The 57,005-nt window shown below is 71.2% G+C and carries 51 protein-coding genes (1 of these 51 running past the window's edge); 26 read left to right on the forward strand and 25 right to left on the reverse strand.

From position 1 onward, the window contains the following. A protein-coding gene (locus HHX33_RS01615) for a hypothetical protein (RefSeq protein ID WP_182872978.1) crosses the window boundary here: on the reverse strand, positions 1 to 918 show its 5' end (the start). 2,004 nt of this gene lie to the left of the window's left edge; the window shows 918 of its 2,922 coding nt (coding positions 1-918); it begins with the start codon at positions 916 to 918; its stop codon lies beyond the left edge, outside the window. Between the two features lie 140 nt (positions 919 to 1,058). Between HHX33_RS01615 and HHX33_RS01620 the strand changes: the two genes are divergently transcribed. Further along, positions 1,059 to 1,601, forward strand: a complete 543-nt coding sequence (locus tag HHX33_RS01620) for an orotate phosphoribosyltransferase (RefSeq protein ID WP_111700374.1) — start codon at positions 1,059 to 1,061, stop codon at positions 1,599 to 1,601. Here the strand turns inward: HHX33_RS01620 and HHX33_RS01625 are convergent. Beyond that, on the reverse strand, positions 1,573 to 2,019 hold the full coding sequence (locus HHX33_RS01625; RefSeq protein WP_182872979.1) for a hypothetical protein: 447 nt from the start codon (positions 2,017 to 2,019) through the stop codon (positions 1,573 to 1,575). The two genes, HHX33_RS01620 and HHX33_RS01625, sit on opposite strands and share 29 nt — an antisense overlap. A gap of 79 nt (positions 2,020 to 2,098) precedes the next feature. After that, positions 2,099 to 2,803, reverse strand: a complete 705-nt coding sequence (locus tag HHX33_RS01630; RefSeq protein WP_310740245.1) for a DedA family protein — start codon at positions 2,801 to 2,803, stop codon at positions 2,099 to 2,101. Between the two features lie 177 nt (positions 2,804 to 2,980). On the opposite strand from HHX33_RS01630, the gene fbaA reads away from it, so the two are divergent. The 4 genes from fbaA to HHX33_RS01650 all read left to right on the forward strand — a co-directional run bounded on the left by fbaA (position 2,981) and on the right by HHX33_RS01650 (position 7,000). Continuing rightward, positions 2,981 to 4,003: a class II fructose-bisphosphate aldolase gene (gene fbaA / locus HHX33_RS01635; RefSeq protein WP_111700371.1), complete on the forward strand. Its 1,023-nt coding sequence runs from the start codon at positions 2,981 to 2,983 to the stop codon at positions 4,001 to 4,003. A gap of 101 nt (positions 4,004 to 4,104) precedes the next feature. After that, positions 4,105 to 4,527, forward strand: coding sequence for a DUF3151 domain-containing protein (locus tag HHX33_RS01640; protein WP_111700370.1), 423 nt, complete (start codon positions 4,105 to 4,107; stop codon positions 4,525 to 4,527). Between the two features lie 186 nt (positions 4,528 to 4,713). Further along, the gene (locus HHX33_RS01645) at positions 4,714 to 5,997 is read left to right on the forward strand and encodes an adenylosuccinate synthase (RefSeq protein WP_111700369.1); all 1,284 of its coding nucleotides are present in this window, start codon (positions 4,714 to 4,716) and stop codon (positions 5,995 to 5,997) included. 73 nt (positions 5,998 to 6,070) lie between these two features. Further along, a complete protein-coding gene (locus HHX33_RS01650; RefSeq protein WP_182872980.1) occupies positions 6,071 to 7,000 on the forward strand; it encodes a glycerophosphodiester phosphodiesterase family protein in 930 nt (309 codons plus the stop codon). 218 nt (positions 7,001 to 7,218) lie between these two features. On the opposite strand, the gene HHX33_RS01655 is transcribed toward HHX33_RS01650, so the two are convergent. The 3 genes from HHX33_RS01655 to HHX33_RS01665 all read right to left on the reverse strand — a co-directional run bounded on the left by HHX33_RS01655 (position 7,219) and on the right by HHX33_RS01665 (position 9,920). After that, complete coding sequence (locus tag HHX33_RS01655; protein WP_182872981.1) at positions 7,219 to 7,437, reverse strand: ferredoxin; 219 nt, start codon at positions 7,435 to 7,437, stop codon at positions 7,219 to 7,221. Positions 7,438 to 7,458: 21 nt separating this feature from the next. Beyond that, the gene (locus HHX33_RS01660) at positions 7,459 to 8,655 is read right to left on the reverse strand and encodes a cytochrome P450 (RefSeq protein WP_182872982.1); all 1,197 of its coding nucleotides are present in this window, start codon (positions 8,653 to 8,655) and stop codon (positions 7,459 to 7,461) included. A gap of 146 nt (positions 8,656 to 8,801) precedes the next feature. Then, the gene (locus tag HHX33_RS01665) at positions 8,802 to 9,920 is read right to left on the reverse strand and encodes a magnesium and cobalt transport protein CorA (RefSeq protein WP_182872983.1); all 1,119 of its coding nucleotides are present in this window, start codon (positions 9,918 to 9,920) and stop codon (positions 8,802 to 8,804) included. Between the two features lie 381 nt (positions 9,921 to 10,301). Between HHX33_RS01665 and purD the strand changes: the two genes are divergently transcribed. The 4 genes from purD (at position 10,302) to HHX33_RS01685 (ending at position 15,405) form a co-directional block, all read left to right on the forward strand. Further along, the gene (purD, locus tag HHX33_RS01670) at positions 10,302 to 11,543 is read left to right on the forward strand and encodes a phosphoribosylamine--glycine ligase (RefSeq protein ID WP_182872984.1); all 1,242 of its coding nucleotides are present in this window, start codon (positions 10,302 to 10,304) and stop codon (positions 11,541 to 11,543) included. A gap of 14 nt (positions 11,544 to 11,557) precedes the next feature. Further along, positions 11,558 to 12,445 (forward strand): phosphoribosylaminoimidazolesuccinocarboxamide synthase, encoded by an 888-nt coding sequence (locus HHX33_RS01675; RefSeq protein WP_220501428.1) that lies wholly within the window; start codon positions 11,558 to 11,560, stop codon positions 12,443 to 12,445. 175 nt (positions 12,446 to 12,620) lie between these two features. Further along, positions 12,621 to 13,898 carry a UDP-N-acetylglucosamine 1-carboxyvinyltransferase gene (gene murA, locus HHX33_RS01680; protein WP_182872986.1) on the forward strand — a complete coding sequence of 426 codons (1,278 nt, stop codon included), beginning with the start codon at positions 12,621 to 12,623 and terminating at the stop codon, positions 13,896 to 13,898. 262 nt (positions 13,899 to 14,160) lie between these two features. Then, on the forward strand, positions 14,161 to 15,405 hold the full coding sequence (locus HHX33_RS01685; RefSeq protein WP_165900650.1) for a transcriptional regulator: 1,245 nt from the start codon (positions 14,161 to 14,163) through the stop codon (positions 15,403 to 15,405). 117 nt (positions 15,406 to 15,522) lie between these two features. Here HHX33_RS01685 and hisC read toward each other — a convergent pair whose 3' ends face one another. Continuing rightward, positions 15,523 to 16,578 carry a histidinol-phosphate transaminase gene (gene hisC, locus HHX33_RS01690; protein ID WP_182872987.1) on the reverse strand — a complete coding sequence of 352 codons (1,056 nt, stop codon included), beginning with the start codon at positions 16,576 to 16,578 and terminating at the stop codon, positions 15,523 to 15,525. Positions 16,579 to 16,610: 32 nt separating this feature from the next. After that, a complete protein-coding gene (locus tag HHX33_RS01695; RefSeq protein ID WP_182872988.1) occupies positions 16,611 to 17,099 on the reverse strand; it encodes a hypothetical protein in 489 nt (162 codons plus the stop codon). A gap of 135 nt (positions 17,100 to 17,234) precedes the next feature. On the opposite strand from HHX33_RS01695, the gene HHX33_RS01700 reads away from it, so the two are divergent. Continuing rightward, on the forward strand, positions 17,235 to 19,415 hold the full coding sequence (locus tag HHX33_RS01700; protein WP_182872989.1) for a glycoside hydrolase family 6 protein: 2,181 nt from the start codon (positions 17,235 to 17,237) through the stop codon (positions 19,413 to 19,415). 147 nt (positions 19,416 to 19,562) lie between these two features. After that, positions 19,563 to 20,228, forward strand: a complete 666-nt coding sequence (locus HHX33_RS01705; RefSeq protein WP_182872990.1) for a polysaccharide deacetylase family protein — start codon at positions 19,563 to 19,565, stop codon at positions 20,226 to 20,228. Here the strand turns inward: HHX33_RS01705 and HHX33_RS01710 are convergent. From HHX33_RS01710 to HHX33_RS01735, 6 genes are all read right to left on the reverse strand, one after another. Then, positions 20,207 to 21,397 carry an acyltransferase family protein gene (locus HHX33_RS01710; RefSeq protein WP_182872991.1) on the reverse strand — a complete coding sequence of 397 codons (1,191 nt, stop codon included), beginning with the start codon at positions 21,395 to 21,397 and terminating at the stop codon, positions 20,207 to 20,209. The two genes, HHX33_RS01705 and HHX33_RS01710, sit on opposite strands and share 22 nt — an antisense overlap. A gap of 88 nt (positions 21,398 to 21,485) precedes the next feature. Beyond that, a complete protein-coding gene (locus tag HHX33_RS01715) occupies positions 21,486 to 22,160 on the reverse strand; it encodes an NUDIX hydrolase (RefSeq protein WP_182872992.1) in 675 nt (224 codons plus the stop codon). A gap of 39 nt (positions 22,161 to 22,199) precedes the next feature. Continuing rightward, complete coding sequence (locus tag HHX33_RS01720; protein ID WP_182872993.1) at positions 22,200 to 24,035, reverse strand: DUF4434 domain-containing protein; 1,836 nt, start codon at positions 24,033 to 24,035, stop codon at positions 22,200 to 22,202. Between the two features lie 62 nt (positions 24,036 to 24,097). Beyond that, positions 24,098 to 25,186, reverse strand: coding sequence for a glycosyltransferase (locus HHX33_RS01725; RefSeq protein ID WP_182872994.1), 1,089 nt, complete (start codon positions 25,184 to 25,186; stop codon positions 24,098 to 24,100). Positions 25,187 to 25,200: 14 nt separating this feature from the next. Next, entirely contained in the window at positions 25,201 to 26,463 is a 1,263-nt protein-coding gene (locus tag HHX33_RS01730) for a nucleotide sugar dehydrogenase (RefSeq protein WP_111700357.1), read from the reverse strand. Between the two features lie 98 nt (positions 26,464 to 26,561). After that, positions 26,562 to 28,229: a glycosyltransferase family 4 protein gene (locus HHX33_RS01735; RefSeq protein ID WP_182872995.1), complete on the reverse strand. Its 1,668-nt coding sequence runs from the start codon at positions 28,227 to 28,229 to the stop codon at positions 26,562 to 26,564. Positions 28,230 to 28,285: 56 nt separating this feature from the next. On the opposite strand from HHX33_RS01735, the gene wecB reads away from it, so the two are divergent. The 8 genes from wecB to HHX33_RS01775 all read left to right on the forward strand — a co-directional run bounded on the left by wecB (position 28,286) and on the right by HHX33_RS01775 (position 39,114). Next, positions 28,286 to 29,413 (forward strand): non-hydrolyzing UDP-N-acetylglucosamine 2-epimerase, encoded by a 1,128-nt coding sequence (wecB, locus tag HHX33_RS01740; protein ID WP_138459562.1) that lies wholly within the window; start codon positions 28,286 to 28,288, stop codon positions 29,411 to 29,413. A 226-nt stretch (positions 29,414 to 29,639) separates the two neighbouring features. Next, positions 29,640 to 31,709: a glycosyltransferase family protein gene (locus tag HHX33_RS01745; protein ID WP_182872996.1), complete on the forward strand. Its 2,070-nt coding sequence runs from the start codon at positions 29,640 to 29,642 to the stop codon at positions 31,707 to 31,709. 185 nt (positions 31,710 to 31,894) lie between these two features. Then, positions 31,895 to 32,824, forward strand: a complete 930-nt coding sequence (locus tag HHX33_RS01750; RefSeq protein ID WP_182872997.1) for a CPBP family intramembrane glutamic endopeptidase — start codon at positions 31,895 to 31,897, stop codon at positions 32,822 to 32,824. A gap of 42 nt (positions 32,825 to 32,866) precedes the next feature. Beyond that, entirely contained in the window at positions 32,867 to 34,141 is a 1,275-nt protein-coding gene (locus tag HHX33_RS01755) for a sensor histidine kinase (protein WP_182872998.1), read from the forward strand. Further along, positions 34,129 to 34,788 (forward strand): response regulator transcription factor, encoded by a 660-nt coding sequence (locus HHX33_RS01760; protein ID WP_182872999.1) that lies wholly within the window; start codon positions 34,129 to 34,131, stop codon positions 34,786 to 34,788. The genes HHX33_RS01755 and HHX33_RS01760 overlap by 13 nt, the downstream gene beginning before the upstream one ends. 200 nt (positions 34,789 to 34,988) lie before the next feature. Further along, the gene (locus HHX33_RS01765; RefSeq protein ID WP_259402018.1) at positions 34,989 to 36,851 is read left to right on the forward strand and encodes an HNH endonuclease signature motif containing protein; all 1,863 of its coding nucleotides are present in this window, start codon (positions 34,989 to 34,991) and stop codon (positions 36,849 to 36,851) included. 96 nt (positions 36,852 to 36,947) lie between these two features. Then, entirely contained in the window at positions 36,948 to 37,472 is a 525-nt protein-coding gene (locus HHX33_RS01770; protein WP_182873001.1) for a DUF1697 domain-containing protein, read from the forward strand. A gap of 13 nt (positions 37,473 to 37,485) precedes the next feature. Further along, positions 37,486 to 39,114: an ABC-F family ATP-binding cassette domain-containing protein gene (locus tag HHX33_RS01775; protein ID WP_182873002.1), complete on the forward strand. Its 1,629-nt coding sequence runs from the start codon at positions 37,486 to 37,488 to the stop codon at positions 39,112 to 39,114. 4 nt (positions 39,115 to 39,118) lie between these two features. Here the strand turns inward: HHX33_RS01775 and HHX33_RS01780 are convergent, their stop codons facing one another. Both HHX33_RS01780 and HHX33_RS01785 read right to left on the reverse strand, forming a co-directional pair. Continuing rightward, positions 39,119 to 39,631: an NUDIX domain-containing protein gene (locus HHX33_RS01780; protein ID WP_310741168.1), complete on the reverse strand. Its 513-nt coding sequence runs from the start codon at positions 39,629 to 39,631 to the stop codon at positions 39,119 to 39,121. Positions 39,632 to 39,696: 65 nt separating this feature from the next. Continuing rightward, positions 39,697 to 40,908: a cytochrome P450 gene (locus tag HHX33_RS01785; protein ID WP_182873004.1), complete on the reverse strand. Its 1,212-nt coding sequence runs from the start codon at positions 40,906 to 40,908 to the stop codon at positions 39,697 to 39,699. Positions 40,909 to 41,067: 159 nt separating this feature from the next. Here HHX33_RS01785 and HHX33_RS01790 point away from each other — a divergent pair, with 159 nt between their 5' ends. Then, a complete protein-coding gene (locus HHX33_RS01790) occupies positions 41,068 to 42,600 on the forward strand; it encodes an MDR family MFS transporter (protein ID WP_220501369.1) in 1,533 nt (510 codons plus the stop codon). 37 nt (positions 42,601 to 42,637) lie between these two features. Here the strand turns inward: HHX33_RS01790 and HHX33_RS01795 are convergent, their stop codons facing one another. Beyond that, a complete protein-coding gene (locus HHX33_RS01795) occupies positions 42,638 to 43,669 on the reverse strand; it encodes an aldo/keto reductase (RefSeq protein WP_310738212.1) in 1,032 nt (343 codons plus the stop codon). 154 nt (positions 43,670 to 43,823) lie between these two features. Between HHX33_RS01795 and HHX33_RS37000 the strand changes: the two genes are divergently transcribed. Beyond that, positions 43,824 to 44,666 carry a helix-turn-helix transcriptional regulator gene (locus HHX33_RS37000; RefSeq protein ID WP_182873005.1) on the forward strand — a complete coding sequence of 281 codons (843 nt, stop codon included), beginning with the start codon at positions 43,824 to 43,826 and terminating at the stop codon, positions 44,664 to 44,666. 51 nt (positions 44,667 to 44,717) lie between these two features. On the opposite strand, the gene HHX33_RS01805 is transcribed toward HHX33_RS37000, so the two are convergent. From HHX33_RS01805 to HHX33_RS01820, 4 genes are all read right to left on the reverse strand, one after another. Continuing rightward, entirely contained in the window at positions 44,718 to 46,208 is a 1,491-nt protein-coding gene (locus tag HHX33_RS01805; protein ID WP_182873006.1) for a flotillin family protein, read from the reverse strand. A gap of 48 nt (positions 46,209 to 46,256) precedes the next feature. Then, positions 46,257 to 46,457 carry a hypothetical protein gene (locus HHX33_RS01810; protein ID WP_182873007.1) on the reverse strand — a complete coding sequence of 67 codons (201 nt, stop codon included), beginning with the start codon at positions 46,455 to 46,457 and terminating at the stop codon, positions 46,257 to 46,259. A 52-nt stretch (positions 46,458 to 46,509) separates the two neighbouring features. After that, on the reverse strand, positions 46,510 to 47,640 hold the full coding sequence (locus HHX33_RS01815) for an acyltransferase family protein (RefSeq protein WP_182873008.1): 1,131 nt from the start codon (positions 47,638 to 47,640) through the stop codon (positions 46,510 to 46,512). 80 nt (positions 47,641 to 47,720) lie between these two features. Then, positions 47,721 to 48,353 (reverse strand): SDR family NAD(P)-dependent oxidoreductase, encoded by a 633-nt coding sequence (locus tag HHX33_RS01820; protein WP_220501371.1) that lies wholly within the window; start codon positions 48,351 to 48,353, stop codon positions 47,721 to 47,723. On the opposite strand from HHX33_RS01820, the gene HHX33_RS01825 reads away from it, so the two are divergent. Next, on the forward strand, positions 48,334 to 48,660 hold the full coding sequence (locus HHX33_RS01825) for a hypothetical protein (protein ID WP_220501372.1): 327 nt from the start codon (positions 48,334 to 48,336) through the stop codon (positions 48,658 to 48,660). The two genes, HHX33_RS01820 and HHX33_RS01825, sit on opposite strands and share 20 nt — an antisense overlap. Here HHX33_RS01825 and HHX33_RS01830 read toward each other — a convergent pair. Continuing rightward, on the reverse strand, positions 48,652 to 49,464 hold the full coding sequence (locus HHX33_RS01830; protein ID WP_182873010.1) for an SDR family NAD(P)-dependent oxidoreductase: 813 nt from the start codon (positions 49,462 to 49,464) through the stop codon (positions 48,652 to 48,654). The two genes, HHX33_RS01825 and HHX33_RS01830, sit on opposite strands and share 9 nt — an antisense overlap. Positions 49,465 to 49,699: 235 nt before the next feature. Between HHX33_RS01830 and HHX33_RS34840 the strand changes: the two genes are divergently transcribed. From HHX33_RS34840 to HHX33_RS01850, 4 genes are read left to right on the forward strand one after another with little or no spacing between them, the layout of a single operon-like run. Further along, positions 49,700 to 52,183, forward strand: a complete 2,484-nt coding sequence (locus HHX33_RS34840; RefSeq protein WP_220501373.1) for a sensor histidine kinase — start codon at positions 49,700 to 49,702, stop codon at positions 52,181 to 52,183. Then, the gene (locus HHX33_RS01840) at positions 52,180 to 52,587 is read left to right on the forward strand and encodes a roadblock/LC7 domain-containing protein (protein WP_030507694.1); all 408 of its coding nucleotides are present in this window, start codon (positions 52,180 to 52,182) and stop codon (positions 52,585 to 52,587) included. Before HHX33_RS34840 ends, HHX33_RS01840 begins: the two co-directional genes overlap by 4 nt. A gap of 31 nt (positions 52,588 to 52,618) precedes the next feature. Next, positions 52,619 to 52,966, forward strand: coding sequence for a DUF742 domain-containing protein (locus tag HHX33_RS01845; RefSeq protein ID WP_244301666.1), 348 nt, complete (start codon positions 52,619 to 52,621; stop codon positions 52,964 to 52,966). Beyond that, positions 52,947 to 53,522 carry a GTP-binding protein gene (locus tag HHX33_RS01850; RefSeq protein WP_111700339.1) on the forward strand — a complete coding sequence of 192 codons (576 nt, stop codon included), beginning with the start codon at positions 52,947 to 52,949 and terminating at the stop codon, positions 53,520 to 53,522. Before HHX33_RS01845 ends, HHX33_RS01850 begins: the two co-directional genes overlap by 20 nt. A 19-nt stretch (positions 53,523 to 53,541) precedes the next feature. On the opposite strand, the gene HHX33_RS01855 is transcribed toward HHX33_RS01850, so the two are convergent. From HHX33_RS01855 to xylA, 3 genes are all read right to left on the reverse strand, one after another. Continuing rightward, positions 53,542 to 54,189: a DUF998 domain-containing protein gene (locus HHX33_RS01855; protein ID WP_182873011.1), complete on the reverse strand. Its 648-nt coding sequence runs from the start codon at positions 54,187 to 54,189 to the stop codon at positions 53,542 to 53,544. Positions 54,190 to 54,329: 140 nt separating this feature from the next. Beyond that, complete coding sequence (gene xylB / locus HHX33_RS01860; protein ID WP_182873012.1) at positions 54,330 to 55,700, reverse strand: xylulokinase; 1,371 nt, start codon at positions 55,698 to 55,700, stop codon at positions 54,330 to 54,332. Between the two features lie 34 nt (positions 55,701 to 55,734). Next, complete coding sequence (gene xylA, locus HHX33_RS01865) at positions 55,735 to 56,880, reverse strand: xylose isomerase (protein WP_182873013.1); 1,146 nt, start codon at positions 56,878 to 56,880, stop codon at positions 55,735 to 55,737. Positions 56,881 to 57,005 lie beyond the last annotated feature (125 nt).

Raw genomic sequence — 57,005 nt, forward strand, 5'->3', positions numbered from 1 at the left:
GTCACCGGCGGCCCCGAGCACCGCGACCGCGCCCGTCCAGATGCTTCGCACGGAGGCCCGGGCCCTGTCGTACAAGGCCCACAGCACGGCCAGAGGGCCGTCGTCCAATCGGACACCCGCCCGGACGCCCGCTCTGAAGTCCCCGCCGGGCGCCTGGTCGTACCGCGTGTGCGCGGCGAGGTCCGCGAGGTAGTCGTCCACGGCCGGCCCCGCGACGAGCTGGCCGACGACGTCCCGCAGCCCCTGCGTGAGGTCCACCATCTCCAGGAAGACCGACCGGCAGTCGATGCACTCGGCGACGTGCCCGTCGACCTCGGCGGCCTCCTGCTTCGGCAGGCCGTTCTCCAGGTACCGCAGGATCGTGATGAGGACCGGCCGGCACTCCTCGCGCGGACCGCCGTCCAGACGCAGCCGCACGTACGCCTCCCGCAGCGCGCGGCGGGCCCTCCCGGTGAGCTCGACGGTCGCCCTTCCCGAGAGCCCGAGCAGCGGGCCCGCCTCCGCCGGGTCGGCGCCCTCGACCTCCACATGCCACAGCACCATGCGCCAGCGCTCCGGCAGCGAGAGATAGGCGCGGGCGAGCGGCGCGCGTTCGAGCCCCTTCAGCTCGGGGTCCACGTAGAGGGAGTCGCCGTCGGCCAGGTCGACCACCCCGGTGGCGGCGTACCGGCGCAGCGACGCCAGCAGATAGGGCCGGAAGGCGGAGGCGGGGCCGCCGCCGCGCCGCACCAGTTCCAGCACCCTCGCGAAGATCTCGACGAGGAGGTTCTCGACCGCCTCCTCACTCTGCGTGAGCTGCCGGGCCAGGGACCGGGCGGCCGTGGAGTGACGCCGGTAGAGCGTTCCGTACGCCGCCGTGTCGCCTCCCCGGACGGCTTCGAGCAGCTCCACGTCGGTAAGCCGGACTTGTCTACGCATTGCGACCTCGCGATTACGATGAGTTGCATCGCCAATCATTCCGCAGTCCGCGTCCTGGCTAAACCGCAGCCAGGTCTTTACTCTGCGTAGCCGTCGGCCCCTGCGAACCGTCCCGCCGGGCCGGCCGTACGCTGAGGCCCATGAGTGACCGCGAGAAGCTGCTGGACGAGATCAAGAACAAGGGCATCGTGCACGGGCGGGTCGTGCTGTCCTCGGGCAAGGAGGCCGACTGGTACGTCGACCTGCGCCGCATCACCCTCGACGGCGTGGCGGCGCCACTGGTGGGCCGGGTCATGCTGGACCTCACCGAGGATCTCGGCTACGAGGCGGTCGGCGGCCTGACGCTGGGCGCGGACCCCGTGGCGACGGCGATGCTGCACGCGGCGGCGGCCCGGGGCCGCGCGCTCGACGCGTTCGTCGTCCGCAAGGCGGGCAAGGCCCACGGCCTGCAGCGCAGGATCGAGGGCCCCGACGTCGCCGGACGCCGGGTGCTCGCGGTGGAGGACACCACCACCACCGGCGGGTCGGTGCTCACCGCCGTGGAGGCGCTGCGCGAGGCGGGCGCGCAGGTCGTGGGCATCGCGACGATCGTGCACCGGGGCGGCGACGAGGCGCTGGCGGCCACCGGGGTGCCCTACCGCTCCGCCTACACGCTCACGGACCTGGGGATCGCCGCACACTGAACGCCTGCCGCTCGCCGGGCGGCCCGGGGGACCTGGCGGCTCCGTTCGTGAACACCTCGACCGTGCTCGCGTCGTCCAGGACGACGTCGAGTTCGGGGTCGAAGTAGGACGCCTGCTCGCCCCGGGCCAGGTCCCGGTCGACCAGCACGTCGCCGCCCGGCACCCGGACGAACACCGGGCACCGGTCGGCCTGGCACACCACCCGTACGGTGGGCACGCTGGGCGGGGACGTCGCCGCGGAGGGCCGGGCCGCCGGGGACGAGGACGCGACGGCCACGGGGTCCCCGGACTGCCCTGATCCGAACGTCGAGAACAGCGCCCTGCCGCCGATCACGATCACGGCGAGCAGCAGCACGACCGCCAGGCCGACGAGTGCCAGCCTCGCGATTCCGAGGGGATCAGACCTGTGGCGTCCCACAACCCGGAGAGTAGCGGCTGTGCGGGAGGTTCAGTGCTGACCTGTCGCTTGTCATCAGGCATTCATCGCCGGGCCCGCGTCAGACGCCGGGGTGGTTCCGCTGTTCCACGCCGGCGTGGTGGCGGCCCTTCGGCACGACGACGGCGGCCCGGCGGCTCTTCATCACTTCACGCACGATGGGGATGATCGACAGGACGATGACGACGAATACGCCGGGAAGGATGTACTTGTCGATGCCCTCGACCTTGCTGCCGAGGAAATAACCGAGCAGCAGCAGCGCCTCGACCCAGACGACGCCGCCGACGACGTTCCAGACGAAGAACCGGCGCGCGTCCATCTCCAGGACGCCGGCCACGGGATTCATGAAGGTGCGGACGATCGGCATGAACCGCGCGACGACCACGGCCTTCGCCGGGCCGAACCTCTCGAAGTAGTGCTCCGCCTTCTCGACGTGCTCTCTCTTGAACAGCCGGGAATCCGGCTTGTCGAACATCCTCCGGCCGACCTTCGCGCCCAGGAAGTGGCCCAGCTGCGCCCCCGCGATCGCGGCCAGCGGCGCGCCGATCAGCAGGGCCGGCAGTGACAGCGGCGCGATCCCGAACCCCTGGGCGGCCGCGACGGTACTGAAAATTCCAGCGGTCACGAGCAGCGAGTCACCGGGCAGGAAGAACCCGACGAGCAGCCCCGTCTCCGCGAACACGATGGCGATGACGCCGATCGTGGCGAAGGCGCCGAGCATTCCCAGCCACCACTTCGGGTCAAGAAGGTCCAAGAGCACGTCCACGGCCCGAGCCTACCTGTCCGGGATGAGATGAGACTGAGAAGAGACAACGGCTGTGGAAAACCCGGGTCGCGGAATGACCGCGGCTTTCGGCGGCCTCCACCCGGCCCGGCTTTCCGGATCGGCCCGGCCTTCGGGATACTGGCCACGCCGCATACCGTCAGAAGGAGATGACTTCGCATGCCTATCGCGACTCCAGAGGTCTACGCCGAGATGTTCGACCGCGCCAAAGCGGGCGGTTTCGCGTACCCGGCGATCAACGTGACCTCGTCGCAGACCCTGCACGCCGCGCTGCGCGGCTTCGCGGAGGCGGAGAGCGACGGGATCATCCAGGTGTCGACCGGAGGGGCTGAGTTCCTTTCCGGCACCACCGTGAAGGACATGGTCACCGGGTCGGTGGCGTTCGCCGAGTTCGCTCGTGTGGTGGCCGAGAAGTACCCGGTGACGGTCGGTCTGCACACCGACCACTGCCCGAAGGACAAGCTGGGCTCTTTCGTCCGCCCGCTGCTGGAGATCTCCGCCGAGCGCGTCGCGCGCGGCCAGGACCCGCTGTTCCAGTCGCACATGTGGGACGGCTCCGCCGTGCCGCTGGACGAGAACCTCCAGATCGCCAGCGAACTGCTGGACAAGACCGCCGCCGCCAAGGTGATCCTCGAGATCGAGATCGGCGTCGTCGGCGGCGAGGAGGACGGCGTCGTCGGCGAGATCAACGAGAAGCTCTACACGACGCCGGAGGACGCGCTGGCCGTCGCCGAGACCCTCGGCCTGGGCGAGCGGGGCCGCTACATCGTGGCCGCCACCTTCGGCAACGTGCACGGCGTCTACAAGCCGGGCCACGTGAAGCTCCGCCCGAGCGTGCTCAAGGAGATCCAGGAGGCCGTCGGCGCGAAGTACGGCAAGGAGAAGCCGTTCGCCCTCGTCTTCCACGGCGGCTCCGGCTCGGCCATGGAGGAGATCCATGAGTCGATCTCGTACGGCGTGGTGAAGATGAACATCGACACCGACACGCAGTACGCCTTCACCCGTCCGATCGTGGACCACGTGTTCCGCAACTACGACGGCGTGCTGAAGATCGACGGCGAGGTCGGCAACAAGAAGGCCTACGACCCGCGCGCGTACGGCAAGCTGGCCGAGGCCGGCATGGCGCAGCGCATCGTCGAGGCCTGCCAGCACCTCAAGTCCGCGGGCACCAAGCTCAAGTAGCGGGCGGACCGGCGGGAACTGAAGATCATTCTCGTATCGATCTTCCGTTCCCGCCGGCCGGACCATACCCCTCGGGCTGTTCGGCAGGTAAGACTGTGCTCATGGAAACGCACGAGAACCTCCTCGCCGGCCCGCCGCCCACCCTGCTGCCCGACAACGCCGAGGCGCGGCAGATGCTCGAGTCGGGCGCCAAGGCGGCCGACGTGGCCGCGCGCTTCCCCGCCTACTCCGCGGCCTGGGGCGCGCTCGCCGACGACTACTTCGCCTCCGGCCACGCCGTCACCTCGTACGCGTTCGCCCGGACGGGCTACCACCGGGGCCTCGACCAGCTTCGCCGCGCGGGCTGGAAGGGCCACGGCCCGATCCCGTGGGAGCACGAGCCGAACCAGGGGTTCCTGCGCTGCCTGAACGCCCTGGCCCGGGCCGCCCACGCGATCGGCGAGAAGGACGAGGCCGAGCGCTGCGCCCAGTTCCTGCGCGACAGCAGCACGGCCGCCGCGGAGGCGCTCGCCACGGCCTCCTGACGGCCCGGAACGACGACCCGGGAACGACGACCCGGGAACACAGCGGCACGCGAGGGCCGGCGAGGCTCCGTCTCGCGAGTTAAGACGCCGTTCACCGACGGCGCGGCCCTCGGGTAGTCTCTGTGTGCAAGAGGCCCCTGCCGCGCTTGCGCCAGGGGCTTTCGTCGTGGTTCGGGAGATTTGACCATGCCGGCTGTCGTTCTCGTTGGTGCCCAGTGGGGCGATGAGGGCAAGGGGAAGGCCACCGACCTGCTCGGTGGTGACGTCGACTACGTCGTCCGTTACCAGGGCGGCAACAACGCGGGTCACACCGTGGTGATCGGCGACCAGAAATACGCCCTGCACCTGCTGCCTACCGGGGTGCTCTCGCCGGACGTCGTACCGGTGATCGGCAACGGGGTGGTCGTCGACCCGGGCGTCCTGCTCTCCGAGATCGACGGGCTGGCCGAGCGCGGCATCTCCTGCGAGCGGCTGCTGATCTCCGCGAGCGCGCACCTGATCATGCCCCAGCACAAGGCGATCGACAAGGTCAGCGAGCGTTTCCTCGGCAAGGCCAAGATCGGCACGACCGGCCGCGGCATCGGCCCGGCGTACGGCGACAAGATCTACCGCATGGGCATCCGGGTGCAGGACCTGCTCGACCCGGGCATCCTCGGCAAGAAGATCGAGGCCGCGGTCGGCGAGAAGAACCAGGTCCTCACCAAGATCTACAACCGCAGGGGCCTCGACCCGGCCAAGGTGCTGGAGGAGTACCTCGGCTACGCCGAGCGGCTGCGCCCGCACATCGCCGACACCTCGCTGGTGCTCTCGCAGGCGCTCGACCAGGACAAGGTCGTGCTGCTCGAAGGCGGGCAGGGCACGCTGCTCGACATCGACCACGGCACCTATCCCTTCGTGACCTCCAGCTCCCCCACCTCGGGCGGCGCCTGCGCCGGCTCCGGCATCCCGCCGACCCGGCTGACCAGGATCATCGGCATCCTCAAGGCGTACACCACGCGGGTGGGCTCCGGGCCGTTCCCGACCGAGCTGCTGGACGAGCAGGGCGAGTGGCTGCGCCAGACAGGCGGCGAGTACGGCGTGACCACCGGCCGCGACCGCCGCTGCGGCTGGTTCGACGCGGTCATCGCGCGGTACGCCACCCGGATCAACGGCGTGACCGACTTCTTCCTGACCAAGCTCGACGTGCTGTCCGGGCTGGAGCGCATCCCGGTCTGCGTGGCGTACGACGTCGACGGCACGCGCCACGACGAGATCCCCATGACGCAGACCGAGTTCCACCACGCCACGCCGGTCTACGAGGAGCTGCCCGGCTGGCAGGAGGACATCACCGGCGCCAAGACGTTCGAGGACCTGCCGCCGAACGCGCAGGCGTACGTCAGGGCGCTGGAGGAGATGAGCGGCGCCCCGATCTCGGCCATCGGCGTGGGCCCCGGCCGCACCCAGACCATCCAGATTCGCCCGCTGATCTGATGGTTCGTGGCGTACGCGCCGGGAACCGGGGGATCACCCGCGTCACCCCCGCGGGGCGGTAGGGTACGCCGCTGTGCACGGATACGTTGAGCTGCACGGGCACCGTGGAGCACGAGGGCTGCGGCCCGAGAACACGCTGCCCGGCCTGGCCTTCGCGCTGGAGCTCGGGGTCGACGCCTTGGAGTTCGACGTCGCCATGTCGGCCGACGGGCAGCTCGTGCTCACCCACGACCTGCACGTCTCCCCTGTGACCAGCGCGGACACCGGCATGGCCACGCCGGGGGACGAGATGTTCCCGTACGTCGGCAAGCCGGTCGTCGCGCTCACGCTGCCGCAGCTGCGGACCCTCGACGTCGGCGTACGGCTGCCGCAACGGCCGGAAGACCGCTTCGCGCTCACGCAGGTGCCGTTGCCGGACACCCGGATGCCCACGCTCGGCGCGGTGCTCGGCCTGGTCGGCGCTCTCGGCGCCGACGACGTGCGGCTGAACGTGGAGCTCAAGTCCGACCCGGTCCGTCCGGACCTCTGCCCGGACCCGCGGCGGTTCGTGACGGAGGTCGTCCGCGAACTCGACCGGCACGACCGGCTCTCCAGGTCGGCCCTGCTCAGCTTCGACTGGCGGCTCCTGGAGATCGCCGGACCGCTGATCGAGCGGCGGTACGCCCTCGTGGAGCGCGACACGATGACGCCGGAGTGGATGAACGGCATCCGCCTCACCGAGGTGGGCGGCGACCTCGCGGCGGCCGCCGCCGCGGTGGGCGCGACGACCCTGTCCCCCGACCGGGTGCTCGTCGACGAGGCGCTGATGGCCGGGGCGGCGCGGCAGGGCCTGCCCGTCGTGGTGTGGACGGTCAACGAGCCCGACGAGGCGGCCCGGCTCATCGACCTGGGCGTGGCCGGCGTCGTCACCGACTACCCCGACCGCATGCGCCGGTTGTGGAAGGCACGCGGGCTGCCGCTGCCCCGGCCGGTCAGCCCGTTGCGCCCGGTGGGAGCGCCGTAGGAGACCCTGCAGTGAGGGAGACGGGAAGAGCCCCGCCGAGGCTCCTCTTCTGAGGGGCTGAGACGGGGCTCCAGGGTCACCCACAAGAATGGCTTTCACAGCCACTTACCAGACAACCTCATCGCAGGGTGCGCGTCAAGTAGCTGACCGTCACCCCGTCCTGCGTGTCGCGCCGGGCCGGTCGCCGCTCACTCCTCGGCGTACTCGATCGACCCGGCCTACTCGATCGACCCGGCCGCATCTGTCGTGTCGAGCGAGAGGGCGCCGGACGGGCAGAGCTGGACGGCTCTGCGCACCGCCGCCGCCAGTTCGGCCGGCGGCTCGGGGTCGAGAACCTCGACCGTTCCGTCGTCCTCGCTCTGGTCGAAGACCTGGGGCAGCGTGAGCGCGCACATCCCCGCTCCGACGCACCGTTCGAGATCAGCCTTGATCTTCATCGTTTCCTCCCGCGCATCGCCTCACCAGAGCACCGGCAGGCGGCGTACCCCGTAGACCGCCGAGGTGGCCCGCATCGGCACCTCCTCCGGCGGCACGGCCAGGCGCAGGCCGGGGAACCGGCGCAGCAGGGCCGGATAGGCCATCCGCATCTCGACGCGCGCGAGCTGCTGGCCCAGGCACTGATGGATGCCGTGGCCGAAGCTCAGATGGCCCTGGGCCGACCGGGTCACGTCGAGCGTGTCGCCGCCCTCGAACCGCTCGGGGTCGCGGTTGGCCGCCCCCAGCGACAGGGTCACCGACTCCCCGGCCCTGACCAGGGTGCCGCCGATCTCGACATCTTCCAGGGCCGTACGGGTGGGCCCGATGTGCAGGATGCTGAGGTAGCGCAGCAGCTCCTCCACCGCGTTCTCCACCGCGCCCGGGTCGTCCCGTACGACGGCGAGCTGCCGGGGGTTCGTCAGCAGCGCGAAGGTGCCGAGGCCGAGCATGTTCGCCGTCGTCTCGTGGCCCGCGATGAGCAGCAGCAGGCCCATGCCGGCGATCTCGGCGTCCGTAAGCTCCCCGGAGGCGGTCAGGCCGCTCAGCATGTCGTCGCCCGGGTCCTTCCTCTTGGCGGCGACGAGGGCGCCCAGGTAGGCGAGCAGGTCGTCCCTCGCCGCCGTGATCTCGTCGGTCGAGGCCTCGAGATCGAGGATCACCGACGAGTCGTGCTGGAACTTCTCCCTGTCCTCGTACGGCACGCCCAGCATCTCGCAGATGACCAGCGACGGGATGGGCAGCGCGAAGGACCTGACGAGGTCGGCCGGGGCGCCCTCGCGCTCCATGGCGTCGAGGCGGCTTTCGGTGATGTCGTGGATGCGCGGTTCGAGCTGCTTCATCCGCCGCACGGTGAACTGGCCCGTCAGCAGCCTCCGGTACCGGGTGTGGTCGGGAGGGTCCATCTGCAGGAAGAACCCCGGCGGCAGGGGCCCCCGGCGGAGCTCCACCCGCTGGGGAAGCGCCGAGTGCATCAGTTCGGGCCGGCTGCTGAAGCGGGCGTCGGCGAGGATGGCGCGGGACTCGGCGTAACCGGTCGCCAGCCAGCCCTCGTGCCCGTCCCCGTACATCATCCGCTGGAGCGGCGCCTCCGCGCGGCGGCGCGTCAGCTCGTCCGGCGGGTCGAAGGTACGCTCACGCGCGAGGGGAAAGATGGACAACCGGGGTGTCGCCTCTGTCATGACACGCTCCTGTGGAAGTGGAAACGGTCGATGTGCGCGAGCGGCCCGCTCTCCCCCACCTAACAACATCATCTGACATATCGCAATGACCGATGCCCAGAGTCGGGGTCGGGCCGGCCCCAATTGACAAAGCAGGAGAAAACAGATCAGAGCCAGCCGTTGCGACGGAACGCCCGATGCAGGAGCGTGCAGGCGACGACCATGACACCCAGCACCAGCGGGTAGCCGTACACCGCCTTGACCTCGGGCATGTGCTCGAAGTTCATGCCGTAGATGCCGGCGATCATCGTGGGCACCGAGATGATCGCGACCCAGGACGAGATCTTGCGCATGTCCTCGTTCGCGAGCGCGTTCGAGCGCGCCAGCGCGGCCTGCAGGATCGAGTCCGACAGTTCGTTGGAGGCCTGCACCTGCTCGCACACCCGGGAGAGGTGGTCGCCGACGTCGCGGAAGTACTCGCGCATCTCCGAGGGGATGCTGCGCCGCTGGGGAAGGGCGTTGAAGGGGGTCTGGAGCGGTCCCACGGCCCGCTTGAGCTCCAGCATCTCCCGCTTGAGCTGGTAGATGCGGTTGATGTCCCGGGAGCTGACCTCGGCGAACACCGCCGCCTCGACCTCTTCGAGCTCCGCCTGCATCAGGTCGGCGACCTGGAGATACTTGTCCACCACGTGGTCGGCGATGGCGTGCAGCACACCCGCCGGGCCCCGGCTGATCAGCTTCGCCTTCGACTCCAGCTTCTCGCGGACGTCGCCGAGCGGGCAGTACCGGCCGTGCCGCACGGTCACCACGAAGTCGGGGCCGACGAAGACCATGATCTCGCCGGTGCCGATGATCTCACCGCTCGCCGTCGGCACCTCGCCGTCGAGGAACGCGACGGTCTTGAGCACCACGAACAGCGAGTCGCCGTACCGCTCGACCTTGGGCCGCTGGTGGGCCTTGATGGCGTCCTCCACGGCGAGGGGGTGCAGGCCGAACACCTCGGCGAGCCACTCCACCTCGGGCGCGGCGGGCTCGTGCAGGCCCACCCAGACGTACGCGCCGGGCACCTCGTTGGCCTCGTTGTGCTCGCGGACCATCCGGACGGCCTCGGGGATGCCGTTGGCGGCGACCTTCTTGCCGCCGATGTACGCGCCGAACTCGACGAGGGAGCTGGCCGGCGGCACGCAGCGGACGATGGCGTCCGCGCTCACCGGCGCGGAGCCGATGTGCGTGGGCAGGACGCGGGTGTGCCTGTTGATGCGGGGGAAAAGCAGAGTGGAGCGCATGGCGGTCCCTTCCCGCCCGAGCCGGCACGCTCTACGCGCGACGTGATGTCACCCCTTCATGCAGGCGTGAGCTGCCCCTCGGGACTCAGTGTCGAAGTGGTCGGGAGTGCGCACGACGTACGTGCGCGAGCACGTACTGACGGGATCACCAGAATTCATCCCAGACCACCTCCAATCACTACGAGACAGCGCGAAGCCTATCCAACCTAGCACACGGCTGCGTGACGCCTGTTCCAGGGTACCGGCGTCAAGACCCTCCGATCATGCACTTCTTGCCAAAAAGGGGTCGGACAAACTGGTCACCCCTGTGTATCCGGCACCCATCGGCCTGTACGGAGGCCGGACGGCGGAGGACGCGGAGAAGACTGCGAGAATGAGCGGGTGCGCGTTCTTGTCATCGGTTCCGGGGGTCGCGAGCACGCTCTGTGCCGGGCCCTGCGGCTGGACCCCTCCGTCGTCGAAGTCCACTGCGCCCCCGGCAACGCCGGCATCGCCGAGGTGGCCACCCTGCACCAGGTCACGCCCACCGACGGCGCGGCGGTGACCGCCCTCGCCGAGCGCCTGGGCGCCGGTCTCGTCGTGATCGGCCCGGAGGCGCCGCTGGTCGCCGGCGTGGCCGACGCGGTCAGGGCCGCGGGCATCCCCTGCTTCGGGCCGTCGGCCCGGGCGGCCGCGGTCGAGGGTTCGAAGGCGTTCGCCAAGGACGTCATGACGGCCGCGGGCGTGCCGACCGCGCGGGCGTACACGTGCGTGACCGAGGAGGAGGCCGCGGCGGCGCTCGACGCCTTCGGCCCTCCGTACGTCGTGAAGGACGACGGCCTGGCCGCGGGCAAGGGCGTGGTCGTGACCGACAGCCGCGAGGAGGCCCTGGAGCACGCGCGGTCGTGCGACCGGGTGGTGATCGAGGAGTTCCTCGACGGCCCGGAGGTGTCGCTGTTCGCCCTGTGCGACGGGACGAGCGCGGTTGCGCTGCAGCCGGCCCAGGACTTCAAGCGGGCCTACGACGGCGACAAGGGCCCCAACACCGGCGGCATGGGGGCGTACACGCCGCTCCCCTGGGCCCCGGAGGGCCTGCCGGAGCGGGTCATGGCGGAGATCGTGCGGCCGACGGTCGTCGAGATGGCCCGGCGCGGCACGCCGTACACGGGCGTGCTGTACGCGGGGCTGGCCCTGACCGCCGACGGCCCCCGCGTGATCGAGTTCAACGCGCGGTTCGGCGACCCGGAGACCCAGGTCGTGCTCGACCGGCTGGAGACCCCGCTGGGCGGGCTGCTGCTCGCGTGCGCGAACGGAACCCTCGCGGACCATCCGCCGCTGCGCTGGCGCGACGGCGCCGCCGTGACCGTGGTCCTCGCCGCCGAGAACTACCCGGCCGACCCGGCGAAGGGCGACCCCGTCGCGGGGCTTCCCGCGGCGACCGACGAGGCGTACGTGCTGCACGCCGGGACGGCCCTCGACCCGGAGAACCGGCTGGTGTCGAACGGCGGGCGGGTGCTCAACGTGGTAGGGACCGGCGCCGACCTGGCCGAGGCGAGGACGCGGGCCTACGAGGCGCTGGAGCAGATCACCCTGCGCGGCTCCCACCACCGCTCCGACATCGCCCTGACCGCCGCCTCCTCCTGACGCGACCCCTCCTCCTGACGCGACACGGGGTGAGGAGCTGGGAGAATGGCGGGGTGAAGCACCTCCACTCCGGCAAGGTACGCGACCTTTACGAAACCCCCGAGGGGTTGCTGCTGATGGTCGCGTCCGATCGCATCTCGGCCTTCGACTACGTCCTCGAACCCGGCATCCCCGACAAGGGGGAGATCCTCACCCGGCTGTCGCTGTGGTGGTTCGAGCAGCTCGAGGACGTCGTGCCCAACCACGTCGTCCCGGCCGACGTGCCCGCGGAGTTCGCCGGGCGCGGGGTGCTGTGCCGGAAGCTGCGGATGGTGCCGGTGGAGTGCGTGGCCCGCGGCTACCTCACGGGCTCCGGGCTGACCGACTACCGCGGGGAGGGCGTCGTCTCCGGCGTGCGGCTCCCGGAGGGGCTCACCGACGGGTCGCGGCTGCCCGAGCCGATCTTCACGCCGTCGACGAAGGCCCCGATGGGCGAGCACGACGAGCCGATGACGTTCGAGCAGGTCGTGGCCGAGGTGGGCGCGGACGTGGCCGAGCGGCTGCGTGACATCACCCTCGGCGTCTACCGCCGGGGGGCGGAGATCGCCCTGGACCGCGGCATCATCCTGGCCGACACCAAGATCGAGCTGGGCTGGGACTCCGACGGCGTGCTGACCCTGGGCGACGAGGTGCTGACCCCCGACTCGTCGCGCTTCTGGCCGCTGGACCAGTGGGAGCCGGGCCGCTCCCAGCCGTCGTTCGACAAGCAGTTCGTCCGGAACTGGCTGCTGTCGCCCGCGTCGGGCTGGGACAGGGCCTCCGGCGAGGCTCCTCCGCGGCTGCCGGACGAGATCGTCGAGCGCACGCGCGACCGTTACGTGGAGGCGTACGAGCGCCTCACCGGAGAGCGCTTCCGCGCCTGAGTCACAAACGTCACACAAGTCATCTCGTGTGACCTGTTCCCCCATCTGTTCTGGGGGTAGTTCCTCCCCGAAACGCCCGGGACAGCGGCTACTCTAGGCCGACGCATTCGCCGACGACGTGGCTGCCGGCCGACGCGAGTCCCCCCACTTTTCCCCCAACATAGGAGTCGAATTCATGGTCAGTTACCGCGTGCGCGGTGGCAACGTACTGCGTGGAACCGCCTTCATCCAGGGCGCGAAGAACGCCGTACTGCCCATGATCGGGGCGGCGCTGCTCGCGGCCGAAGGCCGTACGGTGCTCCGCAACGTGCCCGTCATCGAGGACGTGCGCCGGGCGGTCGAGCTCGCCGAGGCCATCGGGGCGAAGGTGGAGTTCCACGAGACCGAGCGGACGCTCGTCATCGACGCCTCCCGGCTGACCAGCCCGGTCCTGCCCGCCGAGATCGCCCGCCGGTTCCGGGGATCGGTGCTGTTCGTCCCGGCCCTGCTCCACCGCCTCGGCGAGGCGATCATCGAGGGCATCGGCGGCTGCAACCTCGGCAGCCGCAACCTCGACTTCCACTACCTCGGCTACAAGCGCCTCGGCGCGATGGTGGACGAGGGCGAGGCCGTCATCCACATCAAGGCGGGCGGCCTGCTCGGCGCCCCGCTCTATCTCGACACCCCCTCGCACACCGGCACCGAGAACCTGATCATGGCCGCCTCGCTCGCCCGGGGCACCACCGTGATCGAGAACGCGGCGCTCGAACCCGAGGTGCTCGACGTCATCACGATGCTGAGCCGGATGGGGGCGCGCATCCGCGGCGGCGGGACCGGCTTCATCACGGTCGAGGGCGTCGACGAACTGACCGCGGTCGAGCACACGGTGATGCCGGACCGGCTCGACGCGGGCGTGTTCGCCATGGCCGCGGCGATCACCGGCGGCGACGTGAGCCTGGTCGGCGCCTCGCTGGAGCACCTCGGCGTGGTCCGCTGGAAGCTGGAGCAGATGGGCGTCGAGTTCGAGGAGCACGGCGCGGTCCTGCAGGTGCGCCGCGACCGGCCGCTGCGCCCGATCAACGTGATCACCGACACCTACCCCGGCTTCGCGACCGACCTGCAGTCTCCCCTGATGACGGTGGCCTGCCTCGCGGAGGGCTCCAGCTACATCCACGAGCGCATCTTCGACGGCCGCTTCGCGCTCGCGGGCGAACTCAACAAGATGGGCGCGAACGTCGAGGTGGAGGGGAGCCGCGCGGTGGTGCACGGCCCGACGCCGCTGCACGGCGCCGACGTGACGGCCCACGACCTCAGGTCCGGAATCGCGCTCGTGCTCGCCGGTCTCGCCGCCGAGGGAGAGACGTCGATCGGGTCGGGTTATCTCATCGACCGCGGCCACGGTGCGCTGGCGCAGCGCATGCAGGCGCTTGGCGCTGATGTGGTGCGTGAAATTTCCACTTCGGACGGCCGCTGAGTCCGAAAACCTTTACTAACGCCCTGACCAGGGGGTATCCGGGATATTACGGATGCGGCTCGACCACCCAGAATGGTATTCCGGAAAATCTGGGCGTGACATTACGGCCTTAACCAGCGATCGTTCCAAAGAGAAGCCACAACAACGAGGGCGACGTGGGATGGGACGAACATTGGTCGAGCGCACGGAAGACACTCCGCGCGGGTCACGTCTGGGGACGGTGACACCCGACCTCACCATCGGCGTGGTGGGGTCACATGATTTGGTCGAACGCGTGATGCTCATGGGGCACTCGGCGGCCCCGGTGCCCTGTCGGCTGGTCGCCGCCGCGTACAGGGACGAGCAGGAGGCCGCGGACAAGGTGACCCGGCTCGGGCCGGGTGTGGACGCCTGCCTGTTCGCGAGCCCGGTGCCCTTCGAGCTCGCCCGGCGGGCCGGAGTGCTGACGATGCCCGCGACACACGTGCAGCTCGGCGGAGCGGCACTGGTGGCGGCGATCGCGCGGGCCTCGCTGGACGAGCGGACGGATCCCCGCCGGGTGAGCGTGGACGTGCTCGGGCGGCCGGACATCGACGAGGCGTACGCGGACCTCAACCTTCCCTCAGGGGAGGTGCACAGCCGCGACGAGCCGGGCCCGATCGGCACGGTCACGGCCTTCCACGAGCGGTTGTTCCGCCAGGGGGCCACCACGGGCGCGCTGACGTGCGTCCAGGGAGTGGCCGACCGGCTGACCTCGGCCGGGGTGCCGGTCGTGCCGATCCGACCGACGTCCGCGGCCGTGCGGACGGCACTGCACACGGCGGCGCTGCTCGGCGCCCGGCACCGGCTGGAGGAGTCGCAGCTCACGGTCGTGCTGGTGGAGGTGCCGACGCTGCGCGAGCCGGTACGGCGGGCCGCCCCGCGCTACTGGCGGGACGAGCTCCGGCTGTCGCTGCACCGCCTGCTCGTGCAGGAGGCCAACCGGATCAACGCGAGCGTGTGGCCGATCGACGACCACAGCTACCTGGTCGTGGCGACCAAGGGCTCGATCGCGGCCGCCACCGACGGGTTCCGGGTGCTGCCCTTCGCCGCCAGGATCCGCGAGGAGCTGGGGCTCGCCGTCGAGGTGGGCGTGGGGATGGGCCGCACGACACACGAGGCCGAGACGCACGCGCGGGGCGCGCTCGCCCGCACCCAGGGCGGCAAACAGCCCCAGGGCTTCGCGGTGGACCGGGAGGGCCGGGCCCTGGTGCCGCCGCCCCGGATGCCTCCCCAGCCGGGCGGGCCGATCAAGCCCAAGGGCGTCGAGGTGCTGGCGCGCCTGGCGGCCAAGCTGGAAGGCGGAGACACGGTCGTGGACGCGGAGGGGGCCGGGCGCATGCTCGGGGTCACCCCGCGTACGGCTCGGCGGTTGCTGCGCACGCTGGTTGACGAGGGACTCGCGTGGCCGCTTCCGCCGAACCGCACTCCGCAGCCGGGCCGGCCGCGCCAGCTCTACCGGCTGATCGTGGAGAAGCTCAGCCGGTGACCGGGCGGTCGTGAACGACAGGTGTGGACGGCGCTCGGCGCCGGGCAGACGGCGTGGGGCCGGCGAGCCCCGGCAGCGCGGCCGCCGTCCACACTCTCCCTTCGATGGGAGGACCGCTCAGACGAAGGCCTGGGCCACGGACAGGAAGACGTCGTTGGCCTCGGGGTCGCCGATGGACACCCTGGCCCCCTCGCCGTCGAACGGGCGCACGGCGACGCCCACGGCCGCGCACTCCGCGGCGAACTCCGTCGTGCGCTCGCCGAGGCGCAGCCACACGAAGTTGGCCTCGGTGGGCGGGACCGTCCAGCCCTGCGACAGCAGGGCCTCCCGCACGCGCGTGCGCTCCTTGATGACGGTCTCGACCCGCTCCAGCAGCTCGTCCTCCGCGTCGAGGGACGCGATGGCGGCGGCCTGCGCGAGGTGGTTGACCGCGAAGGGCAGCAGCGTCTTACGGACGGCCGCGGCCACCGGCTCGTGCCCGATCAGGTAGCCGACCCGCAGCCCCGCCAGGCCGTACGCCTTGGAGAACGTGCGCAGGACCGCGACGTTCGGGTGCTCGCGGTAGAGCGTGAGGCCGTCCGGCACGTCGGCGTCCCGCACGTACTCCCGGTACGCCTCGTCGAGGACGACCGTGACGTCGCCGGGCACCCGGCCGAGGAACCGCCTGAGCTCTTCGGTCCGGTTCACGGTGCCGGTCGGGTTGTTGGGGTTGCACACGAAGACCAGGCGGGTCTCCGGCGTGAGGGCGTCGGCCATCGCGTCGAGGTCGTGCGTCTCGTCGCGCAGCGGCACCCGGATGGAGCGGGCGCCCGAGAGGTCCGCGAGCAGCGGGTAGGCCTCGAAGGAGCGCCAGGCGTAGAGGACGTCCGCACCGGGCTCGCCCACCGCCGCCAGGATCTGCTGCGCCACCGCCACCGAACCGGCGCCGAGCGCGACGTGCCCGGCGGGCACGGCGTACCGCTCGGCGAGCGCCTCGGTGAGCCGGACGGCGCCGGGGTCGGGATAGCGGTGGACCTCGGTGGCCGCCCGCGCGACCGCCTCGACCACCGACGGCAGCGGCCCGTACGGGCTCTCGTTGGAGGACAGCTTGTACGACCGGCCCTCCGGGGAGACCACCGCCTTGCCGGGCTTGTAGGGCGGCATGCTGTCGAGGATCGAGCGGAATCGCGGCATACCGTCACCTTAGAAGATGACCCGGGGAGGCTCTACTTGTAGTAGGCGTACAGCGTCTTCCAGGTACCGGCGTACTGGCAGTTGAGCGACGGCTTGGCGGCCTTGCCCTCGGAGCAGACCTTGAGCTCGACCTCCCCGACGTTCTTCATCGTGAAGGCGAACTTCTTCTTCACGTTGTACGAGCAGGTGCGGTAGTTGCGGTAGGCCAGGTGCGGCGTGTTGGAGGAGTCGAACCAGCTGACGCGGAAGAGCGCCCAGCCGCAGGAGGACGAGGAGCGGGTCCGGTCGACGACGCTGCCGGAGACCTTGACCCACGGCGCGGGCACGCTGGGGTCGTCCTTGGCCGCGGCCGTCAGCGAACCGCTCACCTTGGCCTTCGAGCCCACCGCGAAGTACGGGCCCCAGGGCTTGAAGGCGGCCTGGGTGGTGGCGGCCTCGGCGGCGGTGGCGGTGGCGAGCGGGGCGAGAGCGAAGATGCCGGCCGCCAGCGTGATGCCGGCCAGGGAGCGGGTGAGCGCCATTGCGGGGTTCCTTTCCTCTGTTGTTGCGCTCACTTTGTCGCAGGCCGCTTTCAATGCGCTTGACGCCCGCTGTACGCCGCTTTCGGACGCCGATATTAGTTAGGATCGCGCCTGAACCGGCGATCGGGGAAAAGCATGACGAACGGCGCTGAGAGCGGCGGACCGCGATACGACGATCCCCGGCGCATCGGGCCGTTCCACATTCTCGGGCGGCTCGGTCAGGGCGGCATGGGCACGGTGTATCTCGGCCGGGACGACGAGGGCCGGGAGGCCGCCGTCAAGGTGATCCACCCGCAGTGGGCGGCCGACCCCGGTTTCCGGCGCCGGTTCCAGCGGGAGGTCGCCGCCGCGCAGCGGGTCGCCCGCTTCTGCACCGCCGCCGTCATCGGCGCCGGGCTGGACGGCGACGTCGCCTACCTCGCCACCGAGTACGTCCCCGGCCCCACCCTCCAGGAGGTCGTACGGGACCGCGGGCCGCTGTCGGGATCGAGCCTGGAGGCGGTCGCGGTGAACGTGGCCGTGGCCCTGCAGGCGATCCACAGCGCGGGGGTGATCCACCGCGACCTCAAGCCGTCGAACGTGCTGCTGTCGCCGGTCGGCCCCAAGGTCATCGACTTCGGCATCGCCCAGGTCACCGACAACACCGCGGACCTGAGCGGCATCGTCGCCGGGACGCCGTCCTTCATGTCGCCCGAGCAGGCGAAGGGCGACCGGCTGACCCCGGCCTCCGACATCTTCGGCTGGGGCGCCCTGGTGGCGTACACCGCCTCCGGGCAGGCGCCGTTCAGCGGCGGGTCGATCCCGAGCATCCTCTACCGGGTGCTCCACGAGTCTCCGCAGATCTCGGGGCTCGAACCCCGGCTGCGGTCGATCGTCGACCTGGCGCTGGCGAAGGAGCCGGCCCGGCGCCCCACGGCGCAGCGCCTCGTCGAGATGCTGACCGGCCACGAGCCGGTCGAGCTGATCGCAGCGGCCGCTCCGGTCGCGGCAGCCGAGCCGGCCGCACCGGCGGCGACGGTCACCGGGGCGCCGACGGTCGCCGGGGACGCGGCCGGCCGGCCGTCCCGGCCCGGCCTCACCGGCGGCGTCAGGCTCGGGATCGCGGCCGTCGTGGCCGCCGTCCTGGTCTCGGCGGGGATCTTCGTCGCCGTCCAGTTCACGTCGTCGGAGAAGCCGTCGTCCGGGACGCCGCGGAAGCCCCTGGCGGCGTCCGGGAGCCCCGCCGGGTACACCACCCCCGCCCCTACGGGCACGACGGCTCGCGGCGCGGGCTCGGGCAACCCGCTGCGCGAACCGGACGTACGGCTCTACGCCGACCCGGCGGGCGACGAGGCGCGCCAGGCGGATGCCTGGGCGGCCGCGGGGCGCGGCGAGGACGCCGAGACGATGCGGAAGCTGGCCGCGATGCCGAGGGCCGTGTGGCTGACCGGGCCGAGCGCCGCCCAGGCGGGCCGTACGGCGAGCGCCGCGCTCAGGGCCGCCGCGCGGCAGGACGCCGTGCCGGTCTTCGTCACCGACGACCTCCCGCTGCACGCGTGCAACGAGGGCGGCGCGGCCGGCTCGGCGCAGTACCTCGCCTGGATCGACGCCGTCGCCTCGGCCGTCGGCGACCGCAGGGCGGTGTTCGTGCTGGAGCCCAACAGCCTCACGGAGCTGCCGGGCTCGCCGGAGTGCTCGCTCGGGAACGCCGCCGACCAGCGGGCCAGGCTGCGGATGCTCTCCTCGGCGGTCGAACGGCTCGGCGCGCTGCCGAACACCGCCGTCTACCTCGACGGCAGCCTGGAGGGCTGGCCGTCACCCGAGGTCATGGCGACGCGGCTGGTCGAGGCGGGCATCGCCCGGGCCGACGGCTTCTACCTCAACGCCGCCGGCTACCAGGAGACCGGCTCGCTCGTCGCGTACGGCACCCGCCTCGCCGCCTGCGTCAAGATCAAGTCGTCGGGGAGCGGCACGTGCGCCGACGCCGGGACGGGCGGGGACACGAGCGGGGACACGGGCGGGCTGCCGCACTTCGTCGTCGACACGAGCAGGAACGGCAGGGGCGCGTGGACTCCGCCGGAGGGCAGATACAAGGACCCCCAGGAGTGGTGCAACCCCCCGGGACGCGGCGCCGGGGCGCGGCCGACCACCGACACCGGCAGCGCGCTCGTGGACGCGTACCTGTGGGTGCGACCGGCCGGGGTCTCCGACGCCCGGTGCACCCGTGGCGAAAGCGGCTCCGCCGACCCGGTGTACGGCATGGTCACGCCGTACGGCGGCCAGTGGTGGCCCGAGCTCGCCCTCCAGCGGGCCAAGGACGCCGTCCCGCCGCTCTGACGAAGGTCTGATTACCCTCTCTGCCGATATTCACTAAGATCCCGCGACATGTGGCGCAAAGTCAGAATCTCGTTGGCCGGTGTCTGCGTGGCGGGTGTCTGCGCCGTCCCCACCTCGGCCGCCTCGGCCCCGGTGGCGGTGAAAACGGTGGCGGTGAAAACGGTGGCGGCGGTGCGGACGGTGAAGGCGGCGAAGCCGTACTGCGCCCGGTACAAGTGCATCGCGCTCACCTTCGACGACGGTCCGTGGCCCTACACGCCGGCGCTGCTCGACACGCTGAAGAAGCACAAGGCCAAGGCCACGTTCTTCCTGCTCGGCCGGAAGGTGGCCAACCGCCCCGAGCTCACGCAGCGGATCGTGCGGGAAGGGCACGAGATCGGCAACCACACCTGGAACCACCCCGACCTGACCAAACTGCCCGACGAGGAGGTGCTCAGCGAGCTCACCAGCACCTCGGACGTCATCTACGAGACGATCGGCAGGAAGCCGGAGATCATGCGCCCGCCGAACGGTGCGACGAACGCCCGCATCTCCGGGCTCACGGCGCAACTCGGCCTGCCCCAGATCCTCTGGACGGGGTCCACGCTCGACTGGCAGGCCAGGAACACGAAGGTGATCGCCGCCCGGACGCTGAAGCTCGCCAAGCGCAACGGCGTCATCCTGCTGCACGACATCGTCCCGGAGACGGTCAAGGCGATGCCGGGCGTGCTGAGCAAGCTGGAGAAGCAGCACTACAAGTTCGTCACCCTGACGACCCTGCTGCAGGGCCGGACGCTGCGCGGGGGCGAGATCTACCCGCCCCGCGGCAAGTAGGCGGTCGGCGCCTCCGCGAGCGACGCCGGCGTCTGCACCGGTGCCTGCACCGGCGTCTGCATCGGCGGGACGGGAACCGCGGCCGCGGCGTCCGCCGTGAGCGACCGCTCCAGGGCCGCCCGCAGGCGGGGCTGCAGGGGCCGCTCCACCAGCCGGTGCACGGCGTACGCGACGGCGAGCACGGCGGCGGTCACGACGGGCAGGGCGAGCCGGTTGCCGAGCGGCCCGTGCAACGCCTGGATGAGCAGGAACCCCACGTGGTGGTGGAAGAGGTACAGGGGGTAGGTCAGCGCGCCGAGCGCGGTCAGCCACCGCCAGTCGAGCCGGTCGAGCGCGCCGACGGCGACCGCGACCATCACCAGGAAGATCAGCGAGATCACGCCGACGACGAGCGCGGACCCCAGCGCCGGGCCGAACCGGTCGACCGCCGGGAGCTTCTCCCCCAGCACCGACACGGTCGCGAGCGCCCACCCCGCCCCGACGAACAGCCAGGGGAACATCGACCCGCCGAAGCGGTGGATCAGGAACAACGCCATGCCCGCGATGAAGTACGGCGCGCTGAACGGCAGCAGCACCGCCTGGAGGAGGTCGGCGTCCACCCGCTCGGCGATGACGAGCAGGAAGACCCAGCCGCCGAGGAACGCCAGGCAGCGGCGGTAGGTGATGCCGACCGCGGCGAAGCACGCGACGAGCACGTAGAAGACGAGCTCCTGCCAGAGCGTCCAGTAGACGATCTCCAGGTCCCGCACCCGCAGACCGTGCTGCAGCATGGTCAGGTTGGCCAGCAACTCGGCGAACGTCGGCCGGTGGTCCGTGACGAGCCCGGCGACGGCCAGCGCGCCGAGGACGAGCACGCTCGCCCAGTACGCCGGGTAGAGCCGGGCGATCCGCGACGCCGCGAAGTGCCCGGACGTACGGCCCCACGCGCTCATCAGGATCACGAACCCGCTGATGAGGAAGAACAACCGCACGCCGTACACGCCGAACATGGTCACCGCGCTCAGGGCGGGGAAGGCGTTCGGGGTGCCCCACGCGCGGGTCTCGCCGAAGTGGAACAGGACGACGCCGAGAGCCGCGCAGAACCGCAGGAGGTCGAGGACGCGCAGCCGCGACGGTCCGCGGAGGATGGTCGGCGCGTCGGGGGCGACGCGTGGGGCCGCAGCGAGCATAGGCCGGAATATATCCTGAAAGATCCCTGTGAGGCGGACGATCAGGTCGTGGCAGCCACCGCGCGGCTACTGTGCGGCTACTGCGCGGCTATTGGGGGGCGGCGGCGCCGGCGCGGAGCATCGGGGGATGCAGCAGCACGGCGGGGCCGCGACGGTGCAGCATGGCGGGCCGGCCGCCGTCCCGGGTCGTCGTGTGTCCGGTGGGCACCAGGAAGCCCTCGGTCTTGGTGACCTTCCGGTGGAAGTTGCGGGGGTCGAGCGGGCGGCCCCAGACGATCTCGTACACGCGGCGCAGCTCCGCGACGGTGAACTCCGGCGGGCAGAAGGCGGCGCCGAGCGAGGTGTACTCCAGCTTGCTCCGCGCCCGCTCCACGCCGTCGAGCATGATCCTGCGATGGTCGAAGGCCATCTCCGTCAGCTCCGCCACCGGCTGCCAGCTCATGTGGGCCTCGGTGGACGCGGGCAGGTCGGGGGCGAGGCCGAGGTAGGCGACGCTGACCACCCGCTGACGGGGGTCGCGGTCCGGGTAGCCGTAGGTCTGCAACTGCTCCAGATGGACGGGAGCGCCGGGCAGGCCCGCCCGCTCGGCGAGCACCCGGGCCGCGGCGGCCGGCAGGTCCTCCTCCAGCTTGATGAAGCCGCCGGAGAGCGCCCACCTGCCCTCGTACGGCGGCCGGTCGCGCCGCCAGACGAGGGCGCTCAGCTGCTGGGACCTGACGGTGAGCACGACGAGATCCACGCTGACCGGGATGCGCGGGATCATGAGCGAACGCTATCAGTACGCGACCGGTTGCCCGGTGTCTCAGCCGGTGTTGTGGTAGTAGACGGGCTCCGCCGACTTACGGCCGTCGGCGGAGGTGACCTCCACCCGCACCCACACGCCGCCGGGCACCGTCGCCCAGTCCACCGGGATCCAGATCTGCTCGGTGCCCGCGGGAAGCCCCGGGATCGGCGTGCCGTCGTGCCAGCCGACCGTCGCCGAGTCGACGACCCTGGGGGTGTCCAGCCCCGGCCAGCTCAGCGTGACCTTCACGTCGCCGAGGTGGTAGCCGCGGATCTCCAGGCCGTCCTGGATCTGCCGTTCGCGCCGCTGCGCCTCCACCGGGATCGGCCGGTCCCAGTCCTCCGCGATCTCCTCCGACAGCGACGGCGAGCCGCAGGTGAAGAAGTCGCTCCACATGTACGAGATGATCTTCGAGACGTACGGCCCGGCCAGCGTGACCTGGGTGTCGAGCCGGGGCTTGTCGGTCCTGCCCCGGGTGCCCTGGCGGCCGCAGTTCTCGGTGGAGGACGGCTCGAAGGCCTCGACGTTGGCCCACAGCTCCACCTCCACGCCCTCCTCGGCCAGCTCCGCCCGCGCCTTGGACATCTCGCGGTAGTAGTCGCGGGTGCCGCCGTAGTAGGCCGTGGCGTAGGTGCTCTCGCCGACGACCGGCTTGAGGCGGTCGTCCACCGGCTTGTTCTTCCAGTTGGGCCAGAACAGGCCGACCTTGCCCGTGCCCCGGCCGTCCTGCGGAGCGATGATCTCCACCCCGGTCCGGGCGAGGGCCTTGAAGCCCGCGGCGACCTGCGCCGGCGTGGAGGTGTACTTCAGCCGCCTGCGGCTGTCGATGTACGGGCTGACCAGGATGGGCTTGCCGGGCAGCTCCTGCTCGACGATCCGGTGCTGCTCGGCGTACACCTGGAGCGTCTGGACCTTGCCCGGGTCGGGCCAGTCCCTGAGCTGCAGCTCGAACGGCTGGTAGACGCCGCCCAGCGACTGACGGTCGCCGAAGCGGTTGCCGTAGTCCTGCAGGATCCGCCGGGTCAGCGTGGTGAGCGTGCCGATGTGCCGGGGGTCGGCGCGGGTGGACTCGGCCGGGTCGCGCGGCGCGAGGGGCAGCGCGGGGAAGACCCTGATGCCGAACCGGTCGCCGAGGTCGAGCAGTTCGCTGAGACTGTCCTGCTCGCCCGCCGAGACGAGGATCAGGTGGTAGGCCCGCCCCTTGGTGGTGAAGTCGCAGGTGGGGTCGTCCGAGCCGTCCTCGGGGGCGATGAGCCGGTAGAAGACGTCGCCGTTCACGACGATCTTCCGTTCCACCTGCGGGCAGCGGAAGATGCCGGGCCCGAACTGCTCGTCGGTGCGGTAGACGTACGTCCAGCTGATGCGGTTGCCGGGGTTGGCGGCCCGGAGCTCCTGCTCCGCCGCCTTCATGCAGCTGAGCCCGCTCTCCACACAGACGGCGTACCGCTTGTCGGGCGGCGGGGTCTTCTCCCGATCCTTGTCGTCCACCGGCTGGAGCACCTGCCCGTCGTCGTCGGTCTGGCGCGGCGACAGGCCGAAGCCGAGACGCACGACGGTGTCCCCGCCGAGGCGGTGGATGGCCTGGAGCTGACGCCGCCAGGTGCACGGGTCCGAGGTCGGGATGAGCCAGTACCCCCGCACGGCGTACGGCGTGGCCGCGGCGGTGTCGAACGTGCCACAGGGGTCGGTGAACTCGCTGTGCGCGGGGGACGGGCTGGGGCTCTCGGTCGCCGCGGAGAGGGTCCGCCCGGCGCCGGCGGCGCCCGGATCGGAGCTCCCGTCCCGCAGGACGATCACGACGGACGCGACACCCGCGAGGATCGCCACACCCAGGATGAAGGTGAGCCAGCGCACTTTCAGGACACTACCCGCCCGTCGTTCGTCGAACTTGTCACGCCGAAGTGTTCACCGGGGCTTCAGCTCTTGACGCCGGCCCACGCTTCCAGCTGGTCGACGAAACGACGCGCCGAGTTGGGCCAGTGGTGATGCGCCCGTGCGGCGGCGTAGCCGCGCCCGCCGGTGCCGCGCCGTTCGAACGGGTTGTCCCTGAGCTGGAGCACCGCGCGCGCCACCGCCTGCGGGTCCCGCCACGGGACCACCATGCCGCACTGGTAACGCTCCACGAGCTCGACGGCCCGGGGCGAGGGGGTGGTGATGACCGGGATGCCGTGGGCCATGTACTCCACGATCTTCGTGGGCATGGAGTGGCGGTAGTTGGGCTCGTCGTGCAGCAGCGACAGCCCGGCGAGCGCGCCGTCGAGCCGCTTGAGCGCCTCGTCGTTCGGCATGAAGTCGCGCCACTCCAGCACGCCCTGCGCGACCGCCTCGTTGAGCAGCGGCCTGCTCTGCGGGTCGGCGTAGCCGATCAGCTCCACGGCCACCCGGTGCGGCTGGAGCAGGCGGGCCACCTCGACGGCCTCCTGCACGCCGCGGGCCTCCGACAGCCAGCCCAGGTAGACCACCCGGTCGTCGCCGGGCGGGCTGACGCTGTCGGGCACCCAGGTCTCGTTCGGCACCACCAGGTGCCGCTGCCTGAACCGGCCCGCGTACGCCGCCTCGGCCAGCAGCAGGTGCATCCGGCGCTCGGCGGTGCCCTCCAGGAGCCGGGCGAGGAACCGCGTCGGCGGGCGCAGGAACGCCGGCAGCCACGGCTTGAGCGACAGCGTCGCGGGGGTGTCCTCGTGGACGTCCCAGACCACCGGCGGGCTCTTGCGCACCCCGGCGACGGCGAACAGCAGCTCGGGGTCGTGGATGAGCGCCAGGTCGACCTTCCCGCGCATGCTCTTGAAGAGCTTGCGGGCCGCCCGCACCGCCGACAGGCGGCGCCGCTCGGCGGCCCTCGGCAGGTCGACTCCGGTCACCCACGAGCGCGGCACGACTCCCCGCGCGGTGTACGGCGCGGCGTACGTGACCTCATGACCGGCATCGACGAGTGCCCGGATCTGCCGGTGCAGGATCCGGGCGTCCTCGGGGTGATGCACCACCGTCATGACGAGCACGTGCACGGCGCGGACCCTTCCTACAGCCGCTCGACGCGTTCACTCGTGGCGAGCACGCCACGAGTGTCCAGGACGAGAAGGGCCTGGTCCTCCACCACGTCCAGGTCGAACGCCGCGTGCTGCTGCAACAGGACCACCACGTCCGCGGCGGCCACGGCCGACGACAGGTCCTCCTCGCGGGGGATCGCCCTGCCCTCGACCGACCATTCCTTCACGTACGGGTCGCAGAACGACAGCTCCGCGCCCAGCTCCAGCAGCGCCTCGGCCACCGGGATCGCGGGCGTCTCCCGCTCGTCGGCGATATCCGGTTTGTACGTCACGCCGAGGAGCAGCACGCGCGAGCCGTTCACCGGCTTGCGGGCCCGGTTGAGCAGCCGCTGCACCCGGGCCACCACGTACGACGGCATCCGCTCGTTGATCTCCTGAGCGAGCTCGACGAAGCGGAAGGGATAGCCGAGCTTCCGCACCGTGTACGACAGGTACGAGGGGTCGACGGGGATGCAGTGCCCGCCGACGCCGGGGCCGGGCAGGAACTTCTGGTAGCCGAAGGGCTTGGTGGAGGCCGCCTCGATGGACTCCCAGAGGTTCACCCCGAGCTCGTCGCAGAAGATCGCCATCTCGTTGACGAGGGCGATGTTGACGTGCCGGTAGGTGTTCTCCAGAAGCTTGGCCATCTCCGCCTCGCGGGTGCCGCTGACCGGCACGACCCGCTCGACGAACCGGGCGTAGAAGGCGACCGCCCGCTCCTTGCAGGCCGCGGTGTAGCCGCCGACGACCTTGGGGGTGTTGCGCAGGCCGAACTTCGGGTTGCCCGGGTCGATCCGCTCCGGCGAGAACGCCAGGTGGAAGTCGTCGCCCGCGGTGAGCCCCGACTCCTCCAGGATCGGCCGTACGAGCTCGTCGGTGGTACCGGGCCACGTGGTGGACTCCAGCACGACGAGCGTGCCCGCCTGAAGGCGCTCGGCCACGGCCCGGGTGGCGCCCTCGACGGCCGACAGGTCGGGACGGTGGTCCTCGTCCAGCGGCGTCGGGACGCAGATGACGATCGTGCTCGACCGCGACAGCACCGACGCGTCCAGCGTGGCGGTGAAACCCGCCGCGAGCATCGCGTCGAGGTCGGCGTCCGTCAGGTCGTCGATGTAGGAGCGGCCGGCGTTGAGCGCGTCCACCTTGCGGGGGTCGACGTCCAGACCAGCCACCCGCAGACCGGCCGCCGTGGCCTCCTTGGCCAGCGGCATGCCCACGTATCCAAGCCCGATGATCGTGAGATCGAAGGCAGTCACGATACGGCCTGAGGGCGGAAACAACACTTCATGGTGGCAAAGGTTATCTCAACTCGGCACCAGGCACGCCTGATGCAACACATCGGACTTCGTGCGTTTTACTGGGTTTCGGTCAGCGACTGGTAGATCCCCCGGTAGGTCCGGGCCAGGCTGCTCCAGGTCCGGTGCGCGGCGACCTCGGCCTTCCCGGCCTCGCCCATGACCCGGCGGCGCTCCGGATCGTCGCGCAGCGCGGCCAGCCCCTTGGCGAGCGCGGCCGGGTCTCCTGGCGGCACCAGCAGACCGGCGCCCTCGCCGCCGACGAGCTCCGACAGCGCGGGCAGGTCGCTGAGCACGACCGGCTTGCCCAGCGCCATCGCCTCGACCGGCTTCAGCGGCGTGACCAGGCGGCAGACGCGCAGGTCCTCGCGTGGGCAGACGAAGATGTCGATGGCGGCCTGGGCCTGCAGCGCCTCGTCCGGGCCGACCCGGCCGGGCAGGATCGCGTCCCTGAGGCCGAGCCGCTCGACCTGTTCGAGCAGCGCGGGCCGCTCCGCGCCGTCGCCGACGAGCAGCACCCGCACCGGCGTCCCGGCGTCACGCAGCAGCGCGGCGGCGTCCAGCAGGGTGGCGAAGCCCTCGTAGCCCACGATGCTCGACACCGAGCCCACGACGATCTCGCCGCGGCCCACGCCGTAGCTCTCGCGGAACGCCTCGCCGTCGTAGTCGGCGGTCAGCAGGGAGTCGTCCACCGCGTTGGGCGCGAGGAAGATGCGCTCCCGGGGGACGCCGCGCTCCATGATCTCGGTGGCCATGGTCTCGGCGAGCGTGACGACCGCGTCGGCCTCGCGCATGATGCGCGCCTCCCGCTCCCGCTGGAGGACGTGCCGCTCGCTGCCGACCCGGGCCGGGTCCCGGGAGACCCAGGTCTCCTCCAGGAAGCCGCGCACCTCGTACACGAAGGGGGTGTTCGTCCGCTCGCGGACGGCGAGCGCGACGGAGCCGTTGCGGTGGTCGGTGGCCGCGTGCAGGACCTGCGGGCGGAGCGTGCGGACCAGCTCCGACACGTCCGCGGCGCCGCGGATCATCCGGCCCTGCGTCTCGAACGGCACGTCGTCCTTGGGCAGCAGCCGGTAGTAGGGGACCCCGTCGATCTCCTCGTACGGCTCGGCGTCGGTGTGCCCCTGGAGCATCGGCCAGCCCCAGCTCGTCACCACGTGCGGGTCGAGCCCGGCCGCCCGCTGCGCGGTGACGATGCGGTGGGTGCGGACCGTGTATCCCGCCTGCGTGTACGGCAGCGCGTTGGTGACCATGTGCAGCACCCGGCCGGGCACCCGCTCGCCCATGATGACCTTGGGCTTCGGCGGGATCGGGTCCGGGCCCAGCGCCGCGAGCTCGCCCTCGTAGTAGGCGATCCTGCGGCGGACGAACGGCCATCGGGCCTGCGCCTGGAGCACCCGGACCGACTCGGACATCCGCCCGGCGTCGAAGTGCGCCTTCGCCTCCTTCAGCGGGCCCTTCGCCGCCCGCTGCAGGATCTTGCGCGTACGGACCTTGACGAAGCGGGCGGCGGGCCAGGCGACGCGGCCGACGAACGGGCGCACCCCGGCCGGCATCGCGTCGGCGGCCGCCTGGGCGATCCGCATCGGGTCAGACTTGGCCTTGCTGGCGACGATGCGGGAGACGAGGATCGGGTTCCGCGCGAACCCCCGGAGGAAGCCGCCGAGACCGGCCTTCGCGGACGCGGCGGACACGACCTTTACGGGCTTGTTGGCCTCGGTTTCCACGGCGCGACCGTACCATAGGCAACGTTTGTCTCAGGGTTAGGTGAAAGGCGAGGTAGATGAGAGACCAGCCCCTCGTCCTGCACGTTTTGGGCGCCCGGCCCAACTTCGTCAAGGCGGCGCCCGTCGTCAAAGGACTGGCCGCGCTCGGCGTCCGGCAGGGCATCATCCACACGGGTCAGCACTACGACGCGCTGATGTCGGACGTGTTCTTCGCCGACCTCGGGCTGCCCGAGCCGATCGCGAACCTCGGCGTCGGCAGCGGCACCCACGCGCGGCAGACGGCGGCACTCCTCACCGGGCTTGAGGACGTCGTCCTGGAGCACCGTCCGGCGCTCGTGGTCGTCTACGGCGACGTGAACTCCACGCTCGCGGCGATCCTGGTCTGCGCCAAGCTGGGCGTGCCGACCGCGCACGTCGAGGCGGGCCTGCGCTCCTTCGACCGGGGGATGCCGGAGGAGGTCAACCGGATCGTCACCGACGCGCTGTCGGACCTGCTCTTCGCCACCTCGCCGGACGCGCTGGCGCACCTCGCCAACGAGGGCGTGGACCCGGCTAAGGTGCACCTCGTCGGCAACCCGATGATCGACAGCCTGTTCGCCGCGCTGCCCTCGCTCGACCCCGCGCCCGTACAGGAGCGCCTCGGCATCTCCGGGCGGTACGCGGTGGCGACGCTGCACCGCCCGGCGAACGTGGACGACCCCGAGGCCGCCCGCGAACTGGTCGACGCGGTGCTCGGGGTGGCCGAGCAGGTGCCGGTGATCGTGCCGCTGCACCCCCGCGGCCGGCAGCGCCTCGCGGAGGCCGGCCTGGTCGATCGCGACGGACTGCGGATCGTGGACCCGCTGGGTTATGTGGACTTCCTGTCCCTGGTCCGGGGCGCCGCCCTGGTGGTGACCGACTCCGGCGGCGTGCAGGAGGAGACGACCATGCTGGGCGTCCCGTGCCTGACCGTACGGCCCAACACCGAGCGGCCGATCACCGTGACCCACGGGACGAACCGGCTCGTGACCCCGGCGTCGCTGCCCGCCGCCGCGTCGAAGGCGCTCGCGGACGGCGCCGCCACCCCCAGCGGGGAACTGCCGCCGCTCTGGGACGGCGCCGCCGGGCCGAGGATCGCCCGCGTCATCGACGCCTGGCTCCGCGGTGACAACCTCTCCCCGGCCGCCAAGGGCCGGGCGCGCTAGCGCCCGGCGAGCGATCCGGAGGGGCGCGCCGCCGGTCTGGACTGAGGAGCGAGGAACGAGCGACGAGGGAAGACGGCGGGTGTGAGCGCCCCGACGGTGAGCGGGAAGCACAGGCCGGGCGCGCTAGCGCCCGGCGAGCGATCCGGAGGGGCGCGCTAAATCCCCTATTTCGGCATAAAGGCGGCGGCGACAGCCGTACGATGACTCTTCCTTCGAGGGGGGAAGCATGGCTGAGACCGACGAGACTCCTGAAGAGCCGCGTTTCCAGCGGCTGGGGCCGGTGAACTGGCTGCCCGAGGAGCGCAAGCACGTCGAACAGTACGAGGCGCGCATCCGCGACCTGGAGAACCGGCTCGCCTACCAGGAGGCCCGCGCCGACTACGCGCTCTGGCGGCTCCAGGCCACCCAGACCCAGAAGCCGTACCGGGTCGCGCAGGTGCTGACGAACGCGGCCAAGCCCAAGAAGATCGTCCGGCTGCCGCGCGACCTCAGCAAGGCGATGAAGGACGGCAGGAAGGCGCCGAAGGCGCCGCCGTCCGCGATCGAGGTCGCCGCCGCGGCCGAGGCGCGGGGTCCCGAGGTCAAGATCCCGACCCTCCAGTGGCCCGACGGCCCTGTCGTACGGCCCGACATGCGCGTCGCGGTGATCCTCGACGACTTCTCCCGCATGGCGTTCAGGTACGAGTGGGACCAGATCGAGTTCGGCCTGCAGGACTGGCGGGAGATCTTCGCGGAGCGGCGTCCGGAGATGCTGTTCTGCGAGTCGGCCTGGCACGGCAACCAGGGCCGCTGGCGTTACCAGATGACCGGGACCAACGCGCCCAAGCAGGAGTTGCGCGACCTGATCGCCTGGTGCCGGGAGGAGGGCATCCCCACGGTCTTCTGGAACAAGGAGGACCCGCCCAACTTCGACTTCTTCATCGAGACGGCCAAGCTGTTCGACCACGTGTACACGTGCGACGGCGACATGATCCCGAAATATCGCGAGACGCTGGGTCATGACCGTGTCGGCGTGCTGCAGTTCGCCGCGCAGCCGCGGATCCACAACCCGATCCAGACCAAGCAGGGCCGGCCGTACGACGTCGTCTTCGCCGGCATGTACTTCCGCGACAAGCACCCCGAGCGGCGCGAGCAGATGGAGACCATCCTCGCGCCGGTACGCCCGCTCGGCCTGCACATCTTCGCCAGGAACGGCACGGTCGCCGACAAGTACGCCTGGCCGGAGGAGTACCGCCCCCACATCGCCGGCGAACTGCCGTACGAGCAGATGCTGGCCGCGTACAAGATGTACAAGGTCTTCCTGAACGTGAACTCGGTGATCGACTCGCCGACCATGTGCGCCCGGCGTGTCTTCGAGCTGTCGGCCTGCTCGACCACCGTGCTGTCGGGCTGGTCGCGGGCCATCGAGGAGACGTTCGGCCCGCTGATCCCGGTCGCGCACTCGCAGGAGGAGGCGTACAACCGGGCGATCTACTTCATCAACAGCCCGGAGCTGCGGTCCCGGCAGGGACACCTGGCGATGCGCGAGGTGTTCGACAAGCACCTGTTCTCCCACCGGGTCGACCAGATCCTCACCGACCTCGGCCTGCCGGTCGTGTCGCGCTCGCGGTCGATCTCCGTCGTGCTGCCGACCAACCGGGCCGGCCAGCTCGAACACGCGATCACCCAGGTGGCCCGCCAGCGGCACCGCGACCTGGAGCTTGTACTGGTCATGCACGGCCTGTCGGAGGACCCGGCGGTCGTGCGCGACAAGGCGCTCGCGGCGGGCATCCCGGCCGTGAAGGTGCTCACCGCCGACCCGTCCTGGACGCTCGGCGAGGTGCTCAACCACGGCATCGCCCACGCCGACGGCGAGCTGATCTCGAAGATGGACGACGACAACATCTACGGCGAGCACTACCTGTCCGACCTGGTCCGTTCCTTCGACTACGCCGACGCCGAGATGGTCGGCAAGGGCGCCCACTACACCTACTTCCCCGACCAGAACGTCACGATCTTCCGCCTGCCCGGGCTGGAGCACCGCTACGCCCACCTGATCCAGGGGGCGACGATCCTGGCCAGGACCGACCTGCTGCGCGCGTTCCCGTTCGAGCCGGTCAACGCGGGCGAGGACACCCGGCTCGTACGGCGCTGCAAGGAAGAGGGCGTACGGATCTACTCGGCCGACCGCTACAACTTCATCTACATGCGCGGCTCCGACGCCACCGCCCACACCTGGCAGGCCGCGGACTACAAGCTGACCCGCAACGCCCAGTTCTGCTTCGCCGGCAACCCCGAGCCGCACGTGCTCATCTGAACGTTGTTGTCCGGCGTGAGGGCCGCGGCCCTCACGCCGCCTCCCGGCCGACGCTCTGAACTGGTCGTTCTCTCCTTGGTACCCCTGGCTGTACCTCCATTGGGGTGTACGCGGGAGCGACCGGGAGGGCCCGCGGCTGGTGTGCTGATCACTGTCAGTCGAGCACTCCCACAGGAGAGAGTGAAATGGCAGTCGACAGCCGGCCGGAGGCCGAGCGGTACACGAGTCGGAGCGGGCTTCGGGGCTTCATCCGCAACCATCCACTGATCAGCTTCTTCGTCCTGGCCAACCTGATGAGCTGGGTCGCCTGGGTGCCCTACATCCTCTCGGCGACCGGCCTGGCGGCCTGGGACTTCACCTTCCCCCGGTTACTCGGCAGCACGCAGATCGCCGGGGTGCTGCCCGGCGCCTATCTCGGCCCCATCTTCGCCGCGTACATCGTGACCAGGGTCGCGGACGGCAAGGAAGGCGTCCGCCGGTGGCTGCGGAGGATGACCAAGTGGCGGGTCGGCTGGGTCTGGTATCTCATGGCCGTCCTCGGCGTCCCCGCCGCCATCGTCGCCGCCTCTCTCGCGCTCTCCGGCGAGGACATCCACGTGCCGCCCGTCGCGGTGCTGGTCGCCTACGTGCCCAGCCTGCTGATCCAGATGGTCACCACCGGTCTCGCCGAGGAACCCGGCTGGCGTGACTTCGCCCTGCCCCGCATGCAGCGCAGGTTCGGCCCGCTGGGCGCCACCGCCGTCCTCGGCCTGCTGTGGGGCGTCTGGCATCTGCCGCTGTTCCTGAGCGAGTGGGGTGGGTGGCCGGACGTCACCATGATGAGAGTCGGCGAGTTCGTCGCCTTCTGCTGCGCCTTCAGCGTGGTCGTCACCTGGATGTTCAACCGGACCGGTCAGAGCCTGCCGCTGGTCATGCTGCTGCACGTGAGCGTCAACAACTTCATGTCGCTCCCGTACGGGGAGATGTTCCCGTCGATCGACACCGCCGAGCAGGCGAGCCACGTCACCCTGCTCGCGGCCACCACGGCGGCGATCCTGCTGCTCATCGCGACCCGCGGCCGTCTCGGCTACCGTCCGGTCGAGGAACCCGTGCCGGAGCTCGCCCGGCAGAGCTGAAGGGATGTCCTGTTCCAAGCTCTCTGGCCCAAAAGGGGGTGCATGATGGCGGCACACCAGGCGGAACCGGCCGACACCCGGCGAAACGATCGGAGGGGTGTCGCCGCACGCGCCCGTGACGTCTTCGGCGCGTTCGAACATCTCGTCGGCGGCCTCGGCACGGCGCTGCTGGCGCTCGCCGCTCTGGTGTGGCTCGTCGTGGCCGGACTGACCTGTGTGATCGGTGTGGGCCTGCTCCTGCTGCCCACCGTGCCGCGTGTCGTACGGTCCGCCGCCGAGCGCGAGCGTGACCGGTTGTCCCGCTGGGGTCCGGAGATCGTCCGTTTGGGGCCCGCGCCGGCCGGCGCACGCGCCGCGCTCGCCGAACCGGCCGTACGGCGGGAGCTGTGCTGGATCCTCGCGCACGGCACGCTGGGCCTGTTCCTCGGCGTGGCCGGATTGACCATGGTGCTGAACGCCGTGCAGAACATCACGTATCCGCTGTGGTGGCGGGCGCTGCCCGCGGAGGATCCCACCCCGACCCTGGTGTTCTGGGACGTGATCGACGACGCCGGCGCCATGGCGGTCGCGATCCTCGGCGTGGGAATGGCCGCCTGCTTCCTGGTGCTCGGGACGGGAATGGCCCGGTTGCAGGCGTGGCCGGGACGCCGGCTGCTGGCGCCCACCGCCGACGTCGACCTGTCCCTGCGGATCGCGGAGCTGTCGGCCACTCGCGCGGCGGCACTGGACGCCCACGCCGCGGAGTTGCGGCGGATCGAACGCTCGCTGCACGACGGGGCGCAGAACCGGCTGGTCGCGGTCACCGTGATGCTCGGCGCGGCCCGCCGCGCGCTGGCCCGTGACCGGCCGGACGCGGAGGACATGCTCGAACGCGCCCAGGAGACCGCCGAGCAGGCGCTGGCCGAGCTCCGTACGGTCGTCCGCGGCATCCTGCCCCCTGTGCTGGCCGACCGGGGACTCGCCGGTGCGCTCGCCGGGCTCGCGGCGAACTGCGGTGTGCCCTGCCGGGTCGACGTCGACGCGCTCGGCAGGTGCCCCGCCTCCATCGAGGCCACGGCCTACTTCGTGACCGCCGAGGCACTCACCAACATCTCCAAGCACAGCCGGGCCCGGCACGCCACGGTGACCGTACGGCGTGAAGGCGACCGGTTGTCCCTGCGAATCGAGGATGACGGCGTCGGCGGCGCGGACGAACGGCACGGCTCCGGGCTCACCGGCATCCGCAGCCGGGTCGAGGCGCACGACGGCCGTCTCACCCTGACCAGCCCGCCCGGCGGGCCGACCGCACTCGAAGTGGAGTTGTCATGCGGATCGTGATAGCCGAGGACGATCCGCTGCTGCGTGAAGGCGTCGCGCTGCTGCTGCGCGCGGAGTCCTTGGACGTCGTGGCCACGACCGACTCCCCGGACTCCTTCCTGGCGGCCGTCGACGCCCACCGGCCCGACGTGGCCATCGTCGACGTCCGGATGCCTCCGACCCACACCGACGAGGGCATCACCGCGGCGGTCGAGGCCAGGCGCCGTCAGCCCGGCCTGGCGGTGCTCGTGCTGTCCGCCTACGTCGAGCAGGCGTTCGCCACCGAGCTGCTCGCCGGCGGAACCGACCGGCTCGGATACCTGCTCAAGGAGAGAGTCGGCCGCGTCGACCAGTTCCTCGACGCCCTGCACCGGGTGGCCGCGGGAGGCACGGCCATAGACCCCGAGGTCGTCGCGCAGTTGCTCACGCGCACCCGCACCGACAGCGGGCTGGAACGGCTGACCGCCCGGGAGTTCGACGTTCTCGCCCTGATGGCCGAGGGACTGGGCAACACCGCCGTCTCCGAACGGCTCTTCGTGAGCGAAGGCGCCGTCCACAAGCACATTCGCAGCATCTTCGCCAAACTCGACCTGGCGCCCACCGACCGGGCGGACCGGAGGGTCACAGCCGTCCTGCGCTACCTGGAGGAGACCCAGCGCCGCGGCTGACGTCGTACACGCCGCACCCCGGCGGTGCGGCGTCTGCCTGGTCGGAGCGGTGGTCATCATGTACGCCCCGCGCCGGTGAACGTCCGCGCCTCCACTTGTTGTGACTCCAGGTAATTGTCATGGCGGCTTGTTCTATACAGAGAGTGATGAAAGGATTAGGGCAAGAGTTCGAATTGCAGGAGTGGTGAGAGGAGGGGCGCATGGAGTCTCCGACGTTCGACGCGTCAGCGCCTCGTCCTCCGGCTGATCCCTGGTGGGCCAGGATCATCGACGGCCCTCCCTTCTGGTCCTCGGACGACTCGCCTGCATCCGAACCCGGCATCGAAGACTCGCGTCTTCGCCCTGCCGCCGCGCCGAACCACGCTGTTGACGGCGGCGCTTTTGGCGCGGGGTCGTCGTCATGGGTGGCGGTAGCGGCGCTTGCTGAGGCGGCTCGGGCGGTGGCGCTCGTTCCAGTGCCCGAGGCACCTGAGGTGTGTCTGGCCGAGGCCGAGGAGTTGCTGTCGGCCCGCGACCGCATCACCAGCGCGTTGGCTGCCCGGGTCGGGCGTGTCCATCGAGCCGGGGAGGCGAAGAGCCATGGGCATGCCTCCACCAAGTTGTGGTTGCGTTCCGCTGGGGGGATGACCCCTGCGGGAGCAGGCCGGTTGCTGACGATGAGCATGGAGCTGGTCCGCCTGCACGAGGTGCGCCGCCTGTTCGCGGAGGGCAGCTTGCCCGAGGGGATCGTGGAGGCGATCTGCACCGCCACCTTCGGGCTGACCGACGACCAGGCCACCACCGCCGAGCGGATCTTGCTGCAGTTGGCCGGGTCGGCGGGTGCGGCGGAGGTGGCCAAGGCGGGCCGATATCTGCGCGCGGTGCTGGACCCCGACGGCCACGAGAAGGACGAGCAGGCCGACTTCGACCGCCGGTTCCTCCGCGTCCGCAGGCGGAGGAACGGCGGTGTGGAGGGGGAGTTCTACCTGCCGGTGGAGGCCGCCGCGCGGCTGCAGCACTGGCTCGACGTCTACGCCAAGCCGAAGGCCGAGGGCGACGACCGCACCCTGAGCGTGCGGAACGCGGACGCGTTCATCGCGTTCCTGGAAAGCAAGATCGTCACCGAGCTTCTGGTGCTCGTCAACGCCGAATCCCTCCCCGACGACCCCGCGACGGCTCCCGGCAGCGAACCACACGCCGGTGATGCTCCAGGGCTTGACAGCGGGCGCCGCGAAAGCGACATACCCGAGTGTGACGGTGACCGGTTCGGGAGCGATGCGCCGATGCCGGGCGACGAGCACTGGGCTGACGCGCCTGTCAGCCGGGACCCTGGCGTGGATGCTCCCACCTGCGGCGACGAGCGTCCCGATAAGGATTGCTCGGCCACGGGCAGCCCGAACGTCGCCGAGCCGCACTCCCACTCGGCCCACGGCGACGAGCACGCCGAGCCGCGTGGCGGCGGGAACTGCACTGGAAACCGACGTGCGTCCGGCTGCCCCCATGAGGACCGCCCTGCCGGTGAGTGCCCTGCCGACGACTGCACGGCAGGGCACTCACGGCATGCCTTCATGCCGGGTGAGGCGCCGCACGGGATGCCGAGGGTGGGAGCCGACTCTCCTCCAGGGTTGGGGGGCAACAGTCCGCCGGGGGTGTGGTTGCGGGGGTTGCCGGGGCTGATCCTGGCGACCGGGCACCTGCTGCCCGTCTCCCGCGTGCACCGGCTGGCCCGCACCAGCACCCTGGTGCGGATCGTGATGGACGCCGGTGGGCAGGTGCTGGACATGGGCCGCAAGGTCCGTCTGGCGACTCCGGCCCAGCGGCGGGCGGTCTTCGCCCGGTATGCGACCTGCTGGGTGGACGGCTGCCCGCTGCCGGCCACGATGTGCCAGATCGACCACGCCGAAGACTGGTGCAGCGGCGGGCCGACCGATCTCAAGCTGCTGGGGCCGGCGTGCCAGTTCCACAACCGCGACCGCTACCGCCACCCCACCCGCTACACCCGCCGCAAAACGGGCGACGACCGCTGGGCCTTCACCTACCGCAACCCCCGCACCACCCGCACCAGCCGGCGAGCGAGGACATGACGGAGAAGGGGACCATGGCTGCGGACATCGCGGCCTGATATCTGACGGTTGTTGACATGATCGGGGGATAGTCTCCCGCCGGAAGGAGGCGATGCTATGCGTTACGTGGCGCTGTTGCGCGGCATCAACGTCAATCCCGCCACCGCGGTGGCGATGGCCGATCTCAGGGCACTGCTCGACCGCCTCGGTTACGGGGACGTGCGAACGCACCTGCGCAGTGGAAACGCCCTGTTCACGGCCGGCGGTGACACCGATTCGATCGCCGCCGCGATCGAGCGCGGGCTCCAGGAGGAGCTCGGCCTGTCCACTACGGTGATCCTCCGTACGGCTGAGGAGCTGCGCGGCGTGGTGGAGCACAATCCCCTGGAGGTCAGGGACCCCGCGCGGTTCGCCGTGGTCTTCCTGGCCCGGCCGCCGGACCGGGAGGGGCTGGCGAGCATCGACCCGGCGGCATACGCCCCGGAGGAGATGCGGATCGGCGAGCGGGAGCTCTACGTCTACTTCCCCGACGGGCTGCGGCGTCCCAAGCTGCCGCCGCTGCTGGAGAAGCATTCGACCGGCCCGGCGACCATGCGCAACTGGAACACCGTCACCCGCCTGCTCTCGCTCGCCACCCAGTAGGGTCGGTGTCCTGATGAGCGCCACTCTTGTCGTGAAGGAACTCGCCGCCGGGCACGGCGACCGTGTCCTGTTCACGGATCTCGATCTGGTCGTCGCGCCCGGGGACGTCGTGGGGCTGGTGGGGGTCAACGGCGCGGGCAAGTCGACGCTGCTGCGCCTGCTGGCCGGCCTCGACGCCCCCGAGCACGGCAGCGTACGGCTCAGCCCGCCTGCCGCCAACGTCGGCCATCTGCCGCAGGAGCCCGAACGGCGGCCCGGGGAGACCGTCGCCGCCTTCCTCGCCCGCCGTACCGGGGTCGCCGCCGCACAGCGGGCCCTCGACGCTGCCACCGAGGCGCTCGTCGGCGGCGATCCCGGCGACGCGTACTCCGAGGCCCTCGATCGCTGGCTCGCCCTCGGCGGCGCCGACCTGGAGGAGCGGACCGCCGAGGTGGCCGCCGACCTCGGGCTCACGGTCGGTACGGAGCAGGAGATGGCGTCCCTGTCCGGCGGGCAGGCGGCCCGGGTGGGGCTGGCCGCGCTGCTGCTCAGCCGTTACGACGTGTTCCTGCTCGACGAGCCCACCAACGACCTCGACCTCGACGGCCTGGACCGGCTCGAACGCTTCGTGACGGGACTGCGCGCCGGGACCGTGGTCGTCAGTCACGACCGTGAGTTCCTCGCCCGTACGGTGAACAGGGTGGTCGAGCTCGACCTCGCCCAGCGGCAGGTGCGCGCGTACGGCGGCGGGTACGACGCCTACCTGGAGGAGCGCGAGGTCGCCCGCAGGCACGCACGCGAGCAGTACGAGGAGTACGCCGACACCAGGTCTTCGCTGGAGGCCAGGGCCAGGGCCCAGCGCGCCTGGATGGAGAAGGGCGTCAAGAACGCGCGCCGCAAGGCCACCGACGGCGACAAGCTCGGACGGAAGTTCCGCACCGAGGCGACGGAGAAGCAGGCGGCCAAGGCCCGGCAGAGCGAGCGGATGATCGAGCGGCTGGAGGTCGTCGAGGAGCCGCGCAAGGAGTGGGAGCTGCGGATGGAGATCGCCGCCGCGCCCCGCTCCGGGGCCGTCGTCGCGACGCTGCGCGGCGCGGTCACGCGACGTGGCGCCTTCACGCTCGGGCCCGTCGACCTGCAGATCGACTGGGCCGACCGGGTCGCGATCACCGGCGCGAACGGCTCGGGCAAGACCACCCTGCTCGGCGTCTTGCTCGGCCGGGTGGCCCCGGACGAGGGGACGGCGACGCTCGGCCCCGGGGTGGTCGTCGGCGAGGTCGACCAGGCCCGCGCCCTCTTCGAAGGCGACGAGCCGCTGCTCGACGCGTTCGGCGCGCTCGTCGACCTGCCGCCCGCCGACGTCCGCACGGTGCTGGCCAAGTTCGGCCTGCGCGCCGACCACGTGCTGCGCCCGGCGGCCACGCTGTCACCCGGTGAGCGCACGAGGGCGGCGCTCGCTCTCCTCCAGGCCCGTGGGGTGAACCTGCTCGTCCTGGACGAGCCCACCAACCATCTCGACCTTCCGGCGATCGAACAGCTGGAGTCGGCGCTCGCCTCGTACACCGGGACCCTGCTGCTCGTCACCCACGACCGGCGCATGCTGAAGGCCGTCCACACGACACGCCGGGTCGTCGTCGAGTCCGGCCGGGTCCGCGAAGACTGAACCGCTACGGCCGCTGAGCCTCACGGCCGAAGTAGCGGGCCACGACCTGCGTGTGGAGCGGGAACGCCAGCTCCTGGGGGGCGTCGATCACCAGCCACTCGCTGGTCTCCGCGGTGGGGACGACCGGCGGGAGGGCGTCCGCGGCTGTGCGCGGCCCGAGGCCGAAGATCAGCACGGTGCCGTCGGGCGCGCTGAGCACGTCGAACAGCCGCACTCCGGCCGCGTCGACGACGACGCCCGTCTCCTCGCGGACCTCCCGTACGGCGGCCTGCTGCCAGGACTCGCCGATGTCGATGAAGCCGCCGGGGAGCGCGAGCAGGCCGCGGTGCGGCTCGACCGCCCGGCGGACCACGAGAAGGCCGGACGTACGCGCACCGTCCACCGGAAGCACCAGGACCGCGACCGGCAGGGGGTTGAGATAGCCGGTGTTGCCGCACTCCTCGCAGGTCCTCGGCCAGGGCAGGCCGGGCGCGTAGGCCGCTCCGCAGAAGGAGCAGTGGGAGTTCCTGATCGCCACGCTCGCGAGGGTAGCACCGGCCGGCCCGACGTTGATCACGGATCGGTGCCGCGCCGGGAACCGTCTCATCCCTCCGAGGTGACGTGCAGGGCGACCGGCCGCAGGACCAGGCCGTCGGCCCACTTCACCGACTCGGGCAGGGTGGCCAGGCGGAGGTCCGGGCGCCGGGTGACCAGGGCCCTGAACGCCTCGGTGAGCTCGACCCTGGCGAGGCTGGCGGCCAGGCAGCGGTGCGGGCCGTACCCGAACGCCACATGCGGGTTGGGCGGGTGGCCGGTGAAGCGGTGGATGTCGAACCGGCCGGGCTCGGGAAACGCCCGCGGGTCGTGGTTGGCGGCGTTCAGGTTCGGCATGACGACCGTCCCCGCGCTCAGCGGGCCGCTGGGCAGGTCGGTGTCCGCGGTGACGCGGCGCATGAAGGCGTTGGCGGGCGGCCCGTCGAAGCGCAGGACCTCCTCTACGGCGGTGGCCGTCAGGGCGGGGTCCGCGACCAGTTCGTCCCACTGGCTCCGGTGCAGCAGCAATCGGAACACGCCACGGGCGATCATCGAGGCCGTCGTCTCGTACCCGGCCGTGATCAGGGAGAAGACGGTGTTGACGAGCTCGCCCTCCGACAGCCGGTCGCCTTCGTCCCTGGCCTGGATGAGCAGGTCGATGAGGTCCTGCCCGGGCGAGAGGCGATGCCGGGCGACCAGTTCGGCGGCGTAGGCCATGAAGTCGGTGTAGGCCTCCTGGCGCACCTGCCCGTCGGCAGTGGAGGTGGTCAGGAACATGTCCGTCCACCGGACGAACTGCTCGTAGTCGTCGATCGGCACGCCGAGCATCTCGCAGATGACATGGGCGGGTAGCCGCAGCGCGTATCCCTGGACCAGGTCGAAGTCGTCGCCCAGGCCGTCGAGGAGATCCTCGGCGATCTTCGCGATGCGGGGACGCCACGGCTCGATCTGGCGCGGGGTGAAGGTGCCGTGCATGATCCGGCGGTAGCGCGTGTGCTCCGGCGGGTCCTGGTTGACCAGCGCGTCCGGGTCGTCGTCGATGCCGACGCCGCTCACGAACCGCGGCAGCCCGGGAAGGCGGAGATTGCGGCTGGATGTGGGCGAGGCCAGCAGGGCGCGGACGTCCTCGTACCGGACGACCATCGGGACGCGGTCGCCGCTGGGCATGGTCGCCGGCTCCAGCGGCCCCGACTCGCGTCTGCGGGCGAGCTCCGGCGACGGCGTGGCGAGCGGACCCGGCACGATGTCCGGCCCCCCGCTTGGACTCGGCTCGGTGGCCATCGCAACCCCTTCCCGGTCTGGGGCGCCCGGGGGGCGGCCTACGCGGAACGTACGAAATGTCGCCTGGCCCGTCAACAGGACCGGAATGTTCTGCCATACGGTGACAGTTGCGCATGACGAAACCGCTGTGCCGAGGGCGTTCTTGAGGGAGTCTCATTCGTGACCACGACGACGACATCGAAGGGCATCGGGCTACGGTCGGAACGCGGTCCCGTCCTCGCCGCCATCATGCTGTGCACCGGCTTGGTGGCGCTGGACAGCACGATCATCGCGACCGCGGTGCCCTCGGTCGTCGGCGACCTCGGCGGGTTCTCCCAGTTCCCGTGGTTGTTCTCGATCTACCTGCTCACCCAGGCCGTCACCGTGCCCATCTACGGCAAGCTGGCCGACGTCTTCGGGCGCAAGCCGGTGATGTTCTTCGGCATCGCCGCGTTCCTGCTCGGGTCGGTGCTGTGCGGGGTGGCCTGGAGCATGCCCGCGCTGATCGCGTTCCGGGCGATCCAGGGCATCGGCGCCGGAGCGGTGCAGCCGATCAGCATCACGATGGCCGGCGACCTCTACTCGGTCGAGGAACGGGCCCGGGTCCAGGGCTACCTCGCCAGCGTGTGGGGCATCTCGGCGGTCGTCGGCCCGACGCTCGGCGGCGTTTTCTCCGAGTACGTCTCCTGGCGCTGGATCTTCTTCATCAACCTGCCGCTCGGTGCGGTGGCCGCCTGGGTGCTCGCCCGCCGGTTCGAGGAGCGGGTCGAGCGCGGCTCCCACCGGATCGACTACCTGGGCGCCGTGCTGCTGACCGGCGGTTCCTCGCTGCTCATCCTCGGCCTGCTGGAGGGCGGCGTGGCCTGGGAGTGGAACTCGGCGCCCAGCCTGCTGATCTTCGGGGCGGGGGTGCTGCTGATCGCCGCCTTCGTCCTCGCCGAGCGCCGCGCGGCCGAGCCGGTGCTGCCGCTGTGGGTGTTCCGCCGCCGCACGCTGACCGGCGGCAACCTGGTCTCCGTCGGCATCGGCGCCCTCACCATCGGACTCACGTCGTACGTCCCGACGTACGCGCAGGGGGTGCTGGGCACCGGCGCGCTGGTGGCGGGCTTCGCCCTGGCCGCGCTCACCATCGGCTGGCCGCTCGCGGCGACGTTCTCCGGCCGCCTCTACATGCGCATCGGATTCCGTGACACCGCGCTGATCGGGATCGTCGTGGTGGTGGCGGGCACCGTGCTGTGCGCGCTGCTCGGCCGGAACGCGATGATCTGGCAGGTCGCCGCCGTCTGCTTCGTGGTCGGCGTCGGCCTCGGGCTGTCGGCCAGCCCCACGATGGTCGCCGTGCAGTCGGTCGTCGGCTGGGAGCGCCGCGGCGTGGTCACCGCGACGAACATGTTCTCCCGCTCGATCGGCAGCACGGTGGGCGCCGCGATGCTGGGCGCCATCTCCAACGCGACGCTGTCGGACCGCTTCGCCCACCCGCCCGCCTCCCTCACCGACTCCGCGGCGGGGCGCCTGCCCGACAGCCTCGACGCCACGAGCCTGGTGCTGAACGCCCAGGGCGCGGCGGCCCACTCGGCCGCCGCGTCCTTCGTCCGGGGCGCACTGTACGACGCCGTCCACCACATCTTCATCGCGCTCGTCGTCGTGGCCGTGCTCAGCGTCGGCGCGCTGCTGCTCATGCCCCGCCGTACGACAGAGCTGTCGTTCGACTGACCGAGCGCCCCGGCCGAGACGTCAGGCGGCCGAGCTGTCAGGCGGCCGTGCGTTCGCCGAGGGGGCGGCGGCGCAGGCTCGTCCGCTGGAGAGCCGGCGGCACGTACGCCTGGTCGAGCACGCCGACGTCGGTGCCGGGCGGGACGATCGCGTCGATCCGGTCGAGGATGTCGTCGGTCAGAGCGACGTCGACGCCCGCGAGCAGGTCGTCGAGGTGGCTCATCGTGCGCGGCCCGAGGACGGCGCTGGTCACGCCGGGATGAGCGATGGCGAAGGCCATGGCGAGGTGGGTCAGCGGCAGACCCGCCTCCTGGGCGAGCGAGATGAACCGTTCGACGGCCTCGATGCGGTGCTCGTCGTTGACGTGCTTGAGGAAGCCGGCGCGGCGGAGCTCGTTCTGCCGCCCCTTGCGGACCTGTCCGGTGAGCAGTCCCTGCCCGAGCGGGCCCCACACGAGCGTGCCCATTCCGTAGCGCTGCGCGGCCGGCAGCACCTCGCGTTCGATGCCGCGGTTGAGCAGCGAGTAGGGCGGCTGCTCGGTGCGGAATCGCTCCAGGCCGCGCCGCTCGGCGACCCACTGGGCCTCGACGATGTCGGACGCCGGCATGGCGGACGTCCCGATCGCGCGGACCTTCCCACTGTGGATCAGGTCGGAGAGCGCGGAGAGCGTCTCCTCGACGTCCGTGGCGGGGTCCGGCCGGTGGATCTGGTAGAGGTCGATGTGGTCGGTCCCCAGGCGGCGCAGCGAGTTCTCGACGGCGGTCATGATCCAGCGCCGCGAGGCGCCCTGCTGATTGGGATCGTCACCGACGGGGCGGCTCACCTTGGTCGCGAGCACGACGTTGTCCCGCCGTCCCTTGAGCGCCCTGCCGACGATTTCTTCCGAGTCGCCGTAGGCGTCGGCGGTGTCGATGAGGTTGATCCCGGCGTCCAGCGCCTTGTGGATGATGCGGGCCGAGTCGCCGGGATCGGGGTTGCCGATGGACGTGGCGAACATCAGTGCGCCGAGCCCATAGGGGCTGACCTTGATACCGGTGCGGCCGAGGGTGCGGTACTGCATGCGAACCATGCCTTCCTTCGTGGAACAGTCGGGGTCATCCGTAGCGTCGGCTCCCAGCCTCGGGCGGCGCGGGCGTGGGCGGGAGAGACGCCCTTATCCCGGGACAGGCCGTCCCTGGCAACGTCCGGCGCACCGGGGCATGGTGAGGGGCATGGTGAAGGGTGTGGACAGAACCGAACTGGCCGACTTCCTGCGTCACTGCCGTGCCCGAGTCACCCCTGCCGACGTGGGGCTGTCGCACGGCGCGCGGCGGCGCACCCCGGGACTGCGCCGTGAGGAGGTCGCGCAGCTGGCGAGCATGTCCACCGACCACTACACGCGGCTCGAACAGGCCAGGGGCTCGCACCCGTCCCGCCAGATGCTCGCCGCCGTCGCCCGCGCGCTGCGGCTGACCGGCGACGAACGGGACCACCTTTTCCACCTGGCCGGCGAGGAGCCGCCGCGGGACCGGTCGGCCACGGAGCACGTCCGGCCCGGCCTGCTGCTCATCCTCGACCGGCTGATCGACACGCCCGCCCAGGTGGTGAACGACCGCGGCGACGTCCTCGCGCAGAATTCGATGGACAGAGCACTTCACGGTGACATGTCCGCCCGCCCCGAGGCGGAGCGCAACCTCATCTGGCGCTACTTCACCGACCCGTCCGCGCGGGAGCTTTTCCCTCCCGGGGATCGTGACCTCGCCGCGCGCACGGCGGTGGCGGATCTGCGCGCCACCTCCGCCCGCCGCCCGGACGACGCCCGGCTGGCAGAGCTCGTACGCCGGCTCCGCGCCCACAGCGAGGAGTTCTCCGCGCTGTGGAACGCCCACGACGTCGCCGTACGCCGCGCCGACGTCAAGCGCTTCCAGCATCCGGTCGTCGGCCTGCTGGAGCTGGACTGCGAGGTGATGCTCAGCCCGGAGCACGACCAGCGGCTGGTCGTCTACACCGCCCGCCCGGGCAGCGAGTCCCGCGAGCGGCTGGAACTGCTACGCGTGGTCGGCCTCCAGGACCTGATCCGCGGCTGAACGCACGAGACGTTCGTCCCCGTCCGAAGGGACGGGGACGAACGCTGGCCGTCAGGAGGCGGCGTCGACGGCGTTCTTCGTGGTGGGCTCGGCGCCGTTGACGCTCGCGCCGTCCTGCTGGACCGCCGCCTGAGCCGCGGCGGGAGAGCCGCCGGCCAGGAGGGTGCGCGCCAGGCCCAGCCCGGTGCCGCCCAGCGTGAGCGCCTTGGCCAGCATCTCCTCGATGCCCTGGGCGCCGTTGAGCACCACCATGTGGTCGACGTTGCCGAACGCCTTCGCCCCGGCCTCGACGATCTGCGGCCAGTTCTCGGCGAGCTGCTGGGCGATGACGGCCTCCTGGTTCTCCCGCAGCGCCTCGGAGCGGGCCCTGATCGCCTCGGCCTCGGCCAGGCCCCTGGCCTTGGCGGCCTCGGCCTCCGCGAGACCCCGCGCCTTGGCGGCCTCGGCCTCGCTCAGACCGGTCGCCCTGGTCGCGGCCGCGGCGGCCTCACCGCGCAGCCGCACCGACTCGGCGTCGGCCGCGGCCGCCTGCTTGACCTGCGACGCCTGCGCGACCGCCCGCAGCTCGGTCTCCTTCGCCTCCGCCTCGGCCTGCGCGATGCGCGCGTCGCGCTCGGCCTGCGACAGCGTCACGGTCTCGTACGCCTTGGCGTCGGCGGGCTTGCGCACCTGCGACTGGAGTCGCTGCTCGGAGAGCTGGGCCTCCAGCTCGGCCGTACGGGTCTCCTGGACGACGACCTCCTGACGGGCCGTGGCCTCCGACAGCGGACCGGACTGCCGCGACCGCGCCTGCGCCTCGTCGATCTCCGCCTGGTAGGAGGCCTGCTTGATCTGCGCGTCGCGCCAGGCGGCGGCCTTGTTCGCCGCCGCGATCTGCTCGGCCTCGGTGGCCTCCTGGTCGCGCTGCGCCTCCGCGATGCGCGCGGACGCGGCGATCTTCGCGGCGTGCGGCTTGCCCAGGTTCGTGATGTAGCCGGTCTCGTCCTCGATCTCCTGGATCTGCAGCGAGTCGACCACCAGGCCGAGCTTGCTCATCTCGTCGGCCGCGGAGCTGCGGGTCTCGCTGGTGAGCCGCTCCCGGTTCAGGATGAGATCCTCGACGGTCAGGTTGCCGATGATCGAGCGCAGGTGACCGGTGAACAGCTCGTGGATGGCGCCGTTCATCGAGTCCTGCTGGTCGAGGAAGCGCCGGGCGGCGTTCGCGATGCTGGTGAAGTCGTCGCCCACCTTGTAGATGACCACGCCGCGCACCTGGACCGGGATGCCCTGCTGGGTCACGCAGTTGACCTGGAGGTTCGTGGCCCGGCTGTCGAGCCGCAGCCGCCGGGAGGTCTGGAAGCCGGGCAGCACGGCGGTGCCCTTGCCGGTCACGATCTTGAAGCCCAGGCTGTCGGCGAGCTCGTTTCTGGTGTGGGCCCCGAGGCCCGAGATGATGAGCGCCTCGTTGGGCTCGGCCACCCGCCAGATGGCCTTGAACAGCATGGTGAGGACGATGAGGGCGACGATGGCGACGCCGCCCACGACCAGGATCTCCGAGGGCATGGGAGCCTCCGTCCTAGTGGGGGGAAAGTGAGAGGAGGAGGGTGCCGGTCAGACGATCGCGCGTGCGACGTAGACAGTGCGCGGGGGCGAATACTCCACGACGACGACGATGGACCCCACCGGGATCTCCTCGTCCGGGACGCTCGGATAGGCGTAGAACGCCTCGACACCCCCGCGGATGGGCACCATCACCTCGCCGACAAGGCCGGGACCGATCCTGCCCGTGACCCTGCCCTGTCTGCCGACCACCCGCGTCACCCCGTCGTTTTCACCACATCTGGCCGCACCGCGAATGCGTACGCTACCCCGGATTGCGCGCTTCGCCATGTTCAGCACCATCGCCCGGAAAACGTGCGTACGGACGCTGGAGTTCCGCCCTGCGCCTACCGGGCCGGTGACCGGGCCGCCGGCTGGGCCGGCGCAGCGTCGTGAACGCCCAGGAGACGTCCGGCTCCACCGCCCAGCGGAAGGCCCGCCGTACCGGGGAGGTGCACAGCAGGGCCGCCAGTACGGTGCCCAACAGGACCATCGCCGCCACGCCGAGCGGATTGACGAGCGCGTCGTGGAAGCGCTCGGTGACCTTCACCGCGAAGCCGTGCAGCAGATAGGCGTACATGGTGGCGGCGCCGAGGCCGGAGAACCAGGTGCGGCGGTCCGGGGTGAGCGCGAGGAACGCCAGGACCAGCAGGAAGCCCGCCGCCAGCATGGCGAGCCTGATCAGGGTGCCGGTCAGGTCGTCCACGCCGATCTGGTGGTTGGAGTGGCGCCAGCGGATCCATTCCGTCGGCACGAGCCGGTGCACGGCGAAGGCCCCGGCGAGCGCCGCGGCCAGCACGGCGCCACCCGTGATCGCGGCGACCCGCCCGCGCAGCAGCTCCAGGTGGCCGGGGGTGAGCATGAGCCCGAGCACGTAGAACGGCAGCAGGCCGAAGGTGCGGTTCATCGACAGCTCGTCCGGCAGCGCGCTCGTCCCCGACAGCAGCGAGAGCCCGACCGCGACCACCAGAGGATGCCGCAACTGCTGCCAGACCGGAGTGGACAGCCGCCAGAGGAACAGCGACATCAGGAACCAGGTCAGGTAGTACGGGTCGAGCAGGCTGATCTCCAGCTTGCCGTACAGGAAGTAGCGGGGCAGCGAGTAGGCCACCTCGAAGATGACGTACGGCACGGCCAGGCCGCTGATGAGCTTGCGCGCCTTGCCGGCGGAGAACGTGAAGTTGCGCGACAGGTAGCCGCTGATCACGATGAACAGCGGCATGTGGAAGAGGTAGACGTAGAAGTAGAGCGCGTGCGCCGCGGGGACGTCCCGCAGGTCCTCCACGAGGTGCCCGGAGACGACGAGCACGATGGCCAGGAACTTGGCGTTGTCCAGCAGCGGGTCGCGGGCGGGGGCCGCCGTGCCGGACGTGCGCGCGGGAACGGTCACGGTCATGCGGCCGGACCCTAGTCACCCGTCCGTGAGCACCGGCGCAACCCCGGGCGAACACTCCCCGAACTCTTGGGCCCGAACTCTCAGGCCCGAACTCTTAAGCCCGGTAGCGCGTGGCGAGCTCGGGGCTCTGCCCTCCGAAGGCGGCGAGCTCGGCCCGGAAGACCGCGTCCAGGAGACCGGCGTCCTCGACGCCGGGTGCAGCAGACGACCTCTCCCAGCTCCAGCCCGCGCAGGCAGGCCGTCACGACGTCGTCGGCGCTCATCCGCGGCACGGCGCTCAGGTCGAGGCCCTGCCGCTCGTGGAACTCGGTGGCCACGACGCCCGGGCACAGTACCTGTACGGCGACTCCCGTGCCCTCCAGCTCCGCGCTCAGGGTCTGGGACATCGCGACGAGGTGGGCCAGGGTCCCGGCGTAGACGGCGCGGCGGGGCATCTGGGAGTGCGGGGCCGGGCCGCTGAAGGCGATCATGCCGGCCACGTTGACGATCGCGCCTCCGCCCCGCTCCCGCATGCCCGCGACGGCGGCCCGGGCGAGCATGGTCGGGGCGACGACCTTGACGTGCACGAGCTCTCCGGCCTTGTCCGCGGGAAGCTCGGCCAGCGGCATGTAGTGGGCGACGCCGGCGTTGTTGACGAGCAGGTCGAGCGGCTCGTCCGCGCAGATCCCGGCCACCGTGTCGATGCCCTCGTCGGTGGACAGGTCGGCGGCCACCGCCCGCTACCCCGCCGACCAGCGGCTCAAGCGACTGGTGGCGGACCTGCTCGCGAACAGCGACAGGTTTGCCCAACTGTGGGAGACCGGCATCGCCGGGCACCACCAGGCCGCCCGCAAGACGATCGACCACCCGGAGGCGGGCGCCGTGACGCTCGACTGCGACGTGCTCACCGTGGCGGGCGGCGACCTGCGCGTCATGGTCTACACGGCCGAGCCCGGCACCGAGGACGCCGAGCGCCTCGCGCTGATCACCGTCCTCGGCACCCAGGCTCTGAGCACTCGATCTCTCGGTAGCTCAGCCTGACAGTCCGGTGGCGGCGGCGCTGGCATCCCAGAGGGCGGCCGCGAGGGCGGGGTCGGACATCGTCTTCGGCACCCGCGCGGGGGCGTTCTTGACGAAGTAGCGGCCCGGGTGGTCCACGCCGTCGGAGTGGGTGGCGAGGTGGACGATCCTGGCGGCGCCGGCCTCGGGCGGCTCGCCCACCCCGGGAACGCGCCACACCATCTTCATGAAGAGCGTGCCGTCCGCGAAGGACGTCTTCAGCACTCCGGGGTGCAGGCAGGTGGCGGCCAGCCCGCGCTCGGCGAGCGACACGGTGAACAACGCGTTGGCCTGCTTGGAGTCGCCGTACTGCAGCCAGCCGTTCCAGCGCCGCCGTTCCCTGGACAGGTCGGCGGGGTCGAGGCGGCCGGTCTTGGCGGCCCGCGACGAGGTGGTGACGACCCGGGCGGACGACGCCGCGAGGCGGTCGGCGAGCAGGTTCGTGAGCAGGAACGGCGCCAGGTGGTTGACCTGCATCATCAACTCGTTGCCGTCCACCGTCGTCCGCCGGTCGGGCGACATGACGCCCGCGTTGTTGACCAGCACGTCGATGTGGTCGTACCGCGCCAGCAGTTCCGCGGCCAGCCGGCGCACCTCGTCGAGGGAGGAGAAGTCGGCCACGAGGGTGTCCGGGCGGGCGCCGCCGGCCTCCGCGGCCCGGTCCGCGACGGCGCGCAACCTCTCGGGGGTACGCCCGATGAGCACGATTTGGTGACCTCGCCGAGCGAGATCAAGGGCGGAAGCTGCACCGATTCCGGCACCAGCCCCAGTGATCACTGTAATCATCGTTTCCTCCCCCTGCGCGGCGAGTGTATCGGTGCTAGCCTTCTGTGCGATCTTCCGGAGGTGCATTCCCCCATAAATGCGGCACAGCCTCCAGCACTGCAGGAGTGGCCATATGGGTTCAAAAAACCGCTCGATTCGGTTCAAGATCTTCTTACTGCTGCTCCTACCATTGCTCATGTTGAGTGCTATGTGGGGGTTTGCCCTAAAACTCACGGTCGGCGACGGTGTCATCCTCATGCGTTCCAAGACGCTGTACGACACCGTGGGCATCGCCTCCACCGACCTCGGGCTGCAGATCCAGGCCGAACGCGCACTCACCGCGGGAGTGCTGAGCAGCGGCCAGACGAACTCCGCCGCGCTCACCGCCCAGCAGGCCAAGACCACCGCCTCGGTGGACAGGTTCCGGAGGACCGCCGGCGAGGACTCCACCCGTGACGCCATGGGCGAGGACCTCGTGGCGCCCCTGGAGTCCCTGCTGTCCTCCCTCGAACGCCTGCCCTCGATCCGGGAGTCCGTCTCGCTCGGCCAGATGGACCGGCTGTACGCCATCAACTCGTACAACGCGATCATGGATGACATGTTCGCGCTGTACGAGAGGCTGGTCTCGGTCCCCGACCTGACCGTCTTCCAGCAGGCCAGCGCGATGCAGGGGATGGGCAACGCGCACGAGATGATCAGCCGTGAGGACGCCCTCATCCGCGGCGCGCTGGCCAGCGGCGTGATGACCGGCGAGGAGCAGACCGCGTTCAGCGAGTGGGTGTCCACCCGCCGCTTCCTCTACCGGAAGAACCGCACGATCCTCACCGGCGACATGCGCGCGCCGTACGAGCAGGAGCTCACCTCGCCGCTGTTCGACCGCTTCACAGCGCTGGAGAACCTGCTCGTCAACCGGGTGCGCACCGGCGGGCCGGTCCCGCCGGAGGCCCAGAAGTGGTCGCCGACCGTCGACCAGTTGATCCTCAGGCTCGACTCGGCCCGGGTGAAGGCGTCGGACGCGCTCAACACGAACGCCACCTCGGTCGCGACCGGGATCCTGCTCCGCATCCTGGTCGCCGGAGGGCTCGGCCTCGTCGTCATCGTGACGACGATCATCTTCTCCGTACGGTTCGGCCGCCGCCTCGCCCGCGACCTCGCCGGGCTGCGCGACGCCGCGCTCGACCTCGCCGACGTACGGCTGCCGCGCGTCGTCGAGAAGCTGCGGCGCGGCGAGGAGGTGGACGTCGAGGCCGAGGCGCCCCCGATCAACGCGACGGGGTCCAGCGAGGTCGAGGACGTCGCCCACGCGTTCGGCTCCGTGCAGCGCACCGCCGTCGAGGCGGCCGTCGGTCAGGCCGCCCTCCGCCGCGGCGTCGGCCAGGTCTTCCTCAACCTGGCCCGGCGCAAGCAGACCCTGCTGCACCGCCAGCTCACGCTGCTCGACTCGATGCAGCGCCGGGCCGAGGACCCGGAGGCGCTGGAGGACCTGTTCCGGCTCGACCACCTCACCACCCGCATGCGGCGGCACGCGGAAGGCCTGATCATTCTCTCCGGGGCCACGCCGGGACGCGCCTGGCGCAAGCCGGTGCCGCTCATCGACGTGGTCCGGGCGGCGATCTCCGAGGTGGAGGACTACACCCGGGTCACGATGGCGCCGATGCCGGCCGCCACCCTCATGGGCGCGTCCGTGGCCGACCTCGTCCACCTGATCGCCGAGCTGATCGAGAACGCCACCGTCTTCTCGCCGCCGCACACCCGGGTGGAGGTCCGCGGGGAGCTCGTCGCCAACGGGCTCGCGATCGAGGTCGAGGACCGCGGCCTGGGCCTCTCGCCCGAGGAGTACGACGAGATCAACGCGCGGCTGACCGACCCGCCGGAGTTCGACCTGGCCGACAGCGACAGGCTCGGGCTCTTCGTCGTCAGCCAGCTCGCCGCCCGGCACGGAATCAGGGTGGTGCTGCGCGGGTCGCCGTTCGGCGGGACGACCGGGATCGTGCTCATCCCCCGCACCCTGGTCGTGGAGGACGGCGCGCCTGCGGCGATCGAGGGGCCGCCCGCCCCCCGCGGCGCCCACGCCAAGCCGATGCCGAGGGTTGTGCACGAAACGGTGCCGGACAGGGTGCCGGACACCGTGCCGGACACCTTCCCGGAGAGATTCCCGGAGACCGCGCCCGAGACCACGCCGCCGACGCTGCGCGAGGCCGTCGCGGGACGGGTGTGGGAGCCCGGCGGAGCCTCGGAGTTCCCCGAGTCGTCCCCGTTCTTCACCCCGGCCGCCCTGCGGACCGAGGCCGTGCCCTCCTCGATGCGCGAGGCTCCGCCCGCCCCTCCATCCATCCCCACGCCCGTCCCGACACCGTTCCCCACACCCGTCCCCACGCCGGAGCCGGCCCCCGCGAACGGCGCGGGGAACGGTGCGGGCAACGGCTCGGGAAATGGCGCGGGGAACGGCGCACCGAACGGCACCGCGTCCCGGGCCAGGGGGTCGGCGCCCAACGGGACCCACGCCGGTCTGCCGCGCCGGGTCCGCCAGGCCAACATCGCTCCGCAGCTACGCACCCCGTCCACGCAGCCGCCGCTGTCCGCCCCTCCGATGGAGGAGCGGTCGCCCGAGGAGGCCAGGGCCGTGTTCGCCGCCTTCCAGAGCGGAGCGCGCCGGGGCCGGGAGGACTCCGACCAGCCGGGTGGGGTAGCACCCGGTGACCACGCACACAACACGCACGGCGAGAAGGGTGACGCATGACCGGCAAAGCGACGTCGACCGGCGAACTGAACTGGCTGCTCGACGATCTCATCAGCAGGGTCGCCGCCGTCCGCCAGGCGGTGATCCTCTCCACCGACGGCCTCGTCGTGGGAGCCTCCCAGGGGCTGAGCCGGGAGGACGCGGAGCACCTGTCGGCGGTCGCCGCCGGGTTCCAGAGCCTGGCCAGGGGTGCCGGGCGGCACTTCGGCGGCGGCGAGGTGCGGCAGACCATCGTGGAGATGGAGGCGGCGTTCCTCTTCGTCACCGCCGCCGGGCAGGGCACCTGCCTGGCCGTCCTGGCCGCCTCCGACGCCGACGTCGGCCACATCGCGTACGAGATGGCGATGCTGGTCAAGCGCGTGGGCCAGCACATCTCCACCAACCCGCGCCGGATCTCCCCGTGAGACGGGCGCGCATATGACGGGACCCCAATGGATGGACGAGGAGGCCGGGCCTTTGGTCCGGCCCTACGCGCTGACAGGGGGCCGGGCGCGGCCCTCCGGCGCGAAACTCGATCTCATCACGATGGTGACCACCACGGGTTCACGCAGGGACCTGTCCGGGATAGGTCCCGAGCAGCGGCGGATCCTCGACCTCGCGCGCCGCGGCGCGTCGGTGGCGGACATCGCGTCCGACATCGACCTGCCCCTGGGCGTGGTCCGCGTCCTGATCGGGGATCTGCTCGATCTGGGACTCGTCGAGGCACGGGCTCCGGGCAAAGTGGCGCCGCTGCCAAGCGAGCGCATTCTCAAGGAAGTGATCAATGGCCTTCGCGCCCTCTGAGGAGCCGGTCGCCCTCAAGATATTGGTGGCCGGCGGCTTCGGCGTCGGCAAGACCACGCTGGTCGGCGCGATCAGCGAGATTCGCCCCCTCCGTACGGAGGAGGTGCTGTCCGACCGCAGCGTCGGCGTCGACGACACCGACGGCGTGGAAGCCAAGACGACCACCACGGTCGCGATGGACTTCGGACGCATCACCATCAGGGAAGGCCTGGTGGTCTACCTGTTCGGCACCCCCGGGCAGGAGCGCTTCTGGTTCATGTGGGACGAGCTCAGCTACGGCGCGCTCGGCGCGGTCGTGCTGGCCGACACCCGGAGGCTGACCGACTGCTTCCCGTCCATCGACTACTTCGAGCAGCGCGGCACGCCGTTCATCGTGGCGGTGAACTGCTTCGACGGGGCGGACCGGCACGAGGCCGACGACGTGCGGATCGCCCTCGACCTCGATCCGGAGGTGCCCGTCCTGCTCTGCGACGTACGGCGGCGCGCCTCGGCGAAGGTCGTGCTCGTCACCCTCGTGGAGCACGCGCTCAAGATGCTGACGGCCGCCCAGCGCTGAGCGGCCCGATCCCGGCGGATCAGCGGTGGGCCGCGAGGTCGGCCCGCCGCCCGCCGATCCACTCACGGAGCGGCGGCCCCCAGGTGAGCTGGACGAGCCGCAGGGCGAACAGCCCGAGGACGGACACCTCGGCGGTCAGCAGCAGCCGCTCCACCAGGCCGATCATGACGCCGTGGCCGGGCAGCGCCACGTAGGTGATGGCGGCGAGGCCGAGGCCGGAGGCGAGCGCGAGCCATTCGAGCGGCCGGGCGACGGCCTGCCACCGCTCGTCCTGGCCGAGCCGGCCCACGAGCTGGATCGCGGCGGCGGGCACGCTCACGAAGGCGGCCGCCGACAGGAGTCCGTGCAGGTCGCCCTGCCAGCTCGTGTCCGACGGGATGACCGCCGCGCCGATGAGGGAGGCGCTCCACAGGCCGATCAGGCGGGCGGGCCAGCCGTCCACGGGCGCGTGCACGGCGCGCATCCCGGCCAGCAGGGCGAGGGAGGCCAGGCCGAGGACGGCCATGGCGGTCTCGATCACGCCGCCGGCGTCGCGCGCCGCGTACTGGCTGATCGTCATGGAGACGGGGTCCAGCGAGGGCTCCCCGCCCACCTGCGCCGCCACGACGGTGACGACGGCGAGCAGGATGCCACCGCCGGCGAGCAGGGGATAGATCCTCTTGGCCATACCTTGAGGATCCCGCGTACGGCCCGTTTCTAACATCCGGGACAACGCGTACATCACCCCGATAGGGGGTCAGGGTCGTCTCAGGGTGGGGTCTCCGGGGTCACGTGGACCCCACCCCGGACGTCTACTCCTGCGCGCCTCTACTCCTGCGCCGCCTCGTGGTAGCGCTCGCGCAGGCCGGGAGTGGGGTCGCCCTCGTACCGCTCGGTGCCGCCCGACTCCCAGTGGGGCGGCTCCGGCTCGCCGGACAGCAGCCAGGCGGCCTGCTTGGCGGCGCCGTCCGCGACGTACTCCCCGGGGGTGGGGACGAGCACCGGACGCCCGAACACGCTGGGCGCGATCCGGCGCACCGCCTCCGAGCGGGCGCCGCCGCCGATGAGCAGCACCCTGGCCGGCTCGACGCCGAGCGCGTCCAGCGCGTCGGCGAGCCCGCACAGCATGCCCTCGACCGCGGCCCGGGCCAGATGCTCGGGGCTGGAGTTGGACAGGCGCAGCCCGTGCAGGGAACCGGTCGCGTCGGGCCGGTTGGGGGTGCGCTCTCCCTCCAGGTACGGCACGAGCACCAGCCCGCCGGAGCCCGCGGGCGCCCGCAGGGCCAGATCGCTCAGGCCCTGGGGGGTGACCCCGAGCATCCGGGCCGCCGCGTCCAGCACCCGCGCCGCGTTCAGCGTGCAGACCAGCGGGAGGTACCGCCCGGTGGCGTCGGCGAACCCGGCGACCAGCCCGGCCGCGTCCGCGGACGGGGTCTCCGAACAGGCGAACGCCGTCCCCGACGTGCCGATGGACACCACCACGTCACCGGGCCGCATGCCGACGCCGAGCGCCGCCGCCATGTTGTCGCCGGTGCCGGGCGCGAGCAGCGCGCCGCCGTGCTCGGCCGTACCGGCCTGTTCGGCCGGGCCGAGCACGCGGGGCAGTTCCGGCACCCGGCCCATGGCGAGTTCCAGCAGGTCGGTGCGGTACTCGCCGGTGGCGGGCGACCAGTATCCGGTGCCGGAGGCGTCTCCCCGGTCGGTCGCGATCGTGTCCGGCCGCCCGGCGAGGCGCCAGGTGAGCCAGTCGTGCGGCAGGCAGACCGACCGCGTACGGCGGGCGTTGTCCGGCTCCTCGCGGGCGAGCCAGCGGAGCTTGGTCACCGTGAACGACGCCACCGGCACGCTGCCGACGGCCTCGGCCCACGCCTTCGGGCCGCCCAGCTCGGCGACCAGGTCGGCCGCGGCCCCGGCGGACCGGGTGTCGTTCCACAGCAGCGCGGGCCGGACCACCTCGCCGTTCTCGTCGAGGCAGACCATGCCGTGCTGCTGTGCCCCCACGCTGACGGCGGCGACGTCCGCCAGGCCGCCCGCCTGCTCGATCGCACCCTGCAGGGCGGTCCACCAGTGGTCGGGATGGACCTCCGTGCCCTCCGGGTGGGGGGCGCGGCCCTCGCGCACGAGGGCCCCGCTCTCCGCGTCCCGGATCACGACCTTGCAGCTCTGGGTCGACGAGTCGACCCCTGCCACGAGCGTCACAGTCGTCCCCTCACTCTGTCTTCCGGCCGGGCGGTCAGCCGCGGACGCCGAGGAGGTGCTCCAGCGCGAGCTGGTTCAGCCGGGTGAAGTGGAAGCCGCGGGCGGCCACCTCGTCGACGTCGATCGACTCGGCGAGGACGTCGTCGTAGGTCTCGCCCTCGGCCAGGGTCGGCTGGGCCAGCTCGGTGAGCTTGCTGGCGGCCAGCGCCTCCTGCACCTCGGGGTCGGCGCGGAAGGCCTTCGACTTCTCCTTGAAGATGAGGTAGGTCCGCATGTTCGCGGCCGCCGACTCCCAGACGTCTTCCTTGTCCTCGGTGCGCAGCGGCTTGTAGTCGAAGTGGCGCGGGCCGTCGTAGCCGCCGTTCTCCAGCAGGTCGACCAGGAAGAACGCGCTCTTCACGTCGCCGTGGCCGAAGACGAGGTCCTGGTCGTACTTCGGGCCGTGCTGGCCGTTGAGGTCGATGTGGAACAGCTTGCCGTGCCACAGCGCCTGGGCGATGCCGTGGACGAAGTTCATCCCGGCCATCTGCTCGTGGCCGACCTCGGGGTTGAGGCCCACCATCTCGGGGTGCTCCAGCGAGTTGATGAAGGCCAGGGCGTGGCCGATCGTCGGCAGCAGGATGTCGCCGCGCGGCTCGTTCGGCTTGGGCTCGACCGCGAACCGGATGTCGTAACCCTTGTCGATCACGTACTGGCACAGGAGGTCGAAGCCCTCCTTGTAGCGGTCGAGCGCGACCCGCACGTCCTTGGCGGCGTCGGACTCGGCGCCCTCACGGCCGCCCCAGCACACGTACGTCGTGGCCCCGAGCTCGGCGGCGAGGTCGATGTTGCGGATGACCTTGCGAAGGGCGTACCGCCGGACGTCGCGGTCGTTGCTGGTGAACCCGCCGTCCTTGAAGATCGGGTGGGTGAACAGGTTGGTGGTGGCCATCGGCACCTTCATGCCGGTGTCGGCCAGCGCCTTCTTGAGGTTCTCGACCGCCTTGGCCCGGTCCGGCTCCACCGCGAGGAGGTCGTCGTCGTGGAAGGTCACACCGTACGCGCCGAGCTCGGCCAGGCGGTGGACGCTCTCGACCGGGTCCAGCGGGGCCCGGGTGGCGTCGCCGAACGGGTCGCGCGCCTGCCAGCCGACGGTCCACAGCCCGAACGTGAAACGGTCCTCGGGAGTGGGGGTGTACATGAGTCGCCTCCGAATTAGTCTATGTTGTGGACTAAATATCCGACGTGGCGGGCTCCGGGTCAAGAGGGCGTGTCCAGGTTCTCAACCCCCGATAGTGGAGGGTGTGATGTCGCAGGCCGTACGAC

Source organism: Microbispora sp. H10670, assembly GCF_014161385.1.
Classification (GTDB): Bacteria; Actinomycetota; Actinomycetes; order Streptosporangiales; family Streptosporangiaceae; genus Microbispora; species Microbispora triticiradicis.

Excerpts from the sequence above, each read along its gene's own strand:
- HHX33_RS01645 (WP_111700369.1), top strand. The coding sequence starts at position 4,714 with ATGCCGGCTGTCGTTCTCGTTGGTGCCCAGTGGGGCGATGAGGGCAAG.
- HHX33_RS01745 (WP_182872996.1), top strand. The coding sequence starts at position 29,640 with ATGGCTGAGACCGACGAGACTCCTGAAGAGCCGCGTTTCCAGCGGCTG.
- HHX33_RS01795 (WP_310738212.1), bottom strand. The coding sequence starts at position 43,669 with ATGGTTCGCATGCAGTACCGCACCCTCGGCCGCACCGGTATCAAGGTC.
- HHX33_RS01750 (WP_182872997.1), top strand. The coding sequence starts at position 31,895 with ATGGCAGTCGACAGCCGGCCGGAGGCCGAGCGGTACACGAGTCGGAGC.
- HHX33_RS01620 (WP_111700374.1), top strand. The coding sequence starts at position 1,059 with ATGAGTGACCGCGAGAAGCTGCTGGACGAGATCAAGAACAAGGGCATC.
- HHX33_RS01815 (WP_182873008.1), bottom strand. The coding sequence starts at position 47,640 with ATGACCGTGACCGTTCCCGCGCGCACGTCCGGCACGGCGGCCCCCGCC.
- HHX33_RS01775 (WP_182873002.1), top strand. The coding sequence starts at position 37,486 with ATGAGCGCCACTCTTGTCGTGAAGGAACTCGCCGCCGGGCACGGCGAC.
- HHX33_RS01710 (WP_182872991.1), bottom strand. The coding sequence starts at position 21,397 with ATGCTCGCTGCGGCCCCACGCGTCGCCCCCGACGCGCCGACCATCCTC.
- murA (WP_182872986.1), top strand. The coding sequence starts at position 12,621 with ATGGTCAGTTACCGCGTGCGCGGTGGCAACGTACTGCGTGGAACCGCC.
- fbaA (WP_111700371.1), top strand. The coding sequence starts at position 2,981 with ATGCCTATCGCGACTCCAGAGGTCTACGCCGAGATGTTCGACCGCGCC.
- HHX33_RS01640 (WP_111700370.1), top strand. The coding sequence starts at position 4,105 with ATGGAAACGCACGAGAACCTCCTCGCCGGCCCGCCGCCCACCCTGCTG.
- hisC (WP_182872987.1), bottom strand. The coding sequence starts at position 16,578 with ATGCCGCGATTCCGCTCGATCCTCGACAGCATGCCGCCCTACAAGCCC.
- HHX33_RS01700 (WP_182872989.1), top strand. The coding sequence starts at position 17,235 with ATGACGAACGGCGCTGAGAGCGGCGGACCGCGATACGACGATCCCCGG.
- HHX33_RS01855 (WP_182873011.1), bottom strand. The coding sequence starts at position 54,189 with ATGGCCAAGAGGATCTATCCCCTGCTCGCCGGCGGTGGCATCCTGCTC.
- HHX33_RS01765 (WP_259402018.1), top strand. The coding sequence starts at position 34,989 with ATGGAGTCTCCGACGTTCGACGCGTCAGCGCCTCGTCCTCCGGCTGAT.
- HHX33_RS01840 (WP_030507694.1), top strand. The coding sequence starts at position 52,180 with ATGACCGGCAAAGCGACGTCGACCGGCGAACTGAACTGGCTGCTCGAC.
- HHX33_RS01805 (WP_182873006.1), bottom strand. The coding sequence starts at position 46,208 with ATGCCCTCGGAGATCCTGGTCGTGGGCGGCGTCGCCATCGTCGCCCTC.
- HHX33_RS01830 (WP_182873010.1), bottom strand. The coding sequence starts at position 49,464 with ATGATTACAGTGATCACTGGGGCTGGTGCCGGAATCGGTGCAGCTTCC.
- HHX33_RS01665 (WP_182872983.1), bottom strand. The coding sequence starts at position 9,920 with ATGCGCTCCACTCTGCTTTTCCCCCGCATCAACAGGCACACCCGCGTC.
- wecB (WP_138459562.1), top strand. The coding sequence starts at position 28,286 with ATGAGAGACCAGCCCCTCGTCCTGCACGTTTTGGGCGCCCGGCCCAAC.
- HHX33_RS01655 (WP_182872981.1), bottom strand. The coding sequence starts at position 7,437 with ATGAAGATCAAGGCTGATCTCGAACGGTGCGTCGGAGCGGGGATGTGC.
- HHX33_RS01695 (WP_182872988.1), bottom strand. The coding sequence starts at position 17,099 with ATGGCGCTCACCCGCTCCCTGGCCGGCATCACGCTGGCGGCCGGCATC.
- HHX33_RS34840 (WP_220501373.1), top strand. The coding sequence starts at position 49,700 with ATGCGTTCCAAGACGCTGTACGACACCGTGGGCATCGCCTCCACCGAC.
- xylA (WP_182873013.1), bottom strand. The coding sequence starts at position 56,880 with ATGTACACCCCCACTCCCGAGGACCGTTTCACGTTCGGGCTGTGGACC.
- HHX33_RS01755 (WP_182872998.1), top strand. The coding sequence starts at position 32,867 with ATGATGGCGGCACACCAGGCGGAACCGGCCGACACCCGGCGAAACGAT.
- HHX33_RS01785 (WP_182873004.1), bottom strand. The coding sequence starts at position 40,908 with ATGGCCACCGAGCCGAGTCCAAGCGGGGGGCCGGACATCGTGCCGGGT.
- HHX33_RS01850 (WP_111700339.1), top strand. The coding sequence starts at position 52,947 with ATGGCCTTCGCGCCCTCTGAGGAGCCGGTCGCCCTCAAGATATTGGTG.
- HHX33_RS01770 (WP_182873001.1), top strand. The coding sequence starts at position 36,948 with ATGCGTTACGTGGCGCTGTTGCGCGGCATCAACGTCAATCCCGCCACC.
- HHX33_RS01845 (WP_244301666.1), top strand. The coding sequence starts at position 52,619 with ATGGACGAGGAGGCCGGGCCTTTGGTCCGGCCCTACGCGCTGACAGGG.
- HHX33_RS01760 (WP_182872999.1), top strand. The coding sequence starts at position 34,129 with ATGCGGATCGTGATAGCCGAGGACGATCCGCTGCTGCGTGAAGGCGTC.
- HHX33_RS01660 (WP_182872982.1), bottom strand. The coding sequence starts at position 8,655 with ATGACAGAGGCGACACCCCGGTTGTCCATCTTTCCCCTCGCGCGTGAG.
- HHX33_RS01715 (WP_182872992.1), bottom strand. The coding sequence starts at position 22,160 with ATGATCCCGCGCATCCCGGTCAGCGTGGATCTCGTCGTGCTCACCGTC.